The 55734-nt window shown below is 71.0% G+C and carries 52 protein-coding genes (1 of these 52 only partly in view); 22 read left to right on the forward strand and 30 right to left on the reverse strand.

The features are described 5' to 3' along the window. The 9 genes from C1A38_RS13940 to C1A38_RS13980 all read right to left on the reverse strand — a co-directional run. A partial coding sequence (locus C1A38_RS13940; RefSeq protein WP_102658256.1) for a M50 family metallopeptidase occupies positions 1-1214 on the reverse strand: 1214 nt, incomplete at its 3' end. Continuing rightward, positions 1211-2260, reverse strand: a complete 1050-nt coding sequence (locus tag C1A38_RS13945) for a thiopeptide-type bacteriocin biosynthesis protein (protein ID WP_233196814.1) — start codon at positions 2258-2260, stop codon at positions 1211-1213. The genes C1A38_RS13940 and C1A38_RS13945, both read right to left, overlap by 4 nt. Then, positions 2253-5120: a lantibiotic dehydratase gene (locus tag C1A38_RS13950; RefSeq protein WP_146017546.1), complete on the reverse strand. Its 2868-nt coding sequence runs from the start codon at positions 5118-5120 to the stop codon at positions 2253-2255. Before C1A38_RS13950 ends, C1A38_RS13945 begins: the two co-directional genes overlap by 8 nt. Continuing rightward, entirely contained in the window at positions 5117-6745 is a 1629-nt protein-coding gene (locus C1A38_RS13955) for a SagB family peptide dehydrogenase (RefSeq protein ID WP_102658259.1), read from the reverse strand. The genes C1A38_RS13950 and C1A38_RS13955 overlap by 4 nt, the downstream gene beginning before the upstream one ends. A 10-nt stretch (positions 6746-6755) precedes the next feature. Next, on the reverse strand, positions 6756-8714 hold the full coding sequence (locus C1A38_RS13960; protein WP_158244896.1) for a TOMM precursor leader peptide-binding protein: 1959 nt from the start codon (positions 8712-8714) through the stop codon (positions 6756-6758). A gap of 89 nt (positions 8715-8803) precedes the next feature. Further along, a complete protein-coding gene (locus tag C1A38_RS32405) occupies positions 8804-8989 on the reverse strand; it encodes a thiazolylpeptide-type bacteriocin (RefSeq protein WP_102658261.1) in 186 nt (61 codons plus the stop codon). A gap of 77 nt (positions 8990-9066) precedes the next feature. Next, positions 9067-9285, reverse strand: coding sequence for a thiazolylpeptide-type bacteriocin (locus tag C1A38_RS13970; RefSeq protein WP_102658262.1), 219 nt, complete (start codon positions 9283-9285; stop codon positions 9067-9069). Positions 9286-9466: 181 nt separating this feature from the next. Beyond that, positions 9467-9649 (reverse strand): hypothetical protein, encoded by a 183-nt coding sequence (locus tag C1A38_RS13975; protein ID WP_102658263.1) that lies wholly within the window; start codon positions 9647-9649, stop codon positions 9467-9469. Between the two features lie 55 nt (positions 9650-9704). After that, the gene (locus C1A38_RS13980) at positions 9705-11846 is read right to left on the reverse strand and encodes a TOMM precursor leader peptide-binding protein (protein WP_146017547.1); all 2142 of its coding nucleotides are present in this window, start codon (positions 11844-11846) and stop codon (positions 9705-9707) included. A 446-nt stretch (positions 11847-12292) separates the two neighbouring features. Between C1A38_RS13980 and C1A38_RS13985 the strand changes: the two genes are divergently transcribed. Genes C1A38_RS13985 through C1A38_RS13995 form a run of 3 tightly spaced genes read left to right on the forward strand, consistent with a single transcriptional unit; the run spans position 12293 to position 14332 of the window. Then, positions 12293-13249 (forward strand): ABC transporter ATP-binding protein, encoded by a 957-nt coding sequence (locus C1A38_RS13985; RefSeq protein WP_102658265.1) that lies wholly within the window; start codon positions 12293-12295, stop codon positions 13247-13249. Beyond that, positions 13246-14088: a DUF2705 family protein gene (locus C1A38_RS13990; protein WP_102658266.1), complete on the forward strand. Its 843-nt coding sequence runs from the start codon at positions 13246-13248 to the stop codon at positions 14086-14088. The genes C1A38_RS13985 and C1A38_RS13990 overlap by 4 nt, the downstream gene beginning before the upstream one ends. Before the next feature lie 22 nt (positions 14089-14110). After that, the gene (locus tag C1A38_RS13995; RefSeq protein WP_102658267.1) at positions 14111-14332 is read left to right on the forward strand and encodes a hypothetical protein; all 222 of its coding nucleotides are present in this window, start codon (positions 14111-14113) and stop codon (positions 14330-14332) included. A 40-nt stretch (positions 14333-14372) separates the two neighbouring features. On the opposite strand, the gene C1A38_RS14000 is transcribed toward C1A38_RS13995, so the two are convergent. The 8 genes from C1A38_RS14000 to C1A38_RS14035 all read right to left on the reverse strand — a co-directional run bounded on the left by C1A38_RS14000 (position 14373) and on the right by C1A38_RS14035 (position 22099). After that, positions 14373-15029, reverse strand: coding sequence for a gluconokinase (locus C1A38_RS14000; RefSeq protein ID WP_102658268.1), 657 nt, complete (start codon positions 15027-15029; stop codon positions 14373-14375). Next, on the reverse strand, positions 15019-16248 hold the full coding sequence (gene manD, locus C1A38_RS14005) for a D-mannonate dehydratase ManD (protein ID WP_102658269.1): 1230 nt from the start codon (positions 16246-16248) through the stop codon (positions 15019-15021). Before manD ends, C1A38_RS14000 begins: the two co-directional genes overlap by 11 nt. Positions 16249-16270: 22 nt before the next feature. Beyond that, positions 16271-17227, reverse strand: coding sequence for a sugar kinase (locus C1A38_RS14010; RefSeq protein ID WP_102658270.1), 957 nt, complete (start codon positions 17225-17227; stop codon positions 16271-16273). Then, positions 17224-17862: a bifunctional 4-hydroxy-2-oxoglutarate aldolase/2-dehydro-3-deoxy-phosphogluconate aldolase gene (locus C1A38_RS14015; protein WP_233196817.1), complete on the reverse strand. Its 639-nt coding sequence runs from the start codon at positions 17860-17862 to the stop codon at positions 17224-17226. The genes C1A38_RS14010 and C1A38_RS14015 overlap by 4 nt, the downstream gene beginning before the upstream one ends. Before the next feature lie 2 nt (positions 17863-17864). Next, positions 17865-19013, reverse strand: coding sequence for a galactonate dehydratase (dgoD, locus tag C1A38_RS14020; RefSeq protein WP_102658272.1), 1149 nt, complete (start codon positions 19011-19013; stop codon positions 17865-17867). A 5-nt stretch (positions 19014-19018) separates the two neighbouring features. Further along, the gene (locus C1A38_RS14025; protein ID WP_102658273.1) at positions 19019-19834 is read right to left on the reverse strand and encodes a carbohydrate ABC transporter permease; all 816 of its coding nucleotides are present in this window, start codon (positions 19832-19834) and stop codon (positions 19019-19021) included. After that, positions 19831-20733: a carbohydrate ABC transporter permease gene (locus tag C1A38_RS14030; RefSeq protein ID WP_199180204.1), complete on the reverse strand. Its 903-nt coding sequence runs from the start codon at positions 20731-20733 to the stop codon at positions 19831-19833. The genes C1A38_RS14025 and C1A38_RS14030 overlap by 4 nt, the downstream gene beginning before the upstream one ends. 118 nt (positions 20734-20851) lie before the next feature. Next, on the reverse strand, positions 20852-22099 hold the full coding sequence (locus C1A38_RS14035) for an ABC transporter substrate-binding protein (protein ID WP_233196827.1): 1248 nt from the start codon (positions 22097-22099) through the stop codon (positions 20852-20854). Positions 22100-22278: 179 nt separating this feature from the next. Here C1A38_RS14035 and C1A38_RS14040 point away from each other — a divergent pair, with 179 nt between their 5' ends. Continuing rightward, positions 22279-23043, forward strand: coding sequence for a FadR/GntR family transcriptional regulator (locus C1A38_RS14040; protein ID WP_223165704.1), 765 nt, complete (start codon positions 22279-22281; stop codon positions 23041-23043). 6 nt (positions 23044-23049) lie between these two features. Here C1A38_RS14040 and C1A38_RS14045 read toward each other — a convergent pair whose 3' ends face one another. Then, a complete protein-coding gene (locus C1A38_RS14045; protein ID WP_102658275.1) occupies positions 23050-23397 on the reverse strand; it encodes a hypothetical protein in 348 nt (115 codons plus the stop codon). Between the two features lie 126 nt (positions 23398-23523). Between C1A38_RS14045 and C1A38_RS14050 the strand changes: the two genes are divergently transcribed. Beyond that, a complete protein-coding gene (locus C1A38_RS14050) occupies positions 23524-24162 on the forward strand; it encodes a CG0192-related protein (RefSeq protein ID WP_102658276.1) in 639 nt (212 codons plus the stop codon). Positions 24163-24255: 93 nt separating this feature from the next. After that, positions 24256-24882 (forward strand): DUF6518 family protein, encoded by a 627-nt coding sequence (locus tag C1A38_RS14055; RefSeq protein WP_102658277.1) that lies wholly within the window; start codon positions 24256-24258, stop codon positions 24880-24882. 112 nt (positions 24883-24994) lie between these two features. Here the strand turns inward: C1A38_RS14055 and sigJ are convergent, their stop codons facing one another. After that, a complete protein-coding gene (gene sigJ / locus C1A38_RS14060; RefSeq protein WP_102658320.1) occupies positions 24995-25879 on the reverse strand; it encodes an RNA polymerase sigma factor SigJ in 885 nt (294 codons plus the stop codon). A 238-nt stretch (positions 25880-26117) separates the two neighbouring features. On the opposite strand from sigJ, the gene C1A38_RS14065 reads away from it, so the two are divergent. Further along, complete coding sequence (locus C1A38_RS14065) at positions 26118-26894, forward strand: SDR family oxidoreductase (protein ID WP_102658278.1); 777 nt, start codon at positions 26118-26120, stop codon at positions 26892-26894. 66 nt (positions 26895-26960) lie between these two features. Here the strand turns inward: C1A38_RS14065 and C1A38_RS14070 are convergent, their stop codons facing one another. Beyond that, entirely contained in the window at positions 26961-27662 is a 702-nt protein-coding gene (locus tag C1A38_RS14070; RefSeq protein ID WP_102658279.1) for a CBS domain-containing protein, read from the reverse strand. A gap of 222 nt (positions 27663-27884) precedes the next feature. Between C1A38_RS14070 and C1A38_RS14075 the strand changes: the two genes are divergently transcribed. Genes C1A38_RS14075 through C1A38_RS14090 form a run of 4 tightly spaced genes read left to right on the forward strand, consistent with a single transcriptional unit; the run spans position 27885 to position 30396 of the window. Continuing rightward, on the forward strand, positions 27885-28283 hold the full coding sequence (locus tag C1A38_RS14075) for a YbaB/EbfC family nucleoid-associated protein (protein ID WP_102658280.1): 399 nt from the start codon (positions 27885-27887) through the stop codon (positions 28281-28283). Continuing rightward, positions 28270-28590, forward strand: coding sequence for a type VII secretion target (locus C1A38_RS14080; RefSeq protein ID WP_102658281.1), 321 nt, complete (start codon positions 28270-28272; stop codon positions 28588-28590). The genes C1A38_RS14075 and C1A38_RS14080 overlap by 14 nt, the downstream gene beginning before the upstream one ends. After that, positions 28587-29903 (forward strand): WXG100 family type VII secretion target, encoded by a 1317-nt coding sequence (locus tag C1A38_RS31795; protein ID WP_233196818.1) that lies wholly within the window; start codon positions 28587-28589, stop codon positions 29901-29903. The genes C1A38_RS14080 and C1A38_RS31795 overlap by 4 nt, the downstream gene beginning before the upstream one ends. A 4-nt stretch (positions 29904-29907) precedes the next feature. Then, positions 29908-30396 carry a hypothetical protein gene (locus C1A38_RS14090; protein ID WP_102658282.1) on the forward strand — a complete coding sequence of 163 codons (489 nt, stop codon included), beginning with the start codon at positions 29908-29910 and terminating at the stop codon, positions 30394-30396. A 110-nt stretch (positions 30397-30506) separates the two neighbouring features. Here the strand turns inward: C1A38_RS14090 and C1A38_RS14095 are convergent, their stop codons facing one another. Then, positions 30507-31508 (reverse strand): CehA/McbA family metallohydrolase, encoded by a 1002-nt coding sequence (locus C1A38_RS14095; protein WP_102658283.1) that lies wholly within the window; start codon positions 31506-31508, stop codon positions 30507-30509. 245 nt (positions 31509-31753) lie between these two features. Here C1A38_RS14095 and C1A38_RS14100 point away from each other — a divergent pair, with 245 nt between their 5' ends. From C1A38_RS14100 to C1A38_RS14115, 4 genes are all read left to right on the forward strand, one after another. Continuing rightward, positions 31754-32686 (forward strand): hypothetical protein, encoded by a 933-nt coding sequence (locus C1A38_RS14100; protein ID WP_199180205.1) that lies wholly within the window; start codon positions 31754-31756, stop codon positions 32684-32686. Between the two features lie 61 nt (positions 32687-32747). Continuing rightward, entirely contained in the window at positions 32748-33185 is a 438-nt protein-coding gene (locus tag C1A38_RS14105; RefSeq protein WP_102658285.1) for an ABA4-like family protein, read from the forward strand. Between the two features lie 10 nt (positions 33186-33195). Then, positions 33196-34380, forward strand: coding sequence for a sensor histidine kinase (locus C1A38_RS14110; protein WP_102658321.1), 1185 nt, complete (start codon positions 33196-33198; stop codon positions 34378-34380). Beyond that, the gene (locus C1A38_RS14115) at positions 34377-35003 is read left to right on the forward strand and encodes a response regulator transcription factor (RefSeq protein WP_102658286.1); all 627 of its coding nucleotides are present in this window, start codon (positions 34377-34379) and stop codon (positions 35001-35003) included. The genes C1A38_RS14110 and C1A38_RS14115 overlap by 4 nt, the downstream gene beginning before the upstream one ends. 26 nt (positions 35004-35029) lie before the next feature. Here C1A38_RS14115 and C1A38_RS14120 read toward each other — a convergent pair whose 3' ends face one another. Together C1A38_RS14120 and C1A38_RS14125 are read right to left on the reverse strand one after the other, a co-directional pair. Next, on the reverse strand, positions 35030-35527 hold the full coding sequence (locus C1A38_RS14120; RefSeq protein ID WP_102658287.1) for a hypothetical protein: 498 nt from the start codon (positions 35525-35527) through the stop codon (positions 35030-35032). Further along, positions 35517-37319, reverse strand: coding sequence for a RyR domain-containing protein (locus tag C1A38_RS14125; protein WP_102658288.1), 1803 nt, complete (start codon positions 37317-37319; stop codon positions 35517-35519). Before C1A38_RS14125 ends, C1A38_RS14120 begins: the two co-directional genes overlap by 11 nt. Positions 37320-37633: 314 nt before the next feature. Between C1A38_RS14125 and C1A38_RS14130 the strand changes: the two genes are divergently transcribed. Continuing rightward, the gene (locus C1A38_RS14130) at positions 37634-39805 is read left to right on the forward strand and encodes an AAA family ATPase (RefSeq protein WP_102658289.1); all 2172 of its coding nucleotides are present in this window, start codon (positions 37634-37636) and stop codon (positions 39803-39805) included. Between the two features lie 69 nt (positions 39806-39874). On the opposite strand, the gene C1A38_RS14135 is transcribed toward C1A38_RS14130, so the two are convergent. The 3 genes from C1A38_RS14135 to fxsA are packed head-to-tail and all read right to left on the reverse strand — an operon-like array spanning position 39875 to position 44908. Beyond that, on the reverse strand, positions 39875-40864 hold the full coding sequence (locus C1A38_RS14135; protein WP_102658290.1) for a hypothetical protein: 990 nt from the start codon (positions 40862-40864) through the stop codon (positions 39875-39877). Positions 40865-40875: 11 nt separating this feature from the next. Beyond that, positions 40876-44730: an FxSxx-COOH system tetratricopeptide repeat protein gene (fxsT, locus tag C1A38_RS14140; protein ID WP_102658291.1), complete on the reverse strand. Its 3855-nt coding sequence runs from the start codon at positions 44728-44730 to the stop codon at positions 40876-40878. Further along, complete coding sequence (gene fxsA / locus C1A38_RS31160) at positions 44717-44908, reverse strand: FxSxx-COOH cyclophane-containing RiPP peptide (protein WP_158244897.1); 192 nt, start codon at positions 44906-44908, stop codon at positions 44717-44719. The genes fxsT and fxsA overlap by 14 nt, the downstream gene beginning before the upstream one ends. Before the next feature lie 266 nt (positions 44909-45174). Here fxsA and C1A38_RS14150 point away from each other — a divergent pair, with 266 nt between their 5' ends. The 3 genes from C1A38_RS14150 to C1A38_RS14160 are packed head-to-tail and all read left to right on the forward strand — an operon-like array spanning position 45175 to position 48505. After that, entirely contained in the window at positions 45175-46374 is a 1200-nt protein-coding gene (locus C1A38_RS14150) for an FxsB family cyclophane-forming radical SAM/SPASM peptide maturase (RefSeq protein ID WP_102658293.1), read from the forward strand. Beyond that, positions 46371-47684, forward strand: a complete 1314-nt coding sequence (locus C1A38_RS14155) for an HEXXH motif domain-containing protein (RefSeq protein WP_102658294.1) — start codon at positions 46371-46373, stop codon at positions 47682-47684. Before C1A38_RS14150 ends, C1A38_RS14155 begins: the two co-directional genes overlap by 4 nt. A 35-nt stretch (positions 47685-47719) precedes the next feature. Beyond that, positions 47720-48505, forward strand: a complete 786-nt coding sequence (locus C1A38_RS14160) for a hypothetical protein (protein ID WP_146017550.1) — start codon at positions 47720-47722, stop codon at positions 48503-48505. Between the two features lie 178 nt (positions 48506-48683). Here the strand turns inward: C1A38_RS14160 and C1A38_RS14165 are convergent, their stop codons facing one another. Beyond that, a complete protein-coding gene (locus C1A38_RS14165) occupies positions 48684-49304 on the reverse strand; it encodes a CGNR zinc finger domain-containing protein (protein ID WP_158244898.1) in 621 nt (206 codons plus the stop codon). A gap of 88 nt (positions 49305-49392) precedes the next feature. On the opposite strand from C1A38_RS14165, the gene C1A38_RS14170 reads away from it, so the two are divergent. Further along, a complete protein-coding gene (locus C1A38_RS14170; RefSeq protein ID WP_102658297.1) occupies positions 49393-50610 on the forward strand; it encodes an MFS transporter in 1218 nt (405 codons plus the stop codon). 12 nt (positions 50611-50622) lie between these two features. On the opposite strand, the gene C1A38_RS14175 is transcribed toward C1A38_RS14170, so the two are convergent. Then, positions 50623-52173 carry an NAD(P)/FAD-dependent oxidoreductase gene (locus C1A38_RS14175; protein ID WP_102658298.1) on the reverse strand — a complete coding sequence of 517 codons (1551 nt, stop codon included), beginning with the start codon at positions 52171-52173 and terminating at the stop codon, positions 50623-50625. 64 nt (positions 52174-52237) lie between these two features. On the opposite strand from C1A38_RS14175, the gene C1A38_RS14180 reads away from it, so the two are divergent. Then, positions 52238-53557, forward strand: a complete 1320-nt coding sequence (locus C1A38_RS14180) for a hypothetical protein (RefSeq protein ID WP_233196819.1) — start codon at positions 52238-52240, stop codon at positions 53555-53557. 58 nt (positions 53558-53615) lie between these two features. On the opposite strand, the gene C1A38_RS14185 is transcribed toward C1A38_RS14180, so the two are convergent. Next, a complete protein-coding gene (locus tag C1A38_RS14185) occupies positions 53616-54179 on the reverse strand; it encodes a dihydrofolate reductase family protein (protein ID WP_102658299.1) in 564 nt (187 codons plus the stop codon). A gap of 58 nt (positions 54180-54237) precedes the next feature. Beyond that, positions 54238-55287 (reverse strand): sigma-70 family RNA polymerase sigma factor, encoded by a 1050-nt coding sequence (locus C1A38_RS14190; RefSeq protein WP_013734041.1) that lies wholly within the window; start codon positions 55285-55287, stop codon positions 54238-54240. A 184-nt stretch (positions 55288-55471) separates the two neighbouring features. Between C1A38_RS14190 and C1A38_RS14195 the strand changes: the two genes are divergently transcribed. Beyond that, positions 55472-55734, forward strand: the 5' portion of a protein-coding gene (locus tag C1A38_RS14195) for a Uma2 family endonuclease (RefSeq protein ID WP_233196820.1). The gene runs 253 nt beyond the window's last position; the window shows 263 of its 516 coding nt (coding positions 1-263); it begins with the start codon at positions 55472-55474; its stop codon lies off the right edge, out of view.

Raw genomic sequence — 55734 nt, forward strand, 5'->3', positions numbered from 1 at the left:
GTGGGGCGGCGGCGGGTCAGGTGGGTGATGAGGGTGGCCAGGAGGATGGCTTCGGTGGTGAGGATGACTACCGCCCAGGTGGGGGTGAGCCAGTTGGCGAGGGTGGCGTACCAGTAGCGGATCAGGAAGGTCAGGACGGTGCCGGCCAGCAGGACGGAGGTCAGGCCGTACAGGGTGAAGGCCACCCGGTCGCGGGGTCGGTAGCCGGCGACCGCTCGCGGGCCCTGGCGCAGCAGGCGGCCGTAGAAGCGGTACGAGTCGGCGCGCAGGTCGGCGAGGTTCAGGGCGTGACTGAGCATGTGGTAGCCGTCCAGGCGCAGGAACGGCACCAGGTTGATCGCGGCGGTGGCGGTGCCGAACAGCAGCATCGTGCCGGCCAGGTCGTACAGCACCCCGGGTGATCCCCAGAGGCGTACCGCGGCGAACGGCACCAGCGCCAGCATGCTGACGAAGACACCGGCGAACGCGGTGGCCACCCGTCGGCGTGGGGTGAACAGCACCACGTCGTCGACCTTGCAGTACGGGGCGATCATCGGCAGCCGCCACATCACCCCGATCTCGGTGACCCGTCCACCGAAGTGTCGGCAGGTCAGACCGTGCGCGCACTCGTGCAGGAAGACGATCAGCCAGGTGACCGCCACCGCGACCACGATCGCCAGCAGCGGACGGCCACCGACCCCGCCGGCCAACTCCGGCAGGTGCCACACCACGTAGCCGGCGACGGCCAGCGCCACCGCCAGCGCCGGCACCACGAACCACCAGCTGAACACCGGCCCCAGCCAGGGCAGCACCCGGTCGAACAGCCGCTGCGGATCGAACAGCGGCAGCCGACCCGACAACAGGCCGCGTTTCGCCTTCGCCGCGCCCCCGCCCGCTGTGGCGGCGAGCGCGGCGAGGGCGTCCGGGTCCGTCGCGCCGTGCAGCAGTTGCCGCTTGTGCAGCATGCCGAACAACTGCTGCCAGTTCTCCGGCCCGAGCCGACGCTGATAGGCGGTGGCGTACTCCTCGGCCAGGTCGTCGAGGCTGCGGGTGCCGTCCATCCGCGACATCAGGAAGTGCTCGCGTGGCCCCACCCGGTAGTACCAGCCGGTTTCCGGGTCCTTGACGTGGTGCACGAGCTTGCCGTCGCGCCACATCCCCGGGCCGAGCACGATCCCGGTCCGCAGCCGGGGCCGGGCCCAGGTGGCGGCCTGGCCGGCCTCGACGGTGGTCATCGGGATCCGGCCGGCGCCGGCTCGTCGAGCAGTGCGGTCCGCATCAGGTACGACAGGTAGATCTCGTCGAGGATGCTCACGCCGAGCCGGTTGTTGGTCATGTGCAGGTACGAGCTGAGCACGATCGGTACGACCGCGTCGAGATCCTCGACCACCCGTGGCTCGGCATCGCCACGCTGGAAGACGAGTTTGCCCTGCCCGGCCAGGGCGACCACCCGGTCCCGCAGTTCCCGGCAGTGCACCGCCCAGCGACCCTCGACCCCGGTAGCCTGAGCGGACGCGGGGCCCCGTGCCGCCGTCCGGATGGCGGCCAACCGATCGCGCAGCGCGGCGTCCATCCGCCGATAGCTGGTATCGAAGCTGGCGTGGTACTCGTCGCTCGGTTCGGAGTACGAGACCTCCCAGAAACGGCGGTACTCGTCGAGGAACTCGGCGATGCGCCGGTCGTCGTCGAGGAACACCGCGCACAGCATCATGCCCAACTGCGCCGACAGGCCCAGCAGCACCGGCCGTACGTGCACGTTCGTGGTGGCCAGCAGGTCCAGCACCACGTCACTGGAGTGCTCGAAGTGCCACTCGGCCAACTCGATGCCCGCCGGGCCGCCGTAGCGGCCGTACTCCCGCTCGTACGGGATGTGGTGGTAGCTGTTGTTGGCCCGCATCGGCATGGTGCCGTCCGCGCCGTACTCGGCGTCCCAGCGTTGCTGGCCGTACTCGGCCAGGAACATCTGCTTGTACAGGTCGCCGAGGCCGTCGCTGTCGACCTCGTACAGGGCGGGTCGGCGGCGCAGGAAGGCAGCGATCGCCTCGTCCACCCGGGTGCGTACCAGATGCGGGTCCACGCCCGGTGCGGGCAGCACCCGCAACCGGATGTGCGGGCCCTCCATCCAGTACTTGATGAAGAAGTACCTGCTGATCAGCCCTTCCTCGCGCAACTCGTCGACAAGCGGTCGTACGCCCTCCACCAGCATCGGGTTGGCGTTGCTGGCGTAGAACACGTGGACGCTGAGCCAGCCGTGGTCCACCGGCGACGGATAGTCAGTCACGGTCCACTCCCCCTCGGACACCGTTGAGTTCAACTGTCAGTTCGGTCACGTACGACCCGGACGGCGTGCGTACCATCTGCTCGTCACGGTCCGGCAGCATCTCCACGAGCACCAGCCGGCTGCCTGCCGACCGGCTCATCGCGTCCAGCAGTTGCAGGCACAGGTAACTGTCGAAGTCGACGTAGAGCGGCTTGTGCTCCGGCCGACCACCCGCCGCCGCCGCACCACCACCGCCGGCCGCACCACCACCGCCGGCCGCGCCACCACCGGCGGGCGCCTCGCCGTCGGCGGCCGGGGCGGGGGCCAGGCGGGTGCCCTCCGGGGTGGCGAACACCCGACGCGGCAGGCCGTTCTCGCGCCGCCACCGCTGCCAGGCCAGGAACCAGTCGGCGTCGTCGACCTGCGGGGTACGCGCCGGCGGCAGGTGGTCGGGGTGCAGCTTCCACATCCGCCGTTGCAGCACCAGGTCGCCGTGCACGATGCGGGGGTAGCCGATCATGCCCCGGTCGGGCAACGGCACGTCGGTGCCGGCCCACAGATCCGGCTGGGCCATCCCGAGATGCGCGAAGTTGAGCAGCACCTGCTGCACCTCGGGCAGCGCCATCGGCAGCAGGAAGCCCAGGTAGACCGGGATGACCTCGGCGTCGAGCCGGCGGGAACGCAGCAGCAGCCGATCGGTGAGCGGATCGTGTTCGACGCTGAGGTCGTCCATGTGGATCTGCTCGGCCTCCGGCCGGAAGCTGATCTCGCCCGGGCAGACCAGCTCGTACGGGGTGACCGCCGGGTGCAGGTTGAGGTTCGTGGCGTCGTACCCGCCGCGCAGTTCGGCGAGCACCGCACCGGCCGGCTGCAACCGGGCCAGCTCGGTGCGCAGCGCCCCGGCCAGGTCCTCGGCGGCGGACAGGTGGGCGAAGCGGGAGAAGAGCAGCGTCATGCCGGAGTAGACCCGGTTGACCACCACCCGCTGCCGGTCGCCCTGGTCGGCGAGTTGGAGGAAGAAGGACCGTGGGTCGAGGGTGCCGAGGGTCTGCGGCACCATCGCGGCCACCTCGGTCATGAACGCCTCGTCGAGCACCATCTCCTCGGCGTCGGCCGGCAGGTCGGCGTACGCCTCGTTGACCCGCCGGGCCACCTCGATGCGCGCGTCGTCCAGGGCGGTGATCTCGTCCTGCCGGAACCAGTTCTCCTGCCGGACGTAGTTGTTGTCCGCGTCGAACGCCCGGCGGCGCATCGCCCGCCCGGTGTAGTGCTCGAAGAAGTCCTGCTGGAACTCGTGGGCGAAGCTGAGCAGGTCGTCGCAGCGCCCCCCGACGCCGTAGCGGGCCTTGAAGAAACCCTTGGTGACCACTCGACGGGGCAGATTGACGTCGAAGACCGGCATGATCTGCGCGAGCGCCCGCAACCCGGGCAGCACCGTACGCTCCCACTGGTCCCGGTCGGCGGTGACCGGCGCGTCGGTGCGCAGCGTGGCGTCCTCGTACACCAGGGTCCGGGGAGCGGGCACGTCGGCGCGGCCGAGGTCGGTGTGCGCGGCGAGCAACTCCTGACGGATCTGGGCCAGCGCGGCACGCCGACCGTCGATGTCGGCGCCCGGATACCCGGTGGCCAGCCGGTTGACGGCGGCGACCCGCTCGGCGAGCCGGTCGGCCCACGGGCGGTCGACGGCGCGCAGCGCCAGCCGGTAGCCCTCCGCCGGGTCGTCGGCGTGGATGTCCAGTTGCAGGTTCGGTACCACCAGCAGACCGACCCGCAGCAGGTGGTGCAGGTACTGCTCGACCTCGTCGGCGGGACGGCCGGCGGCGGTCAGCTCGGCGGCCAGGTCGGACAGCCGCCGCACCCGACCGCCGTCGAGCGCGGTCAGGATGTCGTGCAGGACCTGCCCGGTGGGCAGCACGAACAGCGACTCGTGGATCGACTCCAGGGTGATCGCCGCGTCGCCGTCCTCCGAGCTGGTCCGGCGTCGCCGCAGGTAGCGCAGCCGACCGCGCTCGATGCGCCAGCCGGTGGTGACGGTGACCGGCAGGTCGGCGCGCAGCGTCTCGTCGGCCAGCACGATCGCCGACAGTCGGCCCAGGACGGCGAGGTTGAGTCGCGCCACCGCCGCCTTGGCCGCGTCGGCGGCGGGGCGTACGTCGAGCAGCCGGCCGCCGCCGTGGCGGAAGGTGCCGACGTTGACCGTGGTCAGCCGGCTGAACGGGCTGGTCTTGCAGGCGGTCCGCAGCGCGTACTCCAGCAGCGACCGCTCCACCCGGCGGGTCCGTTTGCCGGGCCGGGCCGCTGCGGCGAGGTATCCGGGCAGGTACTGGTCGAGTGACGGGGAGGCGAGCAGGATCCCGCCGCGCAGGTCGGGGTCGTCGGCGAGGTCCCGCAGCACGGCGCGCCGCTCGGTCAACTCCTCGGCCAGCACCGACGCGCCGTCGGTGAGACGGCCCTGGTACGCGGCGAACGTCTCCAGCCAGTCGGTCAGCGCCCGGTGGTCGGCAGCGTCGAGCACGTCGGCCCAGGCAGCCGGGTCGTCCGGACGAGGCCGGCGCAGGTTGTACACGTCACGGCGCAACCGGATCAGCCGCTGCCGCAGGCCGTCGTCGTGCAGGTGGCGGGCCACCGCCGCCTGCAGCGCGTCGGCCAGCTCCTGGCCGGTCTGCCGCAGCCGGGTCTCCAGGTCCACGACCTGTCGGGCCCAGGCGGCGCTGCGGTCGAAGGCGAGCCGGTCGGCGACCTCCAGCGGCATCCCGCCGGTGCGCAGCATGAACACCTCGGGCATCCGCCAGCACATCTCGGCGGCGGCCGGTGGGGCGGGCAGGGCCACCGTCACTGTTGTCTCCTTCGTCGGCAGGTCGGTGCGGGTCGGGGGCGTCACAGCCGGTACTCCACGGTGGCCACGGCGTCCGAGTTGCGACCGAGCAGCAGGAACAGCACGGTCCGTTCGTCGGTGTCGGACAGACCCAGCGCCTCGTCCATGGCGACGTTGTCGAAGCCGAGCACCGCGCCGCAGCCGACCCGCTGGGCGGTCGTGGCGCAGTAGACCCGCTGGGCCACCGCGCCGATCTCGGCGTTGAGGATCCGATAACCCCGGGGACCGTACGCGTCGAGCACGGCGTCGAGCCGTCCGGAGATGGCCAGCACCGCGCCGACCTGCCCCATCGTGTAGTTGGTGAGGAAGTAGTGCTGTTGCAGGAACGCCGACATCCCGACCGCGGGTTCCGGCGCGGCGGGCAGCAGCGCGTGTCGCCGGGGGCAGTAGGCGTAGCCGCCGGCAGGCAGGCCGTCGAGGTGGTTGGCGAAGACCCAGAGCCGGGTCAGGGCCGGCGCGTCGGCGGGCAGGCCGGCGTCGGCCGGGTGGGGTCGCCCGGCGGCGGCGAAGGCGAGCGTGGTGCCGAGCTCGGCGACGGTCAGCTCGGGTGGCCGCCGGAACCGGCCGAAGCTGCTGGACCGGGTGGCCAGCACCGTCGACAGCGGACGGTCGAGCAGGTCGAGTCGGGGTTCGGGCAACGCGACCGGTTCGCCGGACAGGGGCCGGGGTGCGGCGTCGACGACGGCGGCCGGGTCGACGGTGGCCGGAGGGTGGGCCGCCGCGCGGTGCACCTCGGTCACGGCCGGGAACTGTCGCACCCGCTTCGAGCGCTCGTGGGCGGCGTAGTGGATCTGCACGGGTGGCGTGACCCCGCCGTCCCCGACCCGGGTGGGTACGGCGGGGTCACGGGTTCCGGCCGCCTCGGCGCTCCACTGCAGCGGCACGACCGCGAACACGCTCTGCTGGTCGCTGTCGAAGCCGAGCAGCCGGTCCATCGGCGCCGGGTCGAAGCAGAGCAGCCGGCGCAGCGGTACGCCCAGCGCGGAGGCCAGCAGTTCCCAGGAGCCGAGCAGGGCGCCGAGGTCCTGGGTGACCACGTGGTAGCAGAAGCTGTTGTACTTGAAGGAGTTCTTCCAGAACCGCAGGCTCGCCACCAGGAAGCTGTCGGCGTCCTCGGGACCGGCCAGCCCGGCCCGGATGCTGCCGCCGGCGTCGCCGACGAGCAGCCGCTGGAGCATGTGCCGGCCGGTGTCGTAGTGATAGACGCCGGGCAGCACCGGCGCGGACGCCCCGGCCACCAGGTACACCTCCACCGGGTACATGCCGCCGCCGGAAGCGGTGCCCCGCCCCCACACGGCATGTTCGAAGTGCGCCCGTTTGGCGACGTCCTGGTTCCAGTTGACCGTCATCCGACGGTCGAGCACCCCGTACGACAGCCGGAGCAGGGTCGCCAGCCGCGCCATCGACCAGCCAGCCGAGGCCGACGGCGCCTGGGTGAACACGTCCCGCAGGGTGGCCAGGTCGGGCAGGCGCGTCGGCAGCGGCACCTGGGGCGCGCCCGGGTACGCGGTGTGGCGGGAGGGCTGGTCGACCCAGTCCACCTCGAAGTTGAGGGGTTCCATCGGAACCCGGGCCCGGCGGAAGACCGCCTCGGTGTAGTCCCGCACGATGTCGCGGGCCGGAAGCTGCATGCCGGTGCTCCTACGGGAAGGGGTGCGGGTTCAGGTTGCGACCGGTGGCACCGAGCTGGTCCGGTCCGTGCGTGCCCCGGGCCAGGTGCCGTTCCAGCCGATCGCTGTAGAGCACTCGCTGCCGCTGCCAGCCGAAGTCGATCGGCACCAGGGCGGGAGCGACCACCGCCACCGTGTGCACCCCGGCGATCTCCTGCTCCGGGCAGGTCTGGTCGACCGCGACAACGTCGCCGCCCAGCCCGGCGATCAGGCCACCCAGGTGCTGCGTGTCGGCCCACAGGTCGTCGTGGGTGGGCCGGGTGGCCAGCCAGTCGCTGTACAGGTCGGTCATCGACCGCAGCGGCGGGTTGTCGAAGAGGAACCGGGCGTGGCCGGTCATCTCCGGCAGGCCGTACAGCAGCGCGTGGTGACTGAGTTCGGTGACCTTCGTGTAGTCGCGGGTCATCTCCCGCAGCTCCGGTTCGCTCGCGGCCACCCGCTCGTCGAACCCGGGCACGTACGATGCGGTTTCGCAGACCGCCGCGCGGACCGCGTCGTCGGGGTCGAGGCTGGCCCCGGCGGCGAAGCAGAGCTGCCCGAGTCCGTCGCCACGTTTGACGGCGACCGCAGTGACCACCGGAACGGGCAGGTCGGCGCGAGTGTCGAACAGACGCATGTCGTATCCGAGCAGGTTCACCCGGTCGATCATGAAGTGCACCCGCTCGTCGCGGCAGGTGGCCGGGTCGATCTCGGCCATCCGGGCGGAGCCGTACCAGGCGAGCAGGAAGGCGTCCCGCTCGACGAGTTCGAGCATGCCGTGCAGCAGCGCCTCCTCCAGGCAGCTGCCGCTGGCGCAGCCGTTGGAACACTCCTGGACGAACTTGCGCTGGTCGGTACGGCGGTCCAGGTAGTAGACCAGCTGCTCGGGGACGAGTCGGGGCGCGCGGTCCCGCAACGAGTAGCCCCAGACCCAGTGCATCGGCTCGGTCGGCGAGTAGGGCGAGTAGTAGAGCCCGTGACCGTGGTAGAACGCCGGGTGGTAGCCCAGGCCGGCCGGGTCGAGGGCGTGCGGGGCAAGGTTGGCGTAGCTGTCGAAGACGGTCGTCGCCTTGGCGCGGGGGAACTGGCCGGCGTAGCGTTCCAGCCCTTCCAGCAGGGCGTACGTCTCGCTGCTGCCGTAGCTGTTGGCGTGCCCGCTCCACCACATCTCGTGCAGGTCGTAGCGGCTACGCACCCGGAAGTAGCCGGTCACCGGCGCGGTCGCGGTGGCGTTGTACGCGCGCAACGCGTTGCCGCCCAGCGCGCCGACGAGCGGATTGGCCAGCGCCGCCACCGGCAGGTCCAGCTCACCGGCCGACCGGAGTCGATACGACTCCGGGTCCGGTTTGGGGCGACTGGTCAGCGGCATGACCGCCGCTTCGGCGGTGTCCGGTCGGGGCCGGGCGCAGGCCGGGCATTCGGAGTCGACCATCACCGTCACGCTCGTCGTTTCCAGGGTGTCCATCCGCAGCTGCCACAATCGACCCACGCCCGGCCGGTCGGCCGACGCGGCGGCGGCGGTGAGCAGCAGCTGCCACAACGCGTCGACGGCGAACGGAGTCAGGTGCGGCAGCGCGGCCACGGTGCCGACCCGGGCGTCGTGCTCCAGGGCATGCCGTTCCTCGCGTACCCGGATGGCCTGCCAGCGGCGCTGCACGCACAGCGGGCAGGGCCCGGCGCGCTCTCCCTGCGTCGGCGGTGACCAGCGTTGACCGACGAGCGCGGTGACGCCGTGCAACCAGATCGGCAGGACGTCGCCCTCGGTCACCGTCTCCGCTGTGTCACGGTTGGCGTCGGTGAGTCCCAGCGCGGCGATGCGGACAGTCACTCCGTCCAGCGGGGTCGGACCCGGCGGGGGTGGCCGATCCTGGCGGCGTTCGTGGAGCACCTCACCGAGCTGCTTGAGGCTGCTGTCCCATCCGGTGGAGGTGGTCCGGACATCGACGATCATGCGTTCACCTGTCTGCGGTCGTACGGCGGGGGCGGAGGACCGGTGCCCCGCCGACGTGGATCGCCGGCGGGGACGGTGGCGGCTGGGGTTTATCCGCCGCCGCATCCGGTGCTGGTGCTGGTGCTGCAGCAGCTGGACGTGCTGCAACTGCAACAGCTCGAGCAGGAGCAGCTGGAGCTGGACCAGTCCATGACCATGGCGTCGATCGCGTCAACGTCCTCGATCTCGAACGTCTCGGTCTCGAGCGCGCGCAGTTCCTCAGTGAGCTCCGGCATCTGGGTACACCTCCCCTCTGGTGCTTGCGGGTCACACCGACCGCCGGGCGTACGCGGAACGCACGGCGACAGGTGACCTAACTTGTGCTGCTGCAACTCGACGAGGTGCAGCTGCAACAACTGGACGTGCTGCAACTGGAGCAACTCGACGTGCTGGTGCTGCTGCTGCAGATGTCCATCAGGTCGGCGGACAGATCCGCGATGTCCTCGACCTCGAATGTCTCGGTCTGCAGGTCGCGCAGTTCGCTGCGGACCGAGTCGGCAAGCGAAGCGGATGTCGGGGGTTGTGTCGGCACGGACGTCTCCTTGAGCCGCGATCGGCGCCAGTGGTCCTGGTCGGGGACGCACCACCACGGTGGATCCAGCGGAGGCACGCAGGGTACTCGCCGGCTCACGCCGGCGGCGGTGGAGCGTTGTGTTGCGATCCCCTCGAGGACGGGAAGGTCATCGGCGTCGGGGGTAAACCCGTTCACCCGGTCAGCCGCAGCTGGAGGTGCTGGTGCTGGTGCTGCAACAGCTGGACGTGCTGCAACTGCAGCAGCTGGAGCAGGAGCAGCTGGAGCTGGTCGCTGCGAGCATCTCCTCGCCGTCGGCGACCTCCTCGATCTCGAAGGTCTCGGTCTCCAGTTCGCGCAGTTCGTCGTGCAGGGTGATCGGCATGTTTCCACCTCCTCTCACGGTGTGTGCCTCGCCGGGACCACGTGTCGTGGTGGTTTCAGGCGGCCGTACGGCCGTGGTGGCGCAGCAGGACCACACCGCTGCGGAACGCTCCGCTGGCGTGGATGTCGCGGGTGGTGGTCTCCACCAGCAGTGCGCTCATCGATCGCTGGGCCAGTGCCGCCAGCACGGCGGCGCGGTCGGTGGCGGCCGGGATGGTGGTGGGGTCGAGCGCGGCAACGTCGGCGACGAGTGTGGCCGGCTCGAAGTCCCGTAGTACCGGGTCGCCGAGGTCGGCGTCGGTCCCTTCGAAGTGCCGTACCTGAATGTGGCCGACCGCGTCTCGTACGGCGGCGAGCCGGGTGGCGACCGGGTCGAAGCCACCGGCCAGTGCCCAGTACCTGTGGTCGGTGCCGGGCAGTTCGGTGACGGCGAGCACGGCGTGGGCGGGCGCGGCGTCCGGCAGTGCCACGACCGTCAGCCGGCAACCGAACCGGTGCGCCGCCTTGACCACGAAGGCGGTGTCGTCGTCGCCGGTCAGTTCCTCGTGGCTGATCGGGCGTGGGACGGACCAGCCCCGCATCGCGCTGATCAGCGCGTGGTAGGCGAGGGCGTCGGCCAGTCCCCGGTCGATCACCTCCTCGAGGCTGGCCGCGACGGCCGCACCGGCCGTCGTCGGCTCGGCCCAACCCTCGCCGTGGTGCCCGCCGAGCGGCAGTGCCAGCGCGGCGGGCACCCAGACCTCGTCGGATCCGCCGAGCACCCGGGCGGGTAGCCACCGTCGCCGCGCGTCGTCCGGCGCCGCGCCGGCCGCGGTGTCCAGCTCCGTCCATGGCACCGGGTCGGCGCCGCGCTCCCGCAGCTCAGCGGCGCAGGTGATGAGCGCTCCGGACGGATCGGCGTACCGGCTGGTGTGGTCACGGATCGCGGTACGGTAGGCGGTCAGCCGAGCGCCCATCACAGTGTGGACGTCGAAGGCGGTCACCTCGCGCGGGGCGTCCGGGCCGGGTAGGCGCAGCCGGGCCGTCTTCAGCGGTGCCTGTTCCAGCGGATCGTCGACGAACCGGGTGAAGACGCCGGCGTTCGGTGCCACCAGCACCTCGGCCCGCTGGTACGTCGTCTCGTCGTCGATGTCGGCGGGCGCCTCGGGGGTAGGCACCTCGACGTGCCGGCAGACCGGGCACGCCGGGTGGGGCAGCACCCGTTCCCGGGCGGACTCCAGCGTGGTCGAGTCGAGCAGCAGCACCCCGGTGGCGGTGTCCGCCGCGAGCGCACCGGTGAGTACCCGGAACAGTTCGAACGCGGCGGCGTTGCCCACCATCTGTCCGGTCACCTCGGGCAGCGCCGCCGGTGCGCCGACCGCGACGGCGAGTTGACGCCAGAACCGTGCCGACGTCGCCGGGTCGGCTGCGGCGGTGAGCCGAAGCTGGGCGCAGAGCCAACAGGGAGTCTGTCCGGACGCCACGATCGGCCCGATGGCCGTGCGTTGGGCGTCCCAGTGCACCGGTACCAGCAGCGGGCCGTCGCGGTGGCAGGTGCGGGCGAGGTCGGCCAGACGGGACAACCCGTCCGGACCGGTGCAGTAGATCACCGCGTCCGCGGCGGCGACCGTCAGCGCCCCGGAATGCACGGCCGCCTCGGCCGTGATCCCGTCGGCACGCAGCTCGGCCAGGTCGTCGCGGAGCGCCTCGACGTACCCGTGGGGATCGTCCTCGGGGTACAGGTCCAGGGTTACGCAGCCGTTGCGCAGCAGACCGCGGGCGGCCGCGAGCAGCGGTGCGCCACTACCACCCAGCGTCACCTGGGCCTGGTGGAAGCGCAGGAATCGGCCGGTGGGGTCGTCGGCGAAGTGGTCGACGAACTCGACCTGCGCGGCGAACCGCCGGGCCAGCGGCGCGGGCAGGTCCGTGCGGTCCCCCGCGTCCTTGGCGAAGCCCCGGGCGACCAACGCTCGGACCAGGGTGAGCACGGTCTGCCGCTGCCCCGGGTCGAGGGTGTCGGTGAGCTGCGCGAGAGTGTGTTCGCCGGTGAGGTACGGACTCAGCGACGTCAACCAGCGGAAGGCCGTCTTACCCTTGATCAGGAAGGCGGTGTCCGGTCCGCGCAGGTACGCGCCGGCCGGGGCGTCGAGGAAGACCACGTCGTGCCGCAGCTTCGGCCGCATTGCCAGCGTCTTCCCGGCGTCCGGCGACTCGCTCATCCACCGCTCCCATGCATCGACTTCGACCATCCAAAAGTGACTATATGCTGCCCATGATCTACTCGCCCGTCAACAAACTCTTTCGAAAAACGTAATGCACAAGGCAAATACCCGGCCGTGAGCTGCGGCCGAGAAAAAACGTGCGTTCAGCGCGCCGAAGGATCTTCCGTGCGTCGATGGACTCCGCTACCCTGTGGTGCGTCCGCGACTGCGGAGCGCAGGTCACGGGTGTCGAACTCCATCCAACCTGGATGCCGGACCGCGCGCCTTTCCGATGCCCGCCCCCGCCGGATGCCCCCACTCAACTAAGCGAAGGAAAGATAATTGGCGATGTGCAAGCAACCCTGCGTGGCGGCACAGGAAATCGTCCCACCAGATTTGACCCTTCGAGGAAATCGACGCAACCGGTCCTCATTGCCCGATTTTCCGGTTACGGCGTCCCGTTGATGGGTGCTCGTTTCGCCGCCGAACTGCATGAGGTCAGCAAGCGCTATCCCGGTGGGGTCACCGCGGTCGACGGGCTCAGCCTGCGGGTCCGCGAGGGTGAGGTGCTCGGCTTCCTCGGGCCCAACGGCGCCGGCAAGACGACCACGATGCGGATGCTGGTCGGGCTCGTGCGCCCGAGCGCCGGACGCATCCGCGTGCTGGGGCAACCACCCGGACGGCAACTCGCCCGCATCGGGGCCCTGATCGAGTCACCCACCTTCTACCCGCACCTGACCGGGCGGGACAACCTGCGCCTGGCCGCCCGGTACGCGGGCGTATCCGACGCCGCCGTCGACCGGGTGCTCGACCAGGTCGGCCTGAGCGCCCGGGCCGGCTCACCGTTTCGCACCTACTCACTGGGCATGAAGCAACGGCTCGGAGTGGCCGCCGCGCTGCTCAAGGACCCGAGCCTGCTGATCCTCGACGAGCCGACCAACGGCCTCGACCCGGCCGGCGTGGCGGAGATGCGGGAGCTGCTGCGCTCGCTCGGCCAGCACGGGCAGACGGTGCTGCTCTCCAGCCACGTGCTCGCCGAGGTCGAGCAGGTCTGCGACCGGATCGCGGTCATCGACCGGGGCCGGCTGGTCGCCGAGGGTACGCCGGACGAGCTGCGGGGCGCGCTGGGCACCGGCGTCCTGCTGATCGACGCCGACCCGATCGACACGGCGATCACCTGCCTGCGCGCCGACGACCGGGTCCGGGCGGTGGACCAGGTCGACGGGATGTTGCGGGTCAGCACCGATCCCGCCCTGGCCGCCGCGCTCAACCGCCGACTCGTCACCGCCGGTGTCGACGTCCGTGAGCTGCGGGCGCTGCGTCACTCGCTGGAGGAGGCGTTCCTGGAACTGACCGCGCCGGCCGCAGCCACGCCCGAGCAGGCCGAACAGGCAGCAGTGACGACGGGAGCCAACCGATGATCGCCTCGGTACGCGCCGCCTGGTTCGCCGACCGTCGCCGTCCCGCAGTGTGGACAGTCAGCGGTACCTGGACCCTGCTCGCCCTCGCGTTCGGCATCGGCATCCCGTACCTGGTGCACCTGTCGCTGGCCGGCGACCCGGAGCAGGCCGAGGCCGCCGAAACCCTGCTGGGCACCGTCCTGCCCGGCCAGCTGGTCACCACCGGCATCGGGCTGTTCCCGCTCTTCGGCGGGGCCATCGTGGTCATCCTCGGTGCCCTGGTCGTCGGCAACGAGTACCGCTGGGGCACGTTCAACCTGATCTTCACGCAGCGTCCCCGGCGGGAGCAGGTCCTGGCCGGTCACGCCGTCGTCCTGTGTGGTCTGACGCTGCTGGTCGCCGTGGTCACCTTCGCCGCGATGGCGCTTGTCACCGGGGTGCTGGCGATGGTGGAGGGGCGCAGCGCGGACTGGCCGCCGATCACGGACCTGGCCGGGGCGGTGGCCGCCGCCTGGCTGATCTGCACCGCGCACGCCAGCGTCGGCTGGTTCCTCGCGATCGTCTTCCGCAGCACCGCCACCGCGATCGCGATCGGTCTGGTCTGGACCCTGGTCCTGGAGAACGCGATAAGTGGACTGGCCCTGGTGCTGAGCCCGCTGGAGGTGCTGCAGAAGCTGCTGCTGGCACCGAGTTCCGGCGCGCTCGCCGGGGCGCTGGGGGCCCGGTCGCAGTTCGACGGCGGTACCCCCGGCGTGCTGGAATCGTCGAGTGCGGTGCTGCCGGCCGCGGTCCTGCTCGGATACACCGTGCTGATGTTCGGGCTCGGCAGTTGGCTGGCGGCGCGTCGCGACGTCAGCTGACCCGCCGGAAACGGAGGAACAGATGGAGTTCCTGCTCGCGTTCGCGTTGACCGGCCTGCTCGCCACCAGCGGCTGGATCGCCTACGCCGGGGTGCGCGGTTGGTCCCGGTTGCGGGACCGTCGACACGAGGTACGGCTGGCCCGCGCCCAGGCCGCCGCGGAGATCCGCCAGGCCGAGCTGCGTCAGGCCGAACTGGCCAACGAGACCTACCAGGACTTCGTCCGCCGCCATCCGCAGCGGTGACAACGGTGGCGACCCCGCCCGGGGTCGCCACCGTTTCTTCTCACGCGCGTCCGGACAGGTCCGGTCGCTCCTCGGCCACGGCCACCACCTCGGCGTCGACCACCACCTCGGTCACCGCCACCGCCTCGGCGTCGGCCGGCACCTCGGTCGCGGCCGGCGCCGCTGGCGACTCGTCGGGCACCGGCAGGCCGAGCCGCCGTACCGCCTCGTCGACAAGCGCCTCGCTTGTCGACCGCAGGTCGATGACGATGCCCGGCTCGTCCGGCCAGAGTGGTTCGAGTGTCGCGGTCTGCGAGTTGAGCAGGCTGGGCGGCATGTACTCGTGGGTACGCACCGACATCCGTTCCCGGATCACCTCGGTCGGGCCATGAAGGTGCACGAAGAACACCCCCGGCGGCCCCTGCCGCAGCAGGTCCCGGTAGGAGCGCTTGAGCGCCGAGCAGGTCAGCACGGTGGAGACGCCCTCCCGGTGCCGGGCGGTCATCCAATCGGCCAGGGCCTGCAACCACGGCCAGCGGTCGTCGTCGTCCAGCGGTATCCCGGCCCGCATCCGCGCCACATTGGCCTCGGAGTGGAACTCGTCGGCCTCGGCGAAGGCCAAACCGGTCCGCGCGGCGATCCCCCGGGCCACAGTGGTCTTGCCCGCGCCGGAGACCCCCATCACCACGATGTGCCGGGTCGACGGCTCACCAGTCATGGACCGTGCCGTCCTTGAGCCGGTTGAACGGCAGGTACGCGGGCTGGTAAGGGAACCGGGCGGCGGCCTCCTCGTCCAACTCGACCCCGATACCGGGCTGCTCCCCCGGGTGCAGGTAACCGTCGGTGAAGGTGAACGACTGACGGAACACCTCGTTGGTCAGCGGACCGTGGCGCATGTACTCCTGGATGCCGAAGTTGTGGATGGCCAGGTCCAGGTGCAGTGCCGCGGCCATGCCCACCGGGGAGATGTCGGTCGGGCCGTGGATGCCGGACTTGATCTGGTACTGGGCGGCGAAGTCGAGCAGCTTGCGCATGGCGGTGATGCCGCCGGTGTGGGTGACCGCCGACCGCACGTAGTCGATCAGCTGTTCGCGGATCAGGGTCTGGTAGTCCCACACCGTGTTGAACACCTCGCCGATGGCCAGCGGCGTGGTGGTGTGTTGGCGGACCAGCCGCAGCGCCTCCTGGTTCTCCGCCGGGGTGCAGTCCTCCAGCCAGAACAGGTCGTACGGCTCCAGAGCCTTGCCGAGCTTGGCGGCCTGGATCGGGGTCATCCGGTGGTGGCCGTCGTGCAGCAGCGGCAGCTCCGGGCCGAACTCGGCCCGCACCGCCTCGAAGACACCGGGCAGGTGCCGCAGGTAGGCGCGGGTGTCCCAGTCCTCCTCGGCGGGCAGCGGGGTGCGCTGGGCCGGCTCGTAGTCGTAGCGCTTGCCGCCGGTGCTGGGCTGGGCGGCCACCCCGTACACGGCGTTGATGCCGGGCACCGAAGTCTGCACCCGGATCGAGCGGTAGCCCTGCTCCAGGTGCGCACGGATGGAGTCGAACAGCTCCGGCAGGTCCCGGCCGGAGGCGTGGCCGTACGCCATGATGCCGTTGCGCGACGCACCGCCCAGCAGCTGGTAGAGCGGCATGCCGGCGGCCTTGGCCTTGATGTCCCACAGCGCGACGTCCACCGCGGCGATGGCGGCCATGGTGACCGGGCCACGCCGCCAGTACGCCGAGCGGTAGAGGAACTGCCAGGCGTCCTCGATGCGGTGCGCGTCACGCCCGATGAGCAGCGGCACCACGTGGTCGCGCAGGTACGAGGCGACGGAGAGTTCCCGGCCGTTGAGCGTGCCGTCACCCAGGCCGGTGATGCCGTCCGCTGTGGTGATCTTCAGTGTGACGAAGTTGCGGTCAGGGCTGGAAACGATGACGTCGGCAGCGACGATCTTCACGAGGGGTGCCTTTCTCGCAGTGTCAGCGGAGGGTGGTGCCGGCGGCGTTGCCGGTCAGCAGGGAAAGCTCGTCACGGCGGGGCAGACCCTCCCAGTCGCCGTGTGCGGTGACCGCGAAGGCGCCGAGCGCCACCGCGCGCCGCAGCCGGTCGCGCAGGTCCAGTCCGTCGAGGTGGCCGGAGAGGTAGCCGGCGGTGAACGCGTCGCCGGCGCCGACGGTGTCCACCGCGGTGACCGGCACCGCGGCGAGGTGCTGCGCGCCGTCGCGGGTGTACGCGCGGGCCCCGTCGGCGCCGAGCTTGACCAGCACGGTCTGCACGCCCCGGCCCAGCAGTTCGGCGACGACGCCGGCCTCGTCGGTGCCGGGTTCGGCGACCAGGTCCAGTTCGTCGACGGAGGCGATGACGATCGACGCGTACCCGGCCAGTGGGGTCAGCACGGCGCGGGCGGCCTCCCGGGACCAGAGCCGGGCCCGGTAGTTGACGTCCAGGGACACGGTGATGCCGGCGGCGGCCGCCTGCCGGGCCGCGAACACCGTCGCCTCCCGGGCGCTGTCGGACACCGCCGGGGTGATGCCGCTCAGGTGCAGCACCCGGGCACCGGCGGCGAGCGGTCCGGCGACGTCGTCGCAGGTCAGCGCGGAGCCGGCCGAGCCGGTGCGCTGGTACTGCACCCGGCTCAGGTCGGCGGTGCGCCGTTCCAGGAACATCAGGCCGGCGGGCCGGTCGGGGTCGCGGCGTACGCCGTCGGTGCCCACCCCCTCGGCCCGCAGTTGGCGCAGCACGAACTCGCCGAGTTCGTCGTCGCTGACCCGGCCCACCCAGGCGGCCCGGTGGCCGAGTCGGGCCAGCCCGATCGCCACGTTCGTCTCCGCGCCGGCCAGGTGCATGGTCAGCGGACCGCCGAGCGCCAGCGGGCCGGACGAGCGCAGCGACACCAGCGCCTCGCCGAGGGTGAGCGCTTCCACGGGCGCGGTCACCGTGGCCCCGCTTCGCGGACCGCCGCCCGGTACGCGCGGGCCCGTTCCCGCAGCGCGTCGAGGTCGCCGCCGGAGGCGGCGTCGCCCACCAGCGGGCCGCCGACGCCGACCGCGATCGCGCCGACCGCCAGGTAGCCCGGCAACTCGGCCAGACCCACCCCGCCGACGGCGACGAACGGGATGTCCGGGAACGGGTCGCGCACCGCCTTCAGGTACGCCGTGCCGCCCACCGACGCCGGGAAGAGCTTGACCACGCTGGCACCCCACCGGACGGCGGTGTACGCCTCGGTCGGGGTGAGCGCGCCGGCGGCGACCGGCAGTCCCCGACGGACCGCTTCGGGGATCGAGTCGACCACGGCCGGCGTCACCACGAACTGGGCGCCGGCCGCCGCCACGTCGGCCACGGCCGCCGGGGTGAGCACCGTGCCGGCACCGACCAGGGTGCCGGCGGGCGCGTCCGCCCGGATCGCCGCGATGGCGTCGAGCGCGCCCGGGGTGGTCAGCGCCACCTCGATGATCGACACTCCCTCGGCCAGCAGGGCGGTGCCGGTGGCGATCGCGGCGGCGGTGTCGGTGCCTCGGATGATCGCCAGCAGCCGCTGCGCGGTGAGTTCGGCGGTGAGCAGGTCGGTCATGGTCACCACTCCGCGTACGAACCGTCGACGTGTCGGAACATCGGGCTACGCCAGGCGTGACCCCGCTTGTCCGCCGCGCGTACCGCCTGCTCGTCGATCTCGATGCCCAGCCCCGGTGCGGTGAGGCGCTGGACGTACCCGTCGACGAAGGTCAGCGGCTGCTGGTCGACACAGTAGTCGAGCACCTCGGCACCGAGGTTGTAGTGGATGCCGATGCTCTGCTCCTGGATCAGGTAGTTCGGCGTGGCGAAACCGACCTGCAGGCAGGCGGCCAGGGCGATCGGCCCGAGCGGGCAGTGCGGGGCCAGCTGCACGTCGAACGTCTCGGCCAGCGCGGCGATCTTGCGTACCTCGGTGATGCCGCCGGCGTGCGACAGGTCCGGCTGGGCCACCGCGATGCCGGCCTGCAGCACCGGCAGGAACTCCTGCCGGTTGTAGAGCCGTTCCCCGGTGGAGACCGGGGTGGTGGTGGAGCGGACGAACTCCCCGATGAGGTGGGAGTTCTCCGGCACCACCGGCTCCTCCAGGAAGAACGGCCGGTACGGCTCCAGCAGCGGCGCGACCCGGCGGGCGTTGGCGAGGGTGAACCGGCCGTGGAAGTCCACGGCCACGTCCCGGTGCTCGCCGAGCACCTCGCGGGCGGCGGCGACCCGCTTGACCACCTCGTCGAGTTCGGCGACGGTGGCCAGCGGGCTCATCCGCCCGGAGGCGTTCATCTTCACGGCGGTCAGTCCCGCCTCCACGCGCGCGGCGATCTGGTCGCGCACCTCGCTGGGCTCGTCACCGCCGACCCAGCCGTAGACCCGGATCCGGTCCCGGACGGGTCCGCCGAGCAGCTGGTGCACGGGGGCGCCGTACCGCTTGCCGGCGATGTCCCACAGCGCCTGGTCCAGGCCGGCGACGGCGCTGGCCAGGATCGGGCCGCCCCGGTAGAAGGAGCCCTTGGTCATCACCTGCCAGTGGTCCTCGATGCGCAGCGCGTCCTGGCCGATCAGCAGTTCGCTGAGCTGTTCGACGGCGGTGCGTACGGTCTCCGAGCGGCCCTCGCAGGTCGCCTCGCCCCAGCCGACGATGCCGTCGGTGGTCTCCACCCGGACGAACAGCCAGCGGGGTGCGACCAGGAACGTCTCGACGCGGGAGATGGTGGTCATGGTGCTCAGCCCTTCGTCGCGCCTGCGGTGAGTCCGGAGACGATGTACTTCTGCACGAACAGCGCAATGATCATGATGGGCAGGGTGACCACTGTGGTCGCCGCCATCAGGCCGCCCCAGTCGATGCTCGCGTAGCCGACGAAGTCGAAGATCGCCACCGGCAGGGTCTTCGTGTCCGCGCCGGAGAGCACCAGGGCGAACATGAAGTTGTTCCACGAGAAGATGAAGGACAGGATGCCGGCGGTCGCGATGCCCGGCACCGACAACGGCAGGGTGACCCGACGGAACGCCCCGATCGGGGTCAGACCGTCGACCTGCGCCGCCTCCTCCAACTCGTCCGGCAGACCGTCGAAGAAGCCCATCATGATGTAGACGATCAACGGCAGCGAGACGAACATGTGGCTCAGGATCAGCACGCTGAACCCGCCGACCATGCGCAGGTTCGAGAAGACGTAGTACCAGGGCACCAGCAGCGAGACACCGGGGATGACCCGGGCCATCAGCACCACCAGCGCCGACTTGCGCATGTTGAACCGGCTCATCGAGTACGCGGCCGGCACGCCGAGCAGCAGCGACAGCACGGTCGCCGCGAAGGCCACCCAGAGGCTGTTGCCGATGAACTGGAGGTAGTTGGCCTGCTGCAGGACGGTGCCGTAGTTGTCAAGCGTGGGCGAGAAGATCAGGGCCTTGCTGGTGTCGTAGATGTCGACGTTTGTCTTGAAGGAGGCGGCCACCATCCAGACCAGCGGCGCCACCAGCGACAGCACGACGACGACCAGGGCCACCGTGCGGAAGATCCGGAATCCGAGACTCGTCTTCATCGGGCGGCCTCCTTCTTCTTGCGAGAGGTGAGGAGCCACATCACGCCGATGATGATCAGGAAGAACAGGATCAGCACCGTCGAGGAGAGGCCGTACTCGTTGTAGTCGAAGCTCAGGCCGTAGGCGTACACGTTGAGCGTCTCCACCTCGTTGAAGGAACCGCCGCCTCGCCCCTTGGTCGCGTAGAGGATGTCGAAGGTCTTCAGCGCGTCGATGCCGCGCAGCAGCACCGCGACGATCACGGTGGGCATCAGCAGCGGCAGGGTGACGTGCCGGAAGCGCTGCCAGGTGCTCGCGCCGTCGATCATCGCCGCTTCCTGCGGCTCGTCGGAGAGCGAGGTCAGACCGGCCAGCAGGATCAGCACCACCATCGGGGTCCACTGCCAGATGTCGATGAAGATCGTGGTGGGCAGCGCGCTGTTCTGCCCGGCCAGCCACGGCTGCGGGCCGATGCCGACCCAGCTGAGGATCTGGTTGGCCATACCGATGTTGGGGTCGAAGATGAGCCGCCACATCATGCCGACGGCCACCGGGGTGGCGACCAGCGGCAGCAGGATCGCGACCCGGACCCACTTCTCGCCCTTGAACGGACGCCACAGCAGCAGGGCGATCGCCATGCCGAGGACTACCTCGAAGAACAGCGCGGCACCGGTGAACGCGGCGGTCCGGCCCACGGCGGGCCAGAACCGGTCGGTGTCGGTGAGCACGTCCAGGTAGTTGCGCAGGCCGATGAACTCCGACTCGGCCCGAACCGACCCCGAGGAGTCGGTGAAGCTGAGGTAGATGGTCCAGCCCAGCGGGAAGATGATCAGCGCGGCGACGAAGGCCATGGCCGGGGCCGCGAAGAGCCACTTGCGATGGTCGTTGGCCCAACGCGCCCAGCCGGGCGTGTCAGGCATGACTCCGGCGCTGCGTGGCGTCCGGCTGGGTGCGGTTACAGCTGGCATCAGATCTCCGTGATGGGGAGGCCGGACGGGGGTGGCGGGGCTGTGCGCCCCACCACCCCCGTGCCCGGACTTAGCGGGCCTCGTCGTCCAGGAACTTCTGGAAGGCCTGGTTGGCGGCCTCGGCGGAGGCGGCGGCGTCCTTACCGGTGATGGCGTCGACGATCGGCTGACCGACGATCTCGCGGGCCTGCGCGACCCGCTCGACCACGGGCCGGTCGTGACCGACACCGTTGGCCAGGCTCACGGTGATCGCGTCGGCCATGTCCTTCGGGTAGGTGGCGATGCCCTCGGGGTTCTCCCACACGGAGGTGCGGGCGCCCGGCACGCCGGACTTCTGCTGCTCCAGGGTCTGCGCCTTACCGGCAGCCCACTCGATGAACTTCCAGGAGTTGTCCTGGTTCTTCGAGGCCTCGTTGACGGCCAGCGCCCAGGAGGGGACGTTGTACGGCTTCGAGCCGGCCGGGCCGGCCGGGAACGGCGCGAACCCGACGGTGTCGGAGACCTTCGACTTGGCCGGGTCGGTGGCGTTCTTGTAGAGCGAGTTCGCCTCGGTGTAGAAGGCGGCCTGGCCCTGGGTGAAGATCGCCATCGCCTCCGACCAGCTCATGTCGGTGCTGATGTTGGCCGGGCCGTGCTCACGCAGCAGACCGCCGTAGTACGCGTACGCCTGCTTGGCGGCGTCGGAGCTGACCGCGGACTTGCCCGCCTCGTCGACGAAGTCGCCGCCGAAGCTGAACAGGAAGCTGGAGAACTGGGTGACCGCGGCGGCCTTGCCGGTACGCGAGACGAAGCCGGCCACACCCGGGTTGTCCGCCTGGATCTTCGCGGCCTGGGCCTTGAGCTCGTCCAGGGTCTGCGGCGGGGCGCTGAAGCCGGACTTCTCCAGCAGGTCCTTGCGGTAGTAGAGCACCTGCTGCTCGGTGATGATCGGCACGCCGACCACCTTGTCCTCGTAGGTGGTGGTGCTCAGCGGCGCCGCCTGGATGTCGGCGAGGTCGAAGTCGCTGCTGCCCTTGGCCTTGTCGGTGAGGTCGGCGAGGTACTTGTTCTTGGCGAACAGCCGGCCTTCCTGCAGCGGGCGGTACATCATCACGTCGATGTCGCTGGAGCCGGCGTTCAGCTTGACGTTGTACTGGTCCGACAGCTGGTCCTCACCGAGCTGGGTGACCTCGACCTTGATGCCGGTCTCCCGCTCGAACTCCGGCAACGCCTTCCGGATGTTCTCGGTCCAGACATGGTTGACCAGGGTGACCCGCACGGTGTCGGAGGAACCGCTGTCGTCACCGCCACCGCAGGCGGACAACGTCAAGGCGGACACCATCGCCAGAGATATCCCGATTTTTGACCGACGTCCCACGTCCGTCTCTCCTTCTGTGTTGGTCGCGACCCCGGGGGGACGGGCACGACAACGGGTTTTTACATCCGCTTAACGTCCGGATGCTAGGCCGAAAAAGCAGACTTATACAAGGGGTACCTCGTACTGATATGATCCGTGACGTGATTGTGCCCTCACCGGGGGTTGCACCCGCACAGGCCGCCCCTGCCGAGGCCGGGCTGCACGGACGCGTCCTCGACCACCTCGGCACCGCCATCTGCGGCGGTGAGCTGGCGGCCGGCGCCGTGCTCAACATCGATGAACTGGTCGACCGCTACGCGGTGTCCCGCTCGGTGATCCGAGAGGTGCTGCGGGTGCTCGCGTCGATGGGGTTCATCGAGACGCGCCGCCGGGTCGGCGTCATGATCCGCTCAGCCGATCATTGGAACGTCTTCGATCCCCAGGTGATCCGCTGGCGGCTGGCCTCGGCCGGACGCATCGCCCAGATCCGCTCGATCACCGAGCTGCGTACCGCCATCGAGCCGCACGCCGCGTGGCTGGCCGCCCAGCGCGTCGACCACGACGACGCGAGCGAGCTGGTGGGGCTCGCCGCGAAGATGTGGGCCGCCGGCAAGGCCGGCGACGAGGAGCGCTTCCTGCGCCTGGACATCGAGTTCCATCAGCGGGTGCTGCGCGCCTCCGGCAACGAGATGTTCGTCAAGCTCCAGGACCTGGTCGCCGAGGTGCTCATCGGCCGGCATCACTACCACCTGATGCCGCACTACCCGCACGAGCAGGCCCTGCAACTGCACGCCGAGGTCGCCCAGGGGATCCAACGACACGACGGCGACAGCGCCCGCCGCGCCATGGTGCAGATCATGGAGCACGCGTTCGAGGAGATGTCGTCGATCTGGGAGCAGACGCTGCACGACCCGCACCTGGCCTGAACCAGGTCACTGCGGTCGGATCAGCCATTCCCAGGCCCGACGCAGGCCCAGCCGCACCGGGTCGTCGGACTCCTCCACCTGCTCGGCCGGCATGTCCGTACCCGGCTCGTGCAACTGCCCGGCCGGCACCGACAGCACCACACCCCGCTCGTGGAGTTCACCGATCTGCTCGCGGTAGGCGAAGCGGTGGGCATGGTGATCCCGGGTGGGTTCGATGATCACGCCGTGGAAGATGTCCTGCGGCTCGTCGGCGACGACATGCTCGACGACCCCGACGAACGCGCCGTCGGGGGCGTAGACCGGGACACCGGTGCCGAGGGCGAGGTAGGAGACCTTTGCACCGAGATCCGTCACTGTCACGCTCCTTCGGTACGCGTCGGCGACCGCCCGTCAGGTGAGAGGGCTGCCATACCCGCTGCCGCCCTGCGCACACGTCCACCGGGACCGCGCCGGACACCGAGCGGGCATACGATGCCGCGCATGGCGTTACTGCACCGGGCGGAGATCCGCCCCACCAAGCTCGAACTGTTGACCGCCTGGCTGCCCAGCCGTGGCTGGTACCAGGGGGACGCCGCAGCCGAGGTGGTGCGGGTGGCCGCGTACCGGTTCGACGACCCGGCCGGCGAGGTCGGCATCGAGACCCTGCTGGTACGCGCCGGGGCCGGCCCGGTGCACCAGGTGCCGCTCACCTACCGTGGTGCGCCGCTGCCGTCCGCCGACGCCTGGCTGATCGGCACCACGGAGCACTCGGTGCTGGGCACCCGCTGGGTCTACGACGCCTGCGCCGATCCGGTGTACGCCGCCGCGCTGGCCGACGCCGTCCTCGCCGGCACCGGGCAGGCCGAGGAGTACTTCGAGGTCGACGGCCACCGTGAGGTGCGCGCGCCGAACATGGAGATCACCAGCGACTCGGGCCGCATCGATGTGCCGACCGTCGGCGCGGTACGCCGGGTGGTGGACGGCACCCTGACCGTGATCGTCACCGACACGGTGGAGTTGACCCTCCTCCGCCGCCCCGACGCGACCGCCGGCGGCCCACCGGCCGGCGTGGGCGCTGCCACGCTGACCGGCGCCTGGGACGATGTCACCATGCCCCTGGCGTACGCCTCGGTGCGCTGACGCCCTCGTCCCTGGCGTCTTTCGGCGCGATGGTGCCCCCAGCGACAGGGCAGCCTCGGGCCCATCGATGCATACCGAGTATGCTCCGATCTCATGCGACACCACCCCGACCGCCGCAGCATCGCGCTCACCGCCGTACTCGGCGGGCTGCTGCTCGGCATCCTCGACTTCGTCTGGATCAAGTTCGTCCCCTTCCCCTTCGCCGACCTGGGCAACTCCAGTGCGGTCTGGGCGGTCGCCGCGTTCGCCTTCGGCTTCTGGGTCCGGACCGGCTGGGTACGCGCGGCCATCGGCGCCGCCGTCGCGCTCGTCGTCGCGGTCCCCGGCTACTACGCCGCGGCGGCGGTCATCCAGGGCGACGACTGGTCGGTGCTGTGGGCACCCACCTCGCTGCTCTGGATGAGCTTCGGGGTCCTCGCCGGAGTGGTCTTCGGCATCGGCGGTGTCTGGGCGCACGAGCGAGGATGGCGACAACCGGTCGGCATCGCCCTGCCCGGCGCGGTCCTGTTCGCCGAGGCCCTGATCGACGCCAGCCGGATCAACCACCCGAACTACGGCATCGACCCGCTCTGGAACGTTCTGATCAAGACCACGCTGGGCGTCCTGGTCGTGGTCGTCGTCGCCCGCGGCACCCGGGCGCGACTGCTCGCGCTGGCCACCGCACTCCCCCTGGCTCTCGTCGGCTTCGTGGCCTTCCGACTGGCCGGCTTCGGCGCCTGACCCGAGACCACCCCACCGCATCGACTCGCCCCGCTCAACCGATCGCGACCGGACGAACACGGCGGCGCGAGGCCGGCGGCGACGCCGGCCACCCTGCTGTCCGGTGCGGTCGTCAGTCGGTGAACGAGGTGAGATCCAGTCGGGCCAGGCGGTCCGGGTCCGCGATCACGTCGATCTCGGCGATCAGTCCGGCCGAGACGGTGAAGGCCATCACCGACAACGGCCGGCCGGCTGCGGTGACCACCACACCGGCGCTGCCGTTGATCACGGCGGGCCGGGCGAACGGGGAGAACCGGCCGAAGGTGACGGCCTGGGCGGCGACATCCCGGGCCCCGGTGAGCACGGTGGTGTGCCGGGTACGGGCCACGCCACCGTCGGAACGAAGCACCACGTCCGGATGCAGGACCCCCACCAGCGCGTCGAGGTCACCGTGGCGGGCGGCGGCGAGGAAGGCGTCGACCACCTGCCGCTGCCGGGCCAGATCGGCGTCCGGTTGGGGGACCTGGCCGCGTACCCGTCGGCGGGCCCGGCTGGCCAGTTGCCGGGCCGCCGTCGGTGACCGGTCGATCATCGGCGCGATCTCGTCGAACGGTACGGCGAACATGTCGTGCAGCACGAAGGCGAGCCGTTCCGCCGGAGTGAGGGTGTCCAGGACCACCAGCAACGCCAGCCCCACCGAGTCGGCGAGCACGGCGGCGTACTCGGGATCGTCCGGGCCGGCCGGTGCGACCACCGGGTCGGGTACCCGCACGTCCAGTGGCTCCTCGCGACGACGCCGACGGCCGCGCAGCGTGTTCAGGCTGACCCGGGCGACCACCGTGGTCAGCCAGGCGGCGAGGTTGTCCACCCCGTCGACGTCGGTACGGGACAGCCGCAGCCAGGTCTCCTGCACCGCGTCGTCGGCCTCGCCGAGCGAGCCCAGCATCCGGTAGGCCACCGCGTGCAGGTGCGGCCGATGCTCCTCGAACCGCTCGGCCAGCCCGGTGCGCCCGTCCATGTCGATCCCTTCGCCGGCCACACCGACTGGTCGTTAACAAGGGGCCCTTCCTCTACCGCAGGCGTTAGGAAGGGGCCCTTCCTAACGCTTCGACCCCACCGCGCGCCCCGACGTGACCGCTGGGTGATCCAGCTCACCCGGCGGTCACGTCGACCGGTGGGGCGGGGTCGAGCCGGTGAAGCCACGAACGGTAATCGACCGCGAGCGCACTGCCCGGTCCTGGCGCAGGGAGAACGTCGTGCATCCACCGATTCTCGTCACCGGCGGCACCGGCACCCTCGGCCGACTGGTCGTCCCACTGCTGCACGAGGCCGGCCACCGGGTTCGGGTCCTCAGCCGTCACGGCGGGGCGCCCTCCCCCGGCGTCACCCACGTCACCGGAGACCTGGCCACCGGGGAGGGCGTCGACGCGGCGGTCCGCGACGTGCAGATCGTGCTGCACCTGGCCGGCGGCCAGAAGGGCGACGACCAGCTGGCGCGCACCCTGGCGCGGGCCGCGCGGCAGGCCGACGTACGCCATCTGGTGTTCGTCTCGGTGATCGGAGCCGACCGGGTGCCGCTGGCCTGGCTGCGGACGAAACTCGCCGCCGAGCAGGCTGTCTCCGACTCCGGCGTGCCGTGGACGACGCTGCGCGCCGCCCAGTTCCACGAGCTGACCCTCACCCTGGTCCGCAAGATGTCCGCCCTGCCGGTGATCCCGGCACCCGGCGGGATGCGGCTGGAACCGGTGGACGGCCGGGAGGTCGCCGCCCGGCTCGCCGCGCTGGCCCTGGCCGCGCCGGCCGGCCTGGTGCCCGACCTGGCCGGCCCGCAGGTGTACGCGCTGGGCGAGCTGATCCGCAGCTACCTGCGGGCCACCGGCCGACGTCGGCTGCTGATGCCGGTACGGATACCCGGCAGCGCGGGTCGCGCCTACCGGCAGGGGGCGAACCTGAGCCTGCCCGGCGCGACGAGAGGCACCCGCGCCTGGGGGCAGTTCCTCACCGACCAGGTCGGACACCCGGCGTCGGCCTAGAAAGGGCCGGGCCCGGTCGGGATACGGGGGTCTCCCGGCCGGGCCCGGCCGCGTGCGCCACCGGCTCTACAGGCGGGTCGGCTGCACCGGGAACGACGCGTAACGGGGCAGGTCGGTGTCGTCGAAGTCGAAGGCCAACTCGTTGACCACCTCGACGACGCCGCTCACCCGGGCGGCGAGCCGTCCCGCGATGTCGACCGCGGAGCGCCGGTCCAGCCGACCGGTCATGGTCACCACGCCGTCGCGTACCTCGACCCGGACGGCGCCCTCGCGTACCGCCAGCACCCGACGCAGCACCTCCTGCACCACGTCGTGGCGGATGTCCGCGTCCGGGCGCAGGTGCACCCGCAACAGGTCGGAACGGGTCACGATGCCGACGACCCGACCCAGGTCGTCCACCACCGGCAGGCGTTTGACCTGCTCACGGTCCATCAGCTTGGCCGCGGCGACCAGGGAGGTGTGCGGAGACGTGGTCACCGCCGGGGTCGTCATCAGCTCCCGAGCGTTGTCCGCCTCACCCTTGCGGCGCGACCTGCGCTGCCGGGCGCCCTCGAAGACCCGCCGCTCGTGCGGCTCACCCATCCACTCCACCTTGTGCAGCAGGTCCGCCTCGGACACGACGCCCAGCACGTGCCCGAAATCGTCCACCACCGGCACGGCGCTGACCCGCCGCTCGGCAAGCAGATCGACGATCTGCCGGTACGGCGTCTGCTCCACCACCGTGGCGACGTCCCTGGTCATCACGTCTTCCACCTGCCAGGCCCGCATCACGACCTCCTCTGTAAGTCTTGCGAATCCACGCTATGCCGGGGACGGTCGGGCAGGTCAGTGCTGCCCGACCCGCCTCGACAGGACCTCTGGCCCACCCCACCCAGGCCCACCGGGCGAGCAGCTGGGGTGGGCCGTGCGCGGGGCAGCACCCAGCGCGACCGGTTGATAACGTGACGGCGACCTCGCCTCTGGCGACCGGCGATGTCCCGGGAGGTTCGCATGTGGGCGGACGAGGCCGCGCTGGACGCGACGCAACGCCGGCTCGACGAGTGGGAGGCGTCGATAGCCGACCGGGCGCAGCGGGCGCGGGCCCTGTCGGCACGCGTCAGCACCCTCACCGGCACCGCCCACGACGCCGACCGCAGCGTCGAGGTCACCGTCGACTCGGCAGGCCAACTGGTCGACCTGCGTCTGGACGAACGGATCCGCCAGCAGTCCGCGGCACGCACCGCGCGGCAGGTGCTGGCCACCACCCGAGCCGCGCAGGCCGACCTGCTGCGCCGCATCACCACGGCGACCACCGAGACCCTGGGCGACGACGACCCGGCCGGGCCGGCGCTGCTGAACTCCTACCGCCGCCGCCTGACCGGGCAGGACGCACCGGATGCCGACCGGTGAGCACATCCAGGTCGACCCCGACGACCTGGTGACCCATGCCGCACGCCTCGACCGGCACGCCGACACCCTCGACACCGCCCGACAGGCCGGGCAGCACGTCCGGCTCAGCGCCGACGCGTACGGTCAACTCTGCGCGATCATGCCCACGCTGCTCGACGGCCTGCAACGAATCCTGGTCGACGGCATCGGCACCGCCGCCACCTCGGTCCGCGACACCGCCGGCCGGTTACGCACCAGCGCCGAGAACTACCGGGCCACCGACACTCGTGCCCAGCACAGCCTGGATCGGGTACGGAACGCCAGGTGACCGGCAACCCGCTCGTCGCCGCCCCGGTGCACACCGGGCCGAGCGCGTGGGCGGGGGTCTGGATCCTCGAGGACATCGAACTGATCCACCAGGGTGTCACCACCGGCAGTTGGATCGACGGCACCCTCGGCGTGGTCAGCGCCGGCCTGGACGCTCTCGCGTTCGTCTCCGACCCGGTCGGCGCGCTGCTCCAGTACGGCATCGCCTGGCTCATCGAACACGTAAAACCTCTCAGCGAAGCCCTCGACTGGCTCGCCGGTGACCCGGCCCAGATCACCGCACACGCCCAGACCTGGCGCAACGTGGCATCGTCGCTGCGCGACGAGGCCGCCACGCTGGCCCGCGACGTCACCACCGACATCGCGGCCTGGCAGGGCGAGGCCGCCCGCGCCTACCGTGCCTGGTCCACCGAACAACGCCAGGCCCTCGCCGGCCTCGCCCAGGGCGCCGACGCGATGGCCGCCATCACCGAAGGCACCGCCGGCCTGGTCGCCGCCGTCCGACTGCTGGTCCGCGACGCCATCGCCACCTGCGTCTCCCGCCTCATCGTGTACGCCACCGAACTCATCGCCACCGCCGGCCTGGCCACTCCCCTGGTCGTCGAACAGGCCACCACGCTGGTCGCCGCATGGGCTGCCCGCATAGCCCGACTGCTGCGCGGACTACTCAACAGCCTCCGCCACCTCATTCCCACCATCCGCCGCCTCGGCACCCTCATCGACCAGCTCAAACAAGCCCTCGCCCGACTCCGCAACGCGCCACCTGGAGGCCGACGATCGCCGGAGGAGAGCCCGCGCGGACAACGCCAGCCCGACAGCGAGCCGAGGCCTCCCGATTTCGACCCAGGCAAGCATCGGGGTGCGCTCGGAGACGATTTCCGTCCAGGCACACAGGATCCTCACGGCCTGTTCGCCGCCAAGGAGCGGCACGTCGCCGACCGGCTCGGCGCCGAGGGCATCATGGTGCATCCGCGGGAGCGCATCGACGACATCGAGTTCCAGAAGAACCCTGATGCGATGACCCGTGCCGGTCCTGATGACCCGGGTGTGGTGACCGAGCTCAAGAGCCTCAATCAGGCCAGCAGTGAAGCCGTCCGACGTAACATCCTGACTGCCGGCAAACAGCTGGAACAAGAAGGTGGCGGCGACGTGGTGATAGATGGTCGGGCGGTGGGTCTCACCGAAGATGAGGCGCGCAGAGGGTACGCCCGAGCGGTTGGACATCACCGGCAGCACGGCACTCCGCTACCGGATCGCGTCCAGATCATCCTCGGCGAGGATCGGATCCTCACTCTGCCCGACGGGCCACGGTGACGCCGTGTCGGTCCAGGAGCAGATCTTCATCAACGCGGACTCCTCGCCGGATGAGGTCGCCGAACAGCTTGCCGCCTCGCTGAGCATGCGCAAGTTCGCCGGCAGCAAGGGTGGCGTCTACGTGAGCCGTCCGGCCCGGTGGGGTGTTTCCGGCGGCAAGGAGGTTGGCGGCGAGGTCGCGGACAACTACCTGGCAGACGCACAGGCGAGCCAGGCGGAACAGTCACTGTTGGACGGCTATCAGATCCTGTGGGACTTCGGGTATACCGGCCGGGACCGCGACATCCAGTTGGCGGAGGCCCGGCTGGCGTTCACCGAACTGGCCGCGTCGGCGTTGTGGCCGGCGGCGCTCATTGCCGGCCTCGACACCCTGATCGCGGCCTGGGATCCCGTACTCGGCCTCACCTGGTTCCCGCCCGGCACGACACCAGACGCCGATAGTCGACAGCTCTGGTACCGCTACTTCGAGCGCTTAGCCCAGCCGCACACGTGACCACGCCAGGCCGATAGTCCGGGTGACAATGATCGACTCCGTTTCGCCGTAGTGGCGGCTTCCGGCTGGGGCGTACCCCGCCGTTTCGGCGATACGGCGACGCGGGTTCCTCAGCTCAGGATGATGGGGTTGCTGAGGGCGGCCATCTGCCGGTCGGGATGGCGTACCTCGACGCGGACGAAGGACGTTTCGTCCGCGTTCGTCCGCCACTGCGTGACACCCGCGCCGTCGTCGGGCAGCGCATGGCGGTGCACGACGCCATGCTCGGTGTGCAGGGTGATCGTGCCGGACGGCACACCGCAGACCTGCACCCGTACCGCGATGGGCTCGCCGTCGGTGACCAGGTGCTCGCCCACTCCCCCTGACCGGTTCGCGGCGGTGGCGGTGACGTCGAGGGTGACGGCGGCCGACTCGGCGATCCAGCTTCGACCCGCGCGGACACCGGCCAGCACCGCATCGCAGCTCAACTCCTCGGTGTGGACCACTGTGTGCGGCGTACCGAGCTGACCGGCGAGGTGGGCGTCGCTGTTGCCCACGACCGGTAGCCACTGTCCTTGACGGATATCGCTGGCCAGGCTGCGTCCCCATTCGGCCAGGGCCGCCTCGTTGTCGGCGTTCCACGGCAGGTCCGATGCCCAGCGCCCGTTCCACACCTCCACCGCGTCGAACCAGTCGTACGGGTACATCAGCGTCCCCGATGGATACGGCGCGTGCGGGTGCGCCGCCACACACAGTCCACCGCTGCGGCGTACCTGATCCAGGTGTTGGCCGATCACCTCGTCCCGGACGCCGTACCGCCACTCGACCGCCTGCTCGGGGGCGAGGCCCAGGGCGAGCCAGTGGCCGGTGCGGGTGGTGACCTCCTGACCCAGGATCACCAGCAGGTCGTCATCGGCGTACGGCCCCCACTCGGCGTGCCCGGCGGCCGTGTTGTGCTCGGTGGTGGCGATGAAGTCGAGCCCGAGCGTACGGGCTGCGGCGGCAAGGTGAGCGGGCGTCAGGTCGGCACCCTGCGACAGCAGCGAGTGCACGTGCAGATCACCCCGGTACCAACCGGGCCCTCGGCCCGCCGCCCGTCGAGGCGGATAACGCGACTGCGCGACGTCGGACATCGACGTCCACACTATCCGTATCGCTGAATCGCGTCCGGCTCCCCCTGAGCCGACGCGCATCCTCACGGTGATCGATTCCGTTTCGCCGGCATGGCGGCGTCCCACCGCTGCGCACCCCGCCGTTTCGGCGATACGGCGGACACCTGCCACCTCCTACCCGGGTAGGAGGGGCGGCCAGACCTGCGGTCGCGGTTGGGGCCTGTGGTCGGGCGCGCTGGAGCACGCCGCCGAACAGCATCGACAGCATGACTGCTACCTATCGACGCCAGGGAACGGCCTGGCACCGTCCACTGTTGATATTCGTCTGGGCGATGGCGGGCCTCGCCGTCGTCTCCGTCGTCGGCGTCGTCGTCGACGGGCGGGTCCTGACCGGTGTGCCGATCTGGCTCAAGCCGTTGAAGTTCGCGGTGTCCTTCGTGCTGTACGGCGTGACGCTGGCCTGGCTGCTCTCCCTGCTGCGCCGACGCAGCAGGGTCGCGGAGTGGACGGCCACCCTCATCGTGGCGCTGGGGGTGGTGGAGATGGCCATCATCGTCGGTCAGGTGTTGCGGGGTACGACCAGCCACTACAACGTGAGCAGTTCGTTGAACGCGATGCTGTGGATGCTGATGGGTGTGGCGATCATGGTGCTGTCCGTGGCGCACCTCGTCCTCGCGGTGGTGGTGCTGCGGCAACCGATCGCCGACCGGGCCGGCCGGTACGCGATCGGGCTGGGGTTGGGGTTGGCGCTGCTCGGCATGCTGGTGGCGACCCCGATGGTGATGGCCGGTGACGGTTCGGCGGCCGAGGGAATCGCCGGGGCGCACAGCGTGGGGGTGGTCGACGGCGGTCCCGGCCTGCCCCTGGTCGGTTGGAGCAGCACCGGCGGGGACCTGCGGATCGGCCACTTCGTGGGGCTGCACGCGATGCAGGTGTTGCCGATCCTGGCGGTGCTGCTCGGCCGGTTCGGCGGTGGCCGTCTCAACGGGCGGACACGAGCGCGGCTGCTGGTCGTCGCGGGTGGCGCGTACGGCGGGTTGACGCTGCTGTTGACCTGGCAGGCGTTGCGCGGGCAGGCGCTGCTGCGGCCCGACGCGCTGACCCTGGGCGTCGCGGCGGCACTGCTCGTCGCCACCGTGGCGGCCGCCGGCCTGGTGGTGGCTCGTGGTCGCAAACCCGAAGTGGCGTTGGCGGCGTGAGCGGGCGCAGCATCAGGTGCGGCGGGCGCCGGGACGGCGTCCGGGAGGAAGGGGCGCAGACATGACCGAGGTGCTGTTCACGCTGACGTTCGCGGTGGCCGCGCCGTTCTGGGCGTTGATGATCCTGGCACCGAAGTGGTCGGTGACCGCTCGGATCATCGCCTCACCGTGGATCGTGCTTCCCGGCCTGGTGATCTACGCGGTGCTGGTGCTGCCCGCGCTCGGTGAGGTGCTGCCGGCGGTGGCGTCGCCGTCCCTGGATGGGGTACGCGACCTGCTGGGTGAGGCGGACGGCGCGGCGGCGGGCTGGGCTCACATGATCGTGTTCGATCTGTTCGTCGGTCGGTGGGCGTGGCTGGACAGTCGGGAGCGTGGGGTGCCGTCGCTGGTGATGGCACCGGTGCTGCTGTTGACGATCCTGCTCGGGCCGCTCGGCCTGGCCGCGTACCTGATCATTCGGGGCAGGTGGACGCCACGCCCGGCCGGCGCGGAGGGCTAGGGTGACCCCCGTGGGGTGGGTGGGACGGCTGTTCGACGCGCGGGACAGCTTCGCGCGGATGCTCCTGCTCGACCTCGCGGGCCTCGGCTACCTGATCTTCGGTCCGCTGGGTGGCGACCGACCGGGGATCACCCAGTGGGTCCTCGCGGTGATCGCGTTCTCTCTCGGTCTGGTGTTGCACCGCCGGCCCCTGGTCAATCTGGTGGTGCAGACCGCGCTGCTGGCCGTGGCGATCCCACTGCTCGACGACGTCACGATCAACCAGGTCGGGGCCAGTTGGGCGTTGCTCGAACTGACCATGCGCGCCACGAGCACCCGCACCGTCTGGTTGGCCGCGACGGGGGTGGCGGCGGTCGCCCTGACCAACTCGATCGGCGAGCCGCTGCCCCGTTTCCTCTCCGGCGTGGTCGGGCTGCTGCTGGAGGTCGGCGTTCCGCTGCTGCTCGGCCTGGTGGTGCGCACGACCCGTGAGTTGACCGCGCAGGCGCAGCAGCGGGCGGCGGAGGAGCAGCGCCGCCGGGAGTCGGAGGCCCGGGCCGCCCGCGCCGACGAACGCAGCGCCATCGCCCGCGAACTGCACGACGTGGTCGCGCATCACGTGGCGTCGATGGTGCTGCGAGTCGGCGTGGCCCGGCACGTCATCACCGACCTGGATCCGCGGGTGGACGCGGTCTTCGGTGACGTGCACGCCACCGGCACCGCGGCCCTGGCCGACCTGCGCCGGCTGGTCGCGGTGCTGCGCGACCCCGATGCGGTACGCGGCGACGCGGCGCTGACCGCGATCGAGCCGTCGGCGCTGCCCGCTGCTCTGAGTGCGGCGGTGGACCGGGCTCGGCAGGCGGGGATCACCGTGGAGGCCGACATCGACCCGGCGATCGGCGCGATCGACGCGGTGCGGGGCCTGGCGGTGCTGCGCCTGACCCAGGAGGCGCTGACCAACGTGGCCCGGCACGCCGGCCCGTCGGCCGTGGCCCGGCTGACCGTACGGATGCGTGACGGGGCCGTCCACTGGGAGGTGGTGGACGACGGGCGTGGCCCGGTCCCGGCTCCGGTGCCGGCCGGCGGCGGCCACGGCATCCCGGGGATGCGGGAGCGGGTCGAGGTGCTCGGCGGCCGGTTGGCGGCCGGACCGGTCGAGGGTACGGGCTGGCGGGTGCAGACCGTCCTGCCCGCCGCGTCGGAAGAGGTGTCATGATCCGGGTCCTGCTCGTCGACGACCAGCATCTCATCCGCGCCGGCCTGCGGATGCTCTGTGAGTCCACGCCGGACATCGAGGTGGTCGGCGAGGCCGACAACGGCCGCGAGGCGATCTCCCTGGCCACCCGGCTGCGCCCGGACGTGGTGGTGATGGATCTGCGGATGCCGGGCGTGGACGGGATCACCGCGACCAGCCGCATCCTCGCCGACCGGCCCGCCACTCGAGTGCTGGTGTTGACCACCTTCGGCGACGACGACCACCTTTATCCGGCGTTGACCGCCGGAGCCTGCGGTTTCCTGCTCAAGGACGCACCCCCCACCGACCTGCTCGACGGCATCCGTCGGGCCGCGGCCGGGGACAGTCCGTTCAGCCAGGAGGTGCTGCGCCGGCTGGTGCACCGGGCGGTGCACGCCCGCACCGCGTCACCGGAGCCGGTCGGTGGGCTCTCTGCCCGCGAACAGGAGGTGCTGAGGTTGGTCGCCGAAGGGCTGTCCAACGCGGAGATCGCCGAGCGGCTCCACATCGGCGTCACCACCGTCAAGACGCACATCACCAGCCTGATGACCAAGACCGGCAGCCCGAACCGGGTACGCCTGGCGCTGTTCGCCCACGGCGTGTGAGCAGCGTTGCGGAATCCTGACGGCGGTCAGGCCCGGCGGGCCTGGGCGGGCCACAGGACGGTGGTGGGGATGCCGCGCTGCCGGGCTGCAGCGACGGTCCGGTCCGTGGCGGCCGCGTGGCAGCCCGGTGAGCCGTCCCAGACCGCCACCAGACACTGCACCCGACTCAACAGTTCCTGGTTGGCGGCCAGGTAGGCGGCGGTGCCGGAGTGCTGGTGCCCGGTGTGGATGACCGTGCTGGCCCGCGCCAGCAGCTCGTCGAACTCGGCCCGGCGGGCGGCGGTGATCGTGTCCCGGTAGTCGGCGGCGGGCAGGATCACCTCGTACGTGCCGCCGGTGGCCAGGACCACCCGCGCGAAGATCTGGTCGGTGCCGTCGGCCAGGCAGGTGACGCCGTGCACCGGTCGGTCGCTGAGCCGGTGCAGTTCGGCCCGCAGCGCGTCGGCGATCGGCCGTACGCTGCCGGGGGTCAGGTGGATGTGGCCCGCGACGCCGACGCGCAGCGGGCCGTGCTCACCGGCCATCGGCTGCTCCCGGCCGTGGGGCGGGCACCGGAGTGGTCAGCCGGATCAGCTCGAATCCACTGTCGGACAGCACATCCGGCAGGGCCCGGATCTCCTCGCGGTTCTGTTCCTGCACGGCGGGGCTCAACTCGTCCCACGGTCGAAGTTCGGGATGCCGTTGGCGCAGATCGTCACGGGGCTCACCGTACGTCCAGCCTTCCGTGCGCCGTTCCTGGCACCACCGTTCGTGTTCGAGACGCGCCAACTGTTCCACGCGTTCCGCGATGGCCTGCCCGGCGGCCGAGGCGTCGCCTGTGTGTCCGTGCCGGGGCGCGACGACGCAGCCGAGGTTGAGCAGCTTGGCGGCGATGTCCTGGACGTGGCTGCGGTTGGCGCGGCGCAGCGACTCGGGCAGCCGGGACCAGTGCACCATCGCGGGGGCGTCGCCGAGGCGTACGCCGGCCCGCTGCCGGGCGTGCAGGTAGCGCTCGTGGATCTGCTGGGCCAGTCGTTCGGTGAGGTCCTCGGCGATGAGTTCGGCCTCGCAGGCGTGGGTGAGCACCGGGTACAGGCACAGTTTGCCGTGCACCTCGTCGAGCAGGTCGTGCCGGGAGTCGCCGTGGAAGGCGGCGGCCAGCGCGGCCTGCCGGTAGACCGGCACGAAGACGGTGCTGCGGGTGCCCTGCCAGAGCGCGGGAGTGTCGAGTGCGAACTGCAGGCCGCTGTCCTCGTCCGGCAGGCAGATGTAGATGCGGTCGTAGCCGCCGGCGGTGAACTGGGCCAATCCGGTCAGCTCGTCGACCTCCCGGTCGTACGTCGACACCTGGCAGACGGTCCGCAGGAACGGGTAGCGGGCGGCCACGAGCGCGAACTCGGCGCGGGCGTCCGGGGCCACCAGGTCCACCCGCAGCGGCGCGGCGGCCAGGTTCGAGCGGGTGTGCTGGGCCCGCCAGTGCCGGGCCGTCTCCACCAGCAGGGCGCGACGGAAGCTGCCGTTGCCGGCGATGAGGACCGTGGCGGTGCGGTCCCGGGTCGGACGCAGCGGATGGTGTCGGTGCAGCGCCCGGGCGGCGATGTCGTCGACGTGGAAGTAGTCCAGTCGCAGCCGGCTGGAACCGGCGGCACCGAGCCGCCGGGCCTGCAACGACAGGCACATTTCCGGATCGTGGACCTGGACGTAGACCCGGGGCGGGTTGCGCCGGTCCTGGATCAGCCGGCTGGCGGCGTTGGCGATCGCGTGGTTGAGGTCGTCGTCGTCGGTGCAGGCGTAGATGGTGTGTGCCCGGGGCAGACCGGCGCCGCGCAGCACCTCGACGCTCGTGGGGTCGCCGATCACCCCGAGGTAGCGGCGTCGGCGGTATTCCAGCGGCCCGAACGCTTCGGAGCGCACCACGACCACCCGCTCACCGTCGGCGTAGAGCCGGTCGGCGAGCATGTGGGCGAACTGGGAGTCACCGCAGACCAGGGCGTGCCCGCTGGCCCGGCGGGCCCGCAGCCGGCGGATCTCGGCGGCCAGCAGCAGCCGGGCCGCCTCGGCGACGGCGAGCAGGGTGAACAGCGGGGCGACGAAGCGGGCCACCTGCAACTGCCACGGGTAGGGGCCGGAGTTCTCGAAGGGCTCGGCACTGAGGACGAACAGTTGCAGCGTGTAGTAGAGCACGTCGTAGGAATCGTGGATGGTGTCCGGGCGTTCTGTGCGCAGCCGGTCGAACCCGATCCCGCCGAGGACCAGGGCGACCACGCCGATGATTCCGAACACGACCCGCAGCCACCAGGCGGAGGGGCGGGCGAAACCGGCGGACGGGTACGTCATCGCAGGGTGCCCTCCTCAGGAGGGCCGTACGTGCCGGAACCGGTGGGGTGGGGCGGCCACGGTCGGCATCCCGACCAGCGGACTGAGCCCATGGGCCAATGGTATTTGACGCAGTCGATCGCCAGAGCGTTCGGCAGACCCGCCGATCGGCTCTTTTTTGCAGGTGAGCCCGTTCTGAGCTCGTTCGAGGGTCCGCCTGGATGGCTACCGAGGGCTACGATTTGAGGACGTTCCGGTGGCGGTGTACGGGGAAATCCGACCTCCGGCGTGAGACTGCCTGGTGCCCAGAGCAGAGCTACCGGAGGATCAGGGCAATGGACGCAATCGAGGATCCGCCGGCGGTCGACCCGGTCAATCCGTTCTCCCCGACGGCAGTGGCCCGAGTGACCGAGGGCGGTGCGCTCGCCACCACCGTGGTCACGGTGGCCATCCGCGACGCCCTCGCCCACCTGGACAACTACCTGACCACCGGCAACGGTGGGACGGTGGCGGTGGTGGGTGACTACGGCACCGGCAAGACACACCTCGCGGCCGAGTTGCTGGCCCACGCCCGGCGCGGCACCACCGGGACGGTGCAGGCCGTGTACCTCGACGCGCCCGCCGACACCTTCCTGTCGCTGAGCCGACGGTTCCTGGGTCGACTGTCCCGTGAGGCGGTACGCGCCCTGGTCGACGACTACCGAGCGGAGTCGGCCGACGTACCGACAACAGCCGGTGAGCGTACGCAGCTGCTCGCCGAGCGGCTGCGGGTCGAGCTGGCCGAGGTCACCGCCGACCACTCCGTCGGCACGGTGCTGGCGATGCTTGTCGATCCGGCCACCGAGACGGCGGCCTGGGATTGGCTGATGGGTTACCCGCCGGGGCCGGCACTGGTCAGCGCCGGCGTCACCGCGCGGACGGATGTGGAGTCCGGCGCGGTGGAGACGATGGGCGTGCTGGCGCTGCTGCTCGCGCGCCGACACGACCGCTATGTCCTGGTGCTTGACGAACTGGACAAGATCCTGTCCACCGCCGGACGGCCGGGCGACGAGACGTCGGCCCGGTTCTCCCGTCTGATCGGCGTCTTCACCTCGGCGGGCGCGCTGCTGGTGATCGCCGGGCTGCCCGAGTTGCTGCACCTGCTGACCCCGCAGGTGCGCCAGCGGATCGGGCCGATCGTGCGGATGTCCGCGCTCACCGCGCAGGACGTCCGCGACTTCATCCGGCAGAGTCAGCTGCGGGCCTTCGGCCAGGCCAGACTGGCGCCCTTCACGGTGGAGACCACCGAATACCTGACCAACCTGACCGACGGGGTGCCGCGTCGACTGATCCGGCTGTGCTACCACCTCTACCAGCGGGCGATGCAGGACGGCACGCAGGTCACCCACCGCATGGTCCGGGAGGCGGTACGGGTCCAGTTCGATCTGGCCAGCCGGCAGGACGTCGCCGCCGACGTGCGGCGGGTGCTGACCCAGGAGGGCTGGTCGTACCAGCGGGACCACCTGATCGGTTCGCTGCGGGACCTGCCGGTCGACTTCTGGGTGCCGCTGGACGAGCAGGGCGGCGGCTGCTGCGTGCTGCTGACCGAGTCGGTGCTCAAGGCCGAGGAGGTCGACGAGCTCAACCGTCGGGTGGTGGCGATCCGGACGGCCGTGCCGGACAGCGAGGTGATCCTGGTCGTCGTCGGGCATCTGCCGGCGGAGTTCGCCGCGGACCTCACCGAGACGTTCAGTGTGGAACCGATCGTCCACGATCCGCAGACCTTCGCCGAAGACCTGTCCGGCAGCGTCAAGGCGTCGATGCGTCGGTTGGAGCAGACCCTCGGCGCGGACGCGTTGACCTCGGTACGGCAGCGGGTCGAGCGGATCCAGCGTCAACAGACAAACGCCCAGCGCTCGCTGGAACGGCTGTCGTACCAGCTGGACGAGATCCGGGGCGACCTGCGCCCGGATGCGCGGGCATCGACCCGACGCGACACCGTGTCGTCGACGCACCAGGCCGAGACCGGGCTCGCCACTGCCCTGCCGGGCCGGGTGGCCCGGGTCTTCGTCGAGGCGGTGCAGGCGCTGGACCAGCTCACCGGCTTCGAACGCCACCTGCGTGACGCGTTCACCCCGTCCCGACCGGAGCCCGCCCGCCGGTCCGGTGAGGCGGCGCCGCTGCTGCGCTCGGGCCTGCGTTCGCGTGACGTGCAGCGGGCGCTGGGCACCGCCCTGGTGCTGCGCCGGCTGATCGAGGCGTTCCGCGAAGGCGTCGAGCAGTGGTACGTCAACCACCGTCACGCCCCCCATCCGGCCGACCTGCAACGGCTGGACCGGCTCTGTGAGACCTACGACGGGATCGCCGAATACCTGCCGCTGTTCCAACTGGACCTGCTCGACGACCTGGCCCTGCCTGACGGCGGCACCCCGGCCGAGCCGGTCGACCGGTCGCTGAGCTGGTCGGAGGCGCGGTCGATGTTCGACGGGCTCAGTGGCCAGGTACGCCGACAGGTGATCGACAGCTGACCGACGGTTCCGCAGGTGGACGTGCGGGTTCGTCCACGATCTGCGGGGCCCCGGACAGCGTGTGAGGTGCTAGGGCCGGGTGCGGGACAGTTCCCCACCCACCTTCCAGATGGCCTGGTCGGCGTGGCTGACCCAGTCCTGGTCGAGACACACCCCGAAGAGGTACTCGTCCGGGGCGAGAAGGTAGTAGTAGACGGCACCGATCTCCAGGTCGAGCACCAACCGCTCGACCTCGCCCGTGATCGCCCGGCGGAGGTCCCGGCCGACCTGGAGCGCCAGCAGGGACAGGTCCCGGGCCAGCCGCTGGTAGCCGATACGCCTGTCGACCACGGTGGCACCCCGGTTGAAGAACTGTTCGAGATCCGGGTGCGCCAGAATGTCGACCGCCGTGACCTGCTCCCCCAGCCGGTGATGACTGAGGTAGTGCAGGCCCGAGGGGCGCAGTGCCCGGGTGAGGATCGCCTCGCTGTCGCCGACCTCGGTCAGGTGGGACGTGATGTCGCCGTCCGAGGACGACGGGTCGTACGCCTCGGTCTGCCAGCCGCCGGGATTCTGTGACGGCTGTCGGACCAGACCGCGCAGGTCGGTGGCGAGTTTCGCAGCCCTCTGGTCGATCTGACTGGCCGCCGCCGGGTCGACCACGGAGTCGGTGGCCGGGGCGGTGCGCGCGAACCCCACCACGTGTTCCCCGCCGACTGTGGTGTTGCAGAAGACGTAGTCGACCCGGGTCTGCGCGGCCAACCGCACCAGCCCGCCACACTGCAGGTGCCAGACCCGGCGGCTGAGTTCGGCGGCCCGGTACACCAACTGGGCGCCCACCCGGCGGTACGCCTCACGACGCTGGGTCGGGTCGGTGTCGGGTCGACCGGCCGGTGCGGAAATGTGGGCCAGCAGGTCCAGCGAGAAGTCGAGCACGCCGCCGGTGTAGTGCGCGATGTGGTAGACCGCCGGGTCGTCGAGGAGCAACTGTCGGCACAGGTTCCGCTTCTTCCGGAACCCCGGCACGTCCTGCTCGGCGGACTCCTCCACCACCGCATCGATCAGCTGCGGGTCGCTCACCTGGTCACTCCTCAGCTTCTCGGCACGTCGATGTCGGTGTCGGTCAACGCCGCCACACCGCCGTCGTCCGTGCCGTCGCGCCGGGCGACGATCGCGGCGAGGTTGGCGGCGGCGTCGCCGGTGCAGGGGTGACGCCCGCCGAGGAAACGCAGACTGGTCAGGTGCGTCTCCTGCTGCAGGCGTACGGCGTCGGCCAGGTCACCGCGGGCGGCCAGGTGACCGGCCTGGGCCGTCGCCGCGGTCAGCGTCCACGGGTGGGCGTCGCCGAGCCGGGCCCGCAGGGTGCGCATGCCCCGCTCTCCGTCGCGGATGGCGTGGTCGTACTCGCCGGTGCCCCGGTGGCAGATGCCGAGGTTGACCGAGCAGACCGCGGTGAACGGGTGACCGGTCTCCAGCGTCCGCTCGTAGCCCCGCAGACAGCGCATGGCATGTTCGACGGCGGCCCCGGCGTCTCCGGCCCGGTAGTAGTCGACGGCCATGCTGAGCAGGCTGGAACGGGTCAGCGGATGGTCTTCCCCGAAGCGGTCCCGGTAGCCACGAAAGGTCTCGATGCTGCGCTTCTTCGCGGCAAGGGTCAGCCCCAGACGGCGCTCGGTGACCGCGAGGCTGCGGTTGACCCGTAGTTCGTCAAGTTGGGAGGACGACCGCAGCTCGTGCACCCGTTCCAGGGTGCCCCGCAGGGTGGCCAGTGACAGCTCGTACTCGCCGACCTCCCGCTCGAGGGTGCCGACCAGGCATGCTGCTCGCCAGGTCGCCGGCTCGTCCGGGCCGAACAGGCTCATCCACCTGTCGAACAGTTGGTGAGCCAGGCGCAGTGCTTCCCGAGCGTCGCCGGTCAGCTGGAAGGAGATGGCGAGGTTGTTGATCGCCATCCGGGTGTTCGGATGGTCGCCGCCGAGCACTTCGTGGTAGCCGGCGAGGGTGGCCTGGTCCTCCACCAGGGCGTCCTCGAATCGGCCGAGGCCACGCAGGTCACCGCCCCTGCCCCGGCCCGCGATGAGGGTCCGGAAGTGCCGCAGCCCGTAGCGGCGGCGTTGCTCGCTGAGCACCTGTTCGTCGAGGCGCAGCGCCTCCTGCGGCCGGCCCAGCACCCGGTGCAGGTTCGCGGTCTGCACGAACAGGCGCATGGTGAGCTGGTCGAAGTCACCGCCGGCCGCCCACTGGTCACAGGCCTGCTGCGCCAGGCGTACCGCGGACTGCCAGGCGTCGCTGTCGCCGAAGTAGAACAGGTAACGGACCTGTTTGACCACCCAGTGTCGCACCCGGGCGTCGTCGGCGGTCAATGCCCCGGACGGCACGAGATGACGCTGCAGCTCCTCGAAGATCGGCAGGTAGCGGCGGTCGTCGGCCTCCGGGTCGGACGGCGCGTAGCCGGCCAGTCCGTGCAGGACCTGACGGTGTCGTTCGCTCCGCTGCGGCTCGGGTATCGACTCACGGATCAGGAACTGGATGGCCCGGTGCATCCGCAGCGCCGCACCCCGCCCCCAGTCGATGTCGAACAGGGCGAAGCGCGCGCCCACGGCCAGCACCAGGTCGATCTCTCCGGCGGCGAGCAGCAACTCCTCCGGATCGGTGTCGGCTGCCGCGGCGAGTTGGACCAGCATCGGCGTCGAGCGCAGCAGTGGTAGGCCGATGCCCTCCGGGGAGAGGAACGCGGCGATCTCGGCCACCCGGATGGCCAACGCCCCGAACTCGGTGTCCCGCAGGGTGGCCAGGGTGTTGTCCAGCACCCGGGCGACCGTGGAGGTACGCGATCCGGGGATGCGTTCGGTCGGCTCCTCCACCCCCGGTTGGCGCAGGCTGGACAGCAGTTCCTCGACGGACCGGCTGACCGCCACCAGGTTGGGTACGCCCTCGCGTTCCAGCGTCCGGGTGCGCTCCCGGATCCAGGCGGTGGCCAGCCGCAGGGCCAACGGCAGGTGGTCGACCGCAGCAGCGATGGACCGGGCGTCGGCAGAGCTGATGCCGAGCATGCGGCGCAGCATGGTGACGCTCTCGTCGCCGCTGAACGCCGCCACTTCCAGCGGGGAGGGCAGGTTCGAGGAGCCGTCGTCGCGGGAGGTGAACAGGATGTGCCCGGTGCCGGGGCGGGGCAGCAGGCCGGCCAGCACCTCGGCGTCGTCGGCGTTGTCGTAGATCAACAGCCAGCGGGCGATGGTGCTCCTCGGCTCCGACAGGGCGGCCACGGCCGCCTCCGCCGCACCGACGCTGTCCACCACGTTGATCTCCTGAGCCAGCTCGCCCAGGGCTGTCTGCACCGTCTCCCGGTCCTGTGCCGGTATCCACCAGACCACGTCGTAGTCGTAGGCGAAGCGGTGGGCGAACTCCCGGGCGATCTCGCTCTTGCCGACGCCGGCCCCGCCACTGAGAGTCACCGGTCCGCCGCCGTTGGTCAGCTGGTCGCGCAGTCGTTCCAGGTAATCGCTGCGGCCGACGAAGGACCCGTTGCGGGTCGGCAGGTTCGAGCGCAGACGACGTTCTGTCTCGGCCGGGTAGCGCGGGGCCGAGCGCAGGTCGCCGGTGGGCTGGGTGGGTGCGATGAGACCCAACTGGCTCAGCAGCAGAGGCTGGGCGCGGGCGGCGTCGACCTCGCGCAGGTCGATGATCCGGCTGGGATCCAGTTGCTTCGGTGGCTGACCGCCGGTCAGTACCCCGAACACCTCGATGTCGGTGCCGGGCCCGGCCGTCAGGCCGACACCGAGCGCTTTGACCACCCCTGGGGAGAGCAGGGCCAGCACGGTGGCGTCCGCCTCGAACGTCGGTGCGGCGCCACCGCGCAGGGCGTGCGGGTGAACGTGGACGTCGGCCCGTCGCAGCTGCCCTGCGATCCAGTCGGCGTACGGCCGCTCGGGCGGCTCGTACAGCACATGGATTTCGTCCGCGCTCTCCGCCCGTTCCAGCAACACACCCCGGCGGTAGCGGCGGCGGATCCGCTCGGGCACCTCGGCCACCCGGGTCACCGCGCCACCGCTGATCCAGGAGGCCATCTGTTCGTACGCCGACAGCAGGCTGCTCTGGTCGCCAGGGCTGTCGGCCAGCACCGCCAACACGTCGTCGTAGGTGTCGTAGGTCGGCTCGGGCACCTCCACGATCTCGACGGAGGAGTTCGGTGCGTTGCCGGACTCGTCGAGCAGCTTCGCGAACGCCTTGCGGACCGGGTCGCGGGCCTCGCCGTACCACGGTTGGCTGACGTCGCGCAGGGTGGGAGCGGCGAGGATGCGGATGCCGCCGGTGGCCTGCCGATGCAACTGCTCGGCGAGGTCGGCGGCCTGTTGCACGGCGGGACGGCGAGGCGGGATCGAGACCACCGCGACGTCGCTGAGCATGGCGGCGTAGCTGACCCCCGGCATGGTGAGATCCACCGGGGTGTCGATCAGGACGTAGTCGTAGCCGGCCCGACGCAGCAGCAGCCGGGTCTGTACCGGGTCGACCTTGGGCAGGCCGTCGACCTCCAGGCTCACCCCGACCAGGGCGAAACCGAAGCTCGTGCCGGGGATGGCGTACCGGTAGAGGAGGCCCTGCTCCGGCGCGGACGGGCCACTCAGCGCCGAGGTGCGGTGGGCCGGCGCGTCCGGGTGCGGACTGGTCAACGCGGCCAGCTCCGCGCCGAGCACCCCGGCGCTGACGAGGGCGTCGACCCGGAAGGAACGCAGGTAGTCGTAGACCCGGGGGGTCTTGGTGCACCAGTCGACCGCGAGGACCCGCTTGCCGTTCGAGGCCAGGATCCAGGCGATGTTGGCCACCGCGCTGCTGCGCCCGGAGTTGCCGCTGGTGGGCGACACGAAGGACACGATGGTGCAGTGGGCCGCCGGCTCCCCCGCGCCCACGGCGGCGGTCAGGCCGCCCTGCTGCTCAGTCGTCGCCATCGATCGCACTGTTCCAGCCTGCGTACTGGTCGCCTGCGGCGGCGCTGCGACGTTGCAGGCGATGCAGCGCGGCCAGCAGCACCTGAGAGGGCACGCCCTCCAGCGCGGCCAGGTCCACATCGGTGAGATCGATCAGATCGGAGCGCAACACGTCCTCCCCGGTGTCCAACCCGATCACCGCCTGTCTGCGTATCGCACAATGATCGTGTCGCCTCGAAGCCGGACATAGATCGTTGGCCAGATCCGCTGCGTACGCCCATGATAACGGTACGGCGTCGAGACCAGGGGTGACCGCTGCGCCACCCGAGGCCGGCGGCGGACCGTCTCGGACGACATCCTTCACCGTCCGTCGATCCGCTGGCAACCCGGCCAGCGCCGCCCATCGATGTATGCTGGTGGCATCGACGGCGGCCCTCCGGCCGCCGCCCGCTTTGGAGCCCTCTGATGCCCGAATCAGTCGACGGGCACCGGCCAGCCGGTGATTCGGCGGCCCGCCGCGCCCCGCCGGTGGCCTTCCACCAGTTCGTGCTCAAGTTGCACAGTCGCTGCGACCTGGCCTGCGACCACTGCTACGTCTACACGATGGCCGACCAGCGGTGGCGGGATCTGCCCCGGATCATGTCGCCCGGGGTGCTCGACGCGACCGCGCGCCGCATCGGCGAACATGCCCGCGCGCACCGGCTCGACACCGTCTCGGTGATCCTGCACGGTGGCGAACCGCTGCTGGCCGGGCCGGCGCGGATCGAGGGCGCCGTGTCGGCCATCCGACAGGGCGTCGCGCCGGTGCCGACCCGGATGACGGTGCAGACCAACGGCACCCGGCTGGACGAGGCGTACCTGCGGCTGTTCGACCGGCTCGACGTGCGAATCAGCCTCAGTCTCGACGGTGACCAGGCCGCCCACGACCGGCACCGGCGCGGGCACGACGGGCGCGGCAGCCACGACCGGGTCGAGGCGGCGATCCGCCGGCTCACCACCGGCTATCCGCACCTGTTCAACGGTCTGCTGTGCACCGTCGACCTGCGCAACGATCCGGTGACCACGTACCGCAGCCTGCTGGCGCACCGGCCACCGACGATGGACTTCCTGCTGCCGCACGGCACCTGGAGCACTCCCCCACCCGGGCGGGTTCCGCAGCCGCGCCCGACCCCGTACGCGGACTGGCTGATCACGGTCTTCGAGCAGTGGTACCACGCGGACGGGCCACCGGTACGGATCCGTCTCTTCGACGAGATCATCCAGGTGCTGCTCGGTGGCACCTCCCGACTCGCCGGGGTGGGCACCAGCCCCGCCGCGGTGGCGGTGGTGCAGACCGACGGTGCCATCGAGATGGACGACACGCTCGCCGCCGCGCACAGCGGTGCCGCCCGCACCGGGCTGCACGTGCTGCGGGACCAGTTCGACGACGCGCTGGACCTGCCGGCGGTCCGCGCGCAGCAGGCCGGGGCGGCGGCCCTCTGTGCCACCTGCCAGGCCTGCGAGCTGCGTCAGGTGTGCGGCGGCGGGTTGCGCACCCACCGTTGGCGAGCCGACACCGGCTTCGACAATCCGTCGGTCTACTGCCCTGACCTGTACGCCCTGATCGACCACATCGGGCGCACGATACGACGGGACCTCGCGGTGCTGTCCGGGGCGGTCCGGTGATCCCCGGCGAGCATCGGCTGCCCCGGGCGGTCCTCGACGAGTTGGCCGCCGGGCGCGGCGGCGCGGACGCGGTGGCCCGGTTGCGGGCCGCCCAGCACAGCAAGTCGATGCTGCTGGTCCGGGCGATCATCGCGCTGCTGCGCGAGCGAGGGCATCCCGACCGGGCCGCGATCGAGGCGGCCTATCGGCTGCTTGCCGGGCTGCGGCCCGAGCAGCGGGCCGCGGCACTCGGGCATCCACCGGTCGCCGCCTGGGCGTTCGGCACCGCGGCGCTGCTCGACGGGGACGGCGCGGCGCAGGCGTACCCCGGGCTGCTGGCGGCGGTGGCGGCCACCGCCGCCGTACGCGCGGGAATGGAGGCCGACCTCGACGTGCCACTCGCGGACGGCGCGGCCGGCCGGTTGGATCTGCCCGGCCTGGGCACGGCGACGTTGCCGGACGCCGCCACCCGCGCCCGGATCCGGGTCAGCCGTGGACACGCCTGGGCGTACGGCGCGGGCGAGCGGGTCGAGATCGGTGCCGGCTCGACCGACAGGTGCTGGCGGCCGGTGCCCCGGCTGGATCTGGCCCACCACGGGCTGCGGTTGTCCCTGCTGCTGGACACCCGCAGTTGGCGGCATGTGCCGGGGATCGGCACGGGTCACCGCATCGGCGGCGGGTTGACCGACGCGTGGCGGGCGCGCCTGGACGAGGCGTGGCGGCTGCTGGTCGAGCACCATCGACCGGTCGCCGAGGAACTGTCCGGCGCGTTACGCGCGCTGGTGCCGGTCCCCTCGCCCGGCGCCGGCAGCCGCAGCGGCACCTTCCATCACGCCTTCGGGGCGGTGGCCATGTCGCTGCCACCGGACGCCCCGTCCGCCGCCGTCGTGCTGGCCCACGAGATCCAGCACGCCAAACTGGCCGCGCTCAACGACATGTTCGCCCTGGTGGAACCAGGCCCGCCAGAGCTGTTCTACGCGCCGTGGCGCACCGACCCCCGGCCGTTGGAGGGCCTGCTGCACGGGGTGTACGCCCATCTGGGGGTGGCGGGTTTCTGGCGTCGGCAGGTGCGGGTGAGCGTCGACGGTGCGGCGCGGTACCGGGCCGAGGTCGAGTTCGCCAGGTGGAGTCGGGCCGCCGACGACACCGTACGGGTGCTGGCCGCGCAGCGGCGACTGACCCCGGTGGGCCGGCACCTGGTCGACGGGATGGCCGCCGTGCTGGCCGATTGGGTGGCGGAGCCGGTCAGCCCGCCGGCCGCGCAGCGGGCCCACCGGCTGCTCGCCGAGCATCGCGAGCGGTGGGGCCGACGTCGTGCACCGACCGGCTGACAACGCGTATCGCTGAACTCCACTACGCTGTGTCCATGGGGGAGGGTAACGACAGGCCGGCGAGCCGTGAGTGCTTCGTGATCGCACCGATCGGCCCGGAGGGCTCGGACACTCGCAAACGCAGCGACCAGATCCTCAATCACGTCATCCGCCCGGTGGTCGAGGAGCGCGGCTACGTCGCGGTACGTGGCGACGAGATCGAACGCTCCGGCATGATCACCTCGCAGGTGCTCGACCGGATCATCCTGAACGACCTGGTCATCGCCGACCTCACCGACCAGAATGCCAACGTCTTCTACGAGTTGGCCGTCCGGCACGCGCTGCGCAAGCCGTTCGTGCAGTTGCTGGCGAAGGACCAACAGCTGCCCTTCGACGTGCACGGCATGCGGGTGATCAGCGTCGACCACACCGATCTGGACAGCGTGCACCAGGCCAAGAAGCAGCTCGGTCGGGCCATCGACGCCTTCGGCGAGGGCGACGACATCGTCACCCCGATATCGATCGCCCTCGCCCTTCAGGAGTTGCGCGGCTCGACCAGCCCACGTGAGGCCGGCCTGTCGCAGATCGTCGAGACGTTGCCGCAGATGATGGACATCCTCCAGGACGTGCAGCGCCACCTGGGCACCGGCGGTTTCAGCGAGGGGCCGGCCGACGACGACAACCGCCGGCTGCGCATCCTGGTCGATTCGCTGGCCACCCGGGGCGCGGTGACTGCCGACGAGCTGAGCGGGCTGCTCGGCGGCGGCAACGGCCGCTTCGAACGCTGGGTCGAGGCCCTCATCCAGCGGGTCGGCCGGACCAACAACCACCGGCCCGGCTGAGCCGCCGCCGGGTCGGTCGACCCGCGCCTGTCAACTCGACATGACGCGGGCGTGCAGGTCGGTGACGTACCCGTAGACGTCGGCCTTGGCGAGTTCCTTGCTGAAGATCTATGCATGACGATCTCGACGGCAGGTCGTCCCGGTAACGCGGGCATCACCGGCCGACCGGTCGGCGATCTCACCGGGCGGCGCGACTGCGGCGGGCGGTGATGTAGCGGCGGATCTTCTCCGCGGTGCCGCAGTCGTCCATGCTGCACCAGCGGCGGCTGCGGTTCTTGCTCTCGTCGTAGAAGAGGAACCGGCAGCCGCCGCAGCCCTTGATCCGGTCCAGTTGGCCCGCGGTGAGCAGGTGGACGGCCGCGTGCACGACCGGTCGCAGCGGCCGGGCGAGGGTGTCGTCGGCGTGCCAGGTCCACCCGTAGGCGCGGTCGCGTTCGAGTCGTGCGTGGCGCAGCGCGTCTGCTTCGTCGTCTCGCAGCCGGGTCAGCGCGGACACGCTCGGGTCCCGGCCGGTGGCCAGCGCCCGGAACACCTGGTCGAGGTCGTCGCGGATGCGCAGCGCCTGCCCGAAGGTCGCCTCGGCGCCGTCCGGATCGTCACGAGAGCGTCGGCGCAGCGCTGCGGCCTGCGCCGGGGTGAGCGTGCCCGCGTACACGCCCCAGGCGACCAGGTCGGGGTAGCCGGTGAAGGTGTCGTCGTCCGGTGCTCCGGTGGGTGGACCGGAGCGGGTGTTGACGAAGTCCAGCGCGAGGTTGCCGCCCACCAGGCGCATCCGCGTGACGTCCTCGGGTGTTTCCATCGAAATCCACTTTACCAGTTGACCCATCGACAAGCGGCGCTTAGTTTCCTCCATAGCGGATTTAGGGAGTAACAACGGGGAGGGTCGGATGAGGCGCAGTCGGGCAGTGGGAGCGTTGATCGGCCTGTCCGGGGGGACGTTCCTCTACACCACCGCCGAGGCGCTGCCCATCGGACTGTTGCTGCCCATGGCCGCCGACCTGGCCGTCACACCGCCGCAGGTCGGCCTGCTCGTCACCGTCTACGGCGCGGTGGTGATGGTCGCCTCGGTCCCGTTGACGGCGTTGGTCCGGACGGTCCCCCGCCGACGGTTGCTGTCGGCCCTGCTGGCCGGCTTCGTCCTCAGCACCGCCATCACGGTGGTGGCGGACGATCTCCCGCTGCTTTTGGCGGCCAGGATGGCGACCGCCGCCACGCACGCGTTGTTCTGGGCGGTCGTGGTGCCGGCGGCGGCCGAACTGTTTCCGCCTCGACTACGCGGGCGGGTGGTCGCGGTCGTCTTCGCCGGCGGCACCGTCGCGCTGGCGCTCGGCGTACCCGCGGGGACCTGGCTGGGTGAACGGGCCGGCTGGCGGATCTCGTTCCTGGCGGTCGCCGCGCTCGGTGCGGTCGTGCTCGCCACGGTGGCCGCGCTGCTGCCCTCGACGCGGCCGGACCAGGGGCATGCCGCTCGCGGCGCGACGCCCGACGCCGGACGCTTCTGGTTGTTGGTGGCGGTGGCCGTCCTCGCGACCGCCGGCGCCATCGCCGCCTACACCTATGTCGCCCTCTTCGTCACCGAGGTGGCCGGCTTCTCCGCCGCATCCGTCGGGGCCATCCTGCTGGTGCGCGGAATCGCCAGCGTCCTCGGCATCCTCGCCGTCGCCACGGTGGTGGACCGTGGCCCGTGGTCGGTGCTGGCCGCGACCGTCGCGTTGCAGTCGGGGTCGCTGCTGGCCCTCTACGCCTTCGGTCACCGACCGGCGGTGGCCGTCGGCCTGATCGCGGTGGCCGGGCTCGCTTTCGCCGCGTTCACCGCCGCCCTCGGCGGCCTGGTGCTCCAGGTGGCGCCCGGGCGGTCCGACCTGGCCGCCGCCACCGTCTCCGCCGCGGTCAACGTCGGCATCACCGCCGGAGCCCTGATCGGCGGTCTCGCCCTGCCGGGCCACGGCGTACGCAGCACGGTGCTGATCGGCGCTCTGCTCGGCGTGGTCGCTGCGGTGCTGGCCGTCGGCGAACGACGCCTCCGTCCCGTCGCCACGACAGAGCACCGACGGCCCGACGAGAAGCCTTCCGACGCCCCGGCGCGGTCCGAGCGCGTGTCCTGACGCCCCCTCAGGTCAGCGCGGCACGCCCGTGTTGCGGTGGACGTCCGCGGGGATCTCGACAGCGAGGGTGGTCACGGCGGGCAGCGGCGGGGCGGGCATCAGTGGCGCGTCGCGGCCGGTGCCGTGCCGCCCGTCGCCGCGGGAGGTCTCCTCGTGGTAGTCCTGCTCCACGTTGACCGACCAGACGTCGTGGCCGGCGTCGCGCACGATGTTCTCGACTGTCAGCATCGCCGTCAGCATCGAGTGGTCCTGGTTGTTGTAGCGGTGCATGCCGTTGCGCCCGACGGGGTGCACATTCGGCACCTCGCGGGCCAGCCACTGCCGGATCACGTCGACGTTGCGCTGATAGCGCTCGTCGTAGACCGGGTACGCCTTCGGCATCCGCACCACGTAGCCGGCCTCGACCACCCCGGGCCGGACCAGTCCCAGCGTCTCCAACTCCCGGGTCGCGGCGACGATCAGGTCGGCGTCGGGCGTACGCCAGGTCTCGTCGTCCACCGACACGAAATACTCCAGACCGAGGCAGGTACGACCGTCCTTGACCAGGTACGGCGACCAGGAGCCGAAGTTCTGGATGCGGCCCGCCTTCACGTCCGGGTCGTGCACGTAGATCCAGTTGTCGGGGAAGGAGAACTCCGCCGGCACGACAAGCGCCACGGTGAGGAAGTCCCGGTAGCGCAGATCCTCGGCGGCGGCGAGAACCTGTGCCGGCGGGGCCGGACGCAGCGCCGCCACCAGTTCCGAGATGGGCATCGAGGAGATGACGTGGTCGGCCGGCTCGGTGCGTCGGCCGTCCACGCCGTCGACGGTCACCGAGGTCGCCCGCCGCTGCTGCGGGTCGCGGTGCACGGCGGTGACCCAGGTGCCGGTCTGCACCGTGCCGCCGTGTCGCCGTACCTGCTCGGCGCAGCGTTCCCACATCATGCCCGGCCCCAGCTTCGGGTACTGGAACTCCTCGATCAGGCTTGTCACGTCGGTGCGGTTACGTTTCGGCAGCACCGCGTTGCGGACCGCCTTGGCCAGCGACAGGTTCTTGATCCGCTGCGCCGCCCAGTCCGCCTGCAGTTGGTCGGCAGGCATGCCCCAGACCTTCTCGGTGTACGTCTTGAAGAAGATCGAATACAGCCGCCAACCGAACCGGGCCGACACCCACCCCTCGAAGTGCGACTGGTCCCTCGGTGGCCGCAACCGGGCCCGGGCGTACGACGCCATGCACCGGGCCGCTTCCCACAGGCCGAGGTTGCGCAGCGCGTTGCCGGCGTTGAGCGGGTAGTCGTAGAGCGCTCCCCGGTAGTAGATGCGGCTCATCCGGGGGCGCAGCAGGAAGTCCTCGTCCGGCAGGATCTCGTGCCAGAAGTCCTCGACCCGGGACACCTTCGTGAAGAACCGGTGCCCGCCGATGTCGAAGCGCCAGCCGTCGCGTTCCACGGTCCGGCTGATGCCCCCGACCACCCCGTCGGCCTCGAAGACCCGCACCGGCGCGCCGTGGCGGAGCAGTTCGTACGCCGCGGTCAGTCCCGCCGGACCCGCACCGATCACCACGGTGCCGTGCTCGTCACCCATGACCCTCGCCACCTCACGTCCCCCGACCGACCCGGCCGGTTACCCGCCTTCGCGGCGATGTCACATGCGTGCTGCGGGTGTGGTCGCCGCCGCAGCGGGTACGCCGACCCGATTCGTGACGGTCGGGGGACGGATGGTCGGGACGGGCCGGGTGGGCCGGGCGCTCGCGCGGGTGCCGGCACCCTGGCCGTACGTGCTCGGGGTCTTCCTCGGCACGAAGATCGTCTTCACGCTGGTCGGGGTGCTCACGCTCGCCGCCTTCGACGGCACCGCGTGGGCGCCCCCACCCGACGAGGCGCAGATGCGCCAGCAGCAGCGGGAGGTCTCACCGCACGGGTGGCTGTCGTTCTGGTTCGCCTGGGACTCGTTCCTCTACGACCACCTGGCCCGGCTGCCGCTCGACCAACCGTGGACGGATTTCGCCTTCCCGCTGCTGTATCCGTTCCTCGCCCGGCCGCTGGCCCCACTGCTGGGCGGCGACACCGCGCTGGCCCTGCTGGTCATCGCCAACGTGGCCTACATCGGTGTGCTCTACTACGGCGTCCGCCTCGGCGAGCGCCTGCTGACCGACGACCGGAGCGCTGCCACCGGCCGCGCCGACGAGCCGGGCGCAGCCACCGCCGGTGGGCCGGGCGACGGTGGCCGGGCGGCGCGGCGGTTCGTGCGGTACCTGGTGCTGCTGCCCACCGCATTCCTGTTCCACGCGGCGCTGACCGAATCCCTCTTCCTCTGCCTGACGCTTGCCACCTTCTACTACGCGGAGAAACGACGCTGGCTGCTGGTCGGCGTCATCGGCTTCTTCCTCGCGTTGAGCCGGTCGGCCGGGTTCTTCGTGGCGCTACCGCTGGTCCTGGTGTTGCTGCGCCAGGGCGGCTATCGGCTGCGTCCGCGCGCCCTGTGGGGATATCTCCGAGCCGGGTGGCCGCTGCTGCTGTTGCCCGCAGGCTGGCTCAGCTTCATGGCGTTCTGCTGGTGGCAGAGCGGCGACTGGTTCGCCTACAAGCACGCGCAGGAGCAGGGTTGGAACATCCGGGTGCAGAACCCGCTCGGCGTCCTCTGGCACGGCCTGACCGGAGCGGCACCGGACGCCGTACGGGTCTGGATCGCCGTCCTGTTCCTCGCCGTCCTCGTCGGCGGCGCCCGCCGCCTGGGCCTGCCCTACCTGGTGTACGGGGTGATGATGGTGCTGGTGCCGCTGTCGATGGGCACCCCCGTCTACAAGAGCCTGCTGCGCTATCTGCTCGCGGTGTTCCCGGTGGCCCTGGTGCTGGCCGGCTGGGCACGACGACCCCAGCTCGACGTCTGGCTGACCGCCGTGCTCGCGGTGTTGCAGGGCGCTCTGTTCGTCATCTGGCTCGCCTACTGGACCCACTTCATCATCTGAGACAGCGGGGCTGGTCGAGGTCCGGACCAGCGTGCGGGCTGGTCCGGACCCCGGGGCGCTAGGCTGCCGCCGGCCGGTAGCGGACGTCCACCTCGGCAGTCGGGTCGTCGGCACCGACGCGGTGCAGGTAGATCGGACGGCCGCCGAGGTGCTCGTAGAGCCGGATGCCGTCACCCAGCAACACCGGCGCGATGTGCAGGTCGATCTCGTCGATCAGGCCACGTTCGAGGAGTTGGCGGCCGATGTCCGGCGACAGCACCTCCACGTTCCTGCCGTCGGCGGCCGCCAACGCGATCCGCACCGCCTCCGCCACATCGCAGTTGAGGAACGTCACCCGGTCAGCGGGTTTCGCGTCCTCGGGATGGTGGGTCAACACGAAGACCGGGCCGGTCCAGTCGCCGCCGTAGACATTGCCGGCGTCGGGGAACATGTCCCAGCCACGGCGGCCGCCGAGGATGGCGCCTGTCGTCTCGACGTACTGCTGGACGAAGCCGGGCCGCTCGGAGATGCCGGTCTGCATCCACGTCATGTCGTGATCCGGTCCCGCCACGAACCCGTCCAGTGACATGGTGAAATGCCACAGAACCTTGCCGCCGGCGGTCTGTGGTGCGAAGTCGCTCATGCTGTCCTCCTGGTGCGATCGGTCGTACCGAAGAAGAGACGGCAGCCGCGACGAAAACTCATCGGTCCAGCGTCGGCGGGAGGCCGAACGCCGGGAAGAGCGCCGGCTCGTGGAACGCGACGATCTCGGTGATCAGCCCGTCGCGTACCTGCAACACTCCGATCCCGAACGGCTCGAAGACCTGCTGGCCCGGCGGTCGGCGGTAGCTCGCCGCGGCGAGCTGTCCGTTGGCGCTCGTCGGAATCATCCGCAACGCGCCGATGTACTCGGCGGAGGTCGGGTCCCAGGTCGCGGCCAGCGCCGCGAGGACGGACTCACGATCTGCGAACCACTCCGGCAACGGCGGCATGGTCGCCCGCACATCCTTGGCCAGCAGTTCGGCCACCTCGTCGAGATCGCCGCGCTCGACCGCGTCCAGGTATCGCCGCAGCACCTGCCGCTGCGGTTCGGTCGGTGGCGCGGCCGGAGCCCAGTCCGACCGGCCCGGCGGGAGGTGCTCCCGCAACGTCACGCGGGCCCGTTGCAACGCGCTGTTTACCGAGGCGACGCTGCCGTCGAGCACCTGGGCGGTCTGCCGCGCCGGCCAGCCCAGCACGTCGCAGAGGATCACCGCCGCGCGCTGCCGGGGCGGCAGGTGCTGCATCGCCGCCAGGAACGCCAGTTCCAGGGTCTCCCGCGCCACGACCGCCGCCTCCGGCTCGTCCTGGCGCGGCGCGACCGGCTCCCGCACCGTACGTGGCTCCCGCAGCGGGCGTGCTTCCCGCAGGGCGTACGGTTCGCGCAGCGCGTCGGGAAACGGTTGCAGCCACGGGCCGGTGACCAGGGTCGCCACGGGCTGCCCCGGCGCATAGTCCGGGTTGGCCTGATCGGGCAGCAACCGCCGCTTGCGCCCGTCGAGGGCGTCGAGGCAGACGTTTGTGGCGATGCGGTAGAGCCAGCTGCGCAGCGATGACCGACCTTCGAACCCGTCGCGCGCCCGCCACGCCTTCAGGAAGACCTCCTGCACGAGGTCCTCCGCCTCGTCGAAGGAACCGACCATCCGGTAGCAGTGGACGCGCAGCTCACGCCGGTGCTGCTCGATCCGGGAGGCGAAGTCGTCGTCGCTCACCGGGCGACCGTACCGAACGCACGGCTGTCGCTCGACGCTGTCGGCCACTGGCGCTTCCGCATCTGCCTCCCTCCACTGCCGAGGGTCAACCAGGTGCGAAGGTGTCACCGTCCCTGGTCCGGTCCTCGGCCGGTAGGATCTGCGCATGAGCTCAGAGGCGGTTGGCAGATACATGCCCCCGGTCGTGACGCTCGATGACCTCACCGCGATGATGGCTGAGGACGAACACCACCGGTACGAGATCAGCCCGGAGGGAGTCCTCTCGATCATGCCGCCGCCGGGGTACGCCCATGCCATCATCGCGACCCGGCTCATGGTGTGGTTCGCCCAGGGCGGAGTGCCGGCGGAACGTGTCGCTCAGACCGTGGGTCTACGCATTCCCGGCCGGGACGGCAGCGTCGGCGGACGGATCCCCGACCTGGTCGTCTGGAGTAAGACTCAGGCTGA

The organism is Verrucosispora sp. ts21 (genome assembly GCF_002879555.1).
GTDB lineage: Bacteria > Actinomycetota > Actinomycetes > Mycobacteriales > Micromonosporaceae > Micromonospora > Micromonospora gifhornensis.

Excerpts from the sequence above, each read along its gene's own strand:
- C1A38_RS13955 (WP_102658259.1), bottom strand. The coding sequence starts at position 6,745 with ATGCAGCTTCCGGCCCGCGACATCGTGCGGGACTACACCGAGGCGGTC.
- C1A38_RS13960 (WP_158244896.1), bottom strand. The coding sequence starts at position 8,714 with ATGATCGTCGATGTCCGGACCACCTCCACCGGATGGGACAGCAGCCTC.
- C1A38_RS32405 (WP_102658261.1), bottom strand. The coding sequence starts at position 8,989 with ATGCCGGAGCTCACTGAGGAACTGCGCGCGCTCGAGACCGAGACGTTC.
- C1A38_RS13975 (WP_102658263.1), bottom strand. The coding sequence starts at position 9,649 with ATGCCGATCACCCTGCACGACGAACTGCGCGAACTGGAGACCGAGACC.
- C1A38_RS13980 (WP_146017547.1), bottom strand. The coding sequence starts at position 11,846 with ATGAGCGAGTCGCCGGACGCCGGGAAGACGCTGGCAATGCGGCCGAAG.
- C1A38_RS13985 (WP_102658265.1), top strand. The coding sequence starts at position 12,293 with ATGGGTGCTCGTTTCGCCGCCGAACTGCATGAGGTCAGCAAGCGCTAT.
- C1A38_RS13990 (WP_102658266.1), top strand. The coding sequence starts at position 13,246 with ATGATCGCCTCGGTACGCGCCGCCTGGTTCGCCGACCGTCGCCGTCCC.
- C1A38_RS13995 (WP_102658267.1), top strand. The coding sequence starts at position 14,111 with ATGGAGTTCCTGCTCGCGTTCGCGTTGACCGGCCTGCTCGCCACCAGC.
- C1A38_RS14000 (WP_102658268.1), bottom strand. The coding sequence starts at position 15,029 with ATGACTGGTGAGCCGTCGACCCGGCACATCGTGGTGATGGGGGTCTCC.
- C1A38_RS14015 (WP_233196817.1), bottom strand. The coding sequence starts at position 17,862 with ATGACCGACCTGCTCACCGCCGAACTCACCGCGCAGCGGCTGCTGGCG.
- dgoD (WP_102658272.1), bottom strand. The coding sequence starts at position 19,013 with ATGACCACCATCTCCCGCGTCGAGACGTTCCTGGTCGCACCCCGCTGG.
- C1A38_RS14025 (WP_102658273.1), bottom strand. The coding sequence starts at position 19,834 with ATGAAGACGAGTCTCGGATTCCGGATCTTCCGCACGGTGGCCCTGGTC.
- C1A38_RS14030 (WP_199180204.1), bottom strand. The coding sequence starts at position 20,733 with ATGCCTGACACGCCCGGCTGGGCGCGTTGGGCCAACGACCATCGCAAG.
- C1A38_RS14050 (WP_102658276.1), top strand. The coding sequence starts at position 23,524 with ATGGCGTTACTGCACCGGGCGGAGATCCGCCCCACCAAGCTCGAACTG.
- C1A38_RS14055 (WP_102658277.1), top strand. The coding sequence starts at position 24,256 with ATGCGACACCACCCCGACCGCCGCAGCATCGCGCTCACCGCCGTACTC.
- sigJ (WP_102658320.1), bottom strand. The coding sequence starts at position 25,879 with ATGGACGGGCGCACCGGGCTGGCCGAGCGGTTCGAGGAGCATCGGCCG.
- C1A38_RS14070 (WP_102658279.1), bottom strand. The coding sequence starts at position 27,662 with ATGCGGGCCTGGCAGGTGGAAGACGTGATGACCAGGGACGTCGCCACG.
- C1A38_RS14075 (WP_102658280.1), top strand. The coding sequence starts at position 27,885 with ATGTGGGCGGACGAGGCCGCGCTGGACGCGACGCAACGCCGGCTCGAC.
- C1A38_RS14080 (WP_102658281.1), top strand. The coding sequence starts at position 28,270 with ATGCCGACCGGTGAGCACATCCAGGTCGACCCCGACGACCTGGTGACC.
- C1A38_RS14095 (WP_102658283.1), bottom strand. The coding sequence starts at position 31,508 with ATGTCCGACGTCGCGCAGTCGCGTTATCCGCCTCGACGGGCGGCGGGC.
- C1A38_RS14100 (WP_199180205.1), top strand. The coding sequence starts at position 31,754 with ATGACTGCTACCTATCGACGCCAGGGAACGGCCTGGCACCGTCCACTG.
- C1A38_RS14105 (WP_102658285.1), top strand. The coding sequence starts at position 32,748 with ATGACCGAGGTGCTGTTCACGCTGACGTTCGCGGTGGCCGCGCCGTTC.
- C1A38_RS14115 (WP_102658286.1), top strand. The coding sequence starts at position 34,377 with ATGATCCGGGTCCTGCTCGTCGACGACCAGCATCTCATCCGCGCCGGC.
- C1A38_RS14120 (WP_102658287.1), bottom strand. The coding sequence starts at position 35,527 with ATGGCCGGTGAGCACGGCCCGCTGCGCGTCGGCGTCGCGGGCCACATC.
- C1A38_RS14125 (WP_102658288.1), bottom strand. The coding sequence starts at position 37,319 with ATGACGTACCCGTCCGCCGGTTTCGCCCGCCCCTCCGCCTGGTGGCTG.
- C1A38_RS14130 (WP_102658289.1), top strand. The coding sequence starts at position 37,634 with ATGGACGCAATCGAGGATCCGCCGGCGGTCGACCCGGTCAATCCGTTC.
- fxsT (WP_102658291.1), bottom strand. The coding sequence starts at position 44,730 with ATGGCGACGACTGAGCAGCAGGGCGGCCTGACCGCCGCCGTGGGCGCG.
- C1A38_RS14150 (WP_102658293.1), top strand. The coding sequence starts at position 45,175 with ATGCCCGAATCAGTCGACGGGCACCGGCCAGCCGGTGATTCGGCGGCC.
- C1A38_RS14160 (WP_146017550.1), top strand. The coding sequence starts at position 47,720 with ATGGGGGAGGGTAACGACAGGCCGGCGAGCCGTGAGTGCTTCGTGATC.
- C1A38_RS14165 (WP_158244898.1), bottom strand. The coding sequence starts at position 49,304 with ATGGAAACACCCGAGGACGTCACGCGGATGCGCCTGGTGGGCGGCAAC.
- C1A38_RS14170 (WP_102658297.1), top strand. The coding sequence starts at position 49,393 with ATGAGGCGCAGTCGGGCAGTGGGAGCGTTGATCGGCCTGTCCGGGGGG.
- C1A38_RS14175 (WP_102658298.1), bottom strand. The coding sequence starts at position 52,173 with ATGGGTGACGAGCACGGCACCGTGGTGATCGGTGCGGGTCCGGCGGGA.
- C1A38_RS14180 (WP_233196819.1), top strand. The coding sequence starts at position 52,238 with ATGCGTGCTGCGGGTGTGGTCGCCGCCGCAGCGGGTACGCCGACCCGA.
- C1A38_RS14185 (WP_102658299.1), bottom strand. The coding sequence starts at position 54,179 with ATGAGCGACTTCGCACCACAGACCGCCGGCGGCAAGGTTCTGTGGCAT.